This window comes from Kocuria sp. CH-021, assembly GCF_049716185.1.
Taxonomy (GTDB): Bacteria; Actinomycetota; Actinomycetes; order Actinomycetales; family Micrococcaceae; genus Kocuria; species Kocuria cellulosilytica.
Genome location: NZ_JBNAFK010000015.1, coordinates 56659 through 106587, shown reverse-complemented (window position 1 = coordinate 106587; position 49929 = coordinate 56659). Strand labels below are relative to the sequence as shown.

Sequence of the window (49929 nt, the reverse complement as noted above, 5' to 3'; positions counted from 1 at the left end):
TCTGCGCCCAACTCACCGGTTACCGGCCGGGCACCGGCCACGCTGGACAGGGGCCGGGGCGGAACCGGGGGGGGCCGGGGGGGGGCCGGGCCGGGCGGCGGGGGGGGCGGGCCCCCCCCCCCCCCCACCCCCGCACCCTCCTGCGGGCGGCGCCCACGCCGCCGGCTCGCTCGGCGCCCCGCGGCGCCCACCGCGCATCGCGCACCTCTCCACCTCCTCGCTCCGCCCCGGTTCCGTCCCGACGCCGGCACCGGGTCTCTCCCGTCACCAGGATCCCTAGGAGAACACCATGGCCAGGTCACGCACCGCCGAGCCGCCCACCACCACCCGCACCCGCCCGGAGGACGAGTACCTCGGCGCGGGCGCCAGCCTCGGCTACGGCCTGCAGCACGTGCTCACCATGTACGGCGGCATCATCGCGCCGCCCCTCATCATCGGCGGCGTCGCCGGCATGACGCCCCAGGAGCAGGGCCTGCTCATCGCGGCCTCCCTCTTCGTGGGCGGCCTCGCCACGATCCTGCAGTCCTGGGGCCTCAGGTTCTTCGGCTCGCAGCTGCCGCTCGTGCAGGGCACCTCCTTCGCCGGCGTGGCCACCATGACCGCCATCGTCCAGGGCGGCGGCGGCATCCAGGCCGTGTTCGGCGCCGTCATCGTCGCCTCCGTCATCGGCTTCCTCATCACCCCGTTCTTCGTGAGCATCATCCGCTTCTTCCCGCCGGTCGTCACCGGCGTGGTGATCACCGCCATCGGCCTCACGCTGTTCCCGGTGGCCGCCCGCTGGGCCATGGGCGGCAACGCGCAGTCCCCCGAGTACGGCTCGGTCGGCAACCTCGGGCTGGCCGGTCTGACCCTGCTGATCATCATGCTGCTCTCCAAGCTGGGCAGCGCCGCCATCTCCCGGCTCTCCATCCTCATCGGCCTGGTGCTCGGCACGGCCGCTGCCGCGGCGCTGGGGATGGCGGACTTCAGCCAGGTGCTCACCGGTGACTTCTTCGCCGTTCCCCAGCCGCTGGCCTTCGGTCCTCCCGTGTTCGAGGTGGCGGCCATCCTCTCGATGTTCATCGTCATCCTCGTGACGCTCACCGAGACCACCGCCGACATCATCGCGGTCGGCGAGATCGTCGACACGAAGGTCGGCAAGAAGCGCATCGCCGACGGCCTCCGCGCGGACATGGCCTCCTCCGCCCTGGCGCCCCTCTTCAACGGCTTCACCCAGAGCGCCTTCGCCCAGAACGTGGGGCTCGTGGCCATCACCGGCGTCAAGAGCCGCTACGTGGTCACCGCCGGCGGCTTCATCCTCGTGACCCTGGGCCTGCTGCCGGTCCTCGGCCGGGTCGTCGCGGCGGTCCCGCCGCCCGTGCTCGGCGGGGCCGGCATCGTGCTCTTCGGCAGCGTGGCCGCCTCCGGCATCCGCACCCTGGCGAAGGTGGACTTCGGCAACGGCGCCAACCTGATCATCGTGGCCACCTCCCTCGGGTTCGGCATGCTGCCGATCGCCGTTCCCGAGGTCTACGCCAACTTCCCGGCCTGGTTCGAGACGATCTTCCACTCCGGCATCAGCTCGGCGGCCGTGATGGCGATCCTGCTGAACATCCTGTTCAACGAGTTCCGCGCCGGCAACCCGCCGAGGGGCACGGGCTCCGTCTTCGCCAACGCCCCGGTGCGCGCCGTGCGCTACGAGAGCCTCGAGCACCTGCAGAACCACCTGCAGGAGGGCGACACCGTCCGGAACGGCAAGCTCGTGGACTGCGACGGCAACGAGGTTCCCGTCATCACCGCCGCCGGCGAGATCATCGACACCAGGGTCTGCAAGCCCCAGGACGGCTCCGGCGGCTCGTCCGCGCACTGATCCGCCGGCGAACCTCCACCGGTCTTCCGCGGCGCCGGAGATCCTGGCGCCGCGGGAGGCCGGTCGGACGTGCCTCTCCCGCACCCCTGACTTTCTCCACCCATGACTTTCTCCACCCATGACTTTCTCCACCCATGACCACTGAGAAAGAGTTGACGTGACCCCTGAGCACATGGTTGAACACCGCGACCGGCCGACTCCCGACGCCCCGGACAGCACATCGGCCGCAGCCGCGCAGTGGCTGGGTTCGTTCGAAAACCTCGTCGAGAAGCAGGTGCGGGAGCGGACGCAGTACCTCCTGCGGTCGTCGGCACCACGGCCCGGGTCCGCGGGCCCGGCCGCGCCGTTGGTCACCACGGACTACGTGAACACGATTCCCGTGGACCAGGAGCCGGAGTTCCCCGGTGACGAGGAGATCGAGCGCACCTACCGCCGCTGGCTGCGCTGGAACGCCGCGGTGATGGTGCACCGGGCCCAGCGCCCCGAGATCGGCGTGGGCGGGCACATCTCCACCTACGCCGGCGCGGCCACCCTCTACGAGGTCGGCTTCAACCACTTCTTCCGCGGCCCCGACCATCCCGACGGCGGGGACCAGGTCTTCTTCCAGGGCCACGCCTCCCCTGGCATGTACGCCCGGGCGTTCCTGGAGGGACGGCTCACCGAGGATCAGCTCGACGGGTTCCGGCAGGAAAAGTCCAAGGGCAACGACGGCATCCCGTCCTATCCGCACCCGCGGTCCATGCCCGACTTCTGGCAGTTCCCGACCGTGTCCATGGGCATCGGCCCGATGAACGCGATCTACCAGGCCCAGTTCAACCGGTACCTGCACCACCGCGGCATCAAGGACACCTCCGACCAGCAGGTGTGGGCGTTCCTCGGCGACGGCGAGATGGACGAGCCCGAGTCGCGCGGACTGCTGCAGCTGGCCGCCAACGAGAAGCTGGACAACCTCACCTTCGTCATCAACTGCAACCTGCAGCGCCTGGACGGGCCGGTGCGCGGCAACGGCAAGATCGTCCAGGAGCTGGAGGCCTTCTTCCGCGGCGCCGGCTGGAACGTCGTGAAGGTCCTCTGGGGACGGGAGTGGGACCCGCTTCTGGCGGCCGACACGACGGGCGAGCTCGTGCGGATCATGAACGAGACCCTCGACGGGGACTACCAGACCTTCAAGGCGGAGTCCGGCGGGTTCGTCCGCGACCACTTCTTCGGCCGGTCCACCACGACCAAGGAACTCGTCGCGGACATGCCCGACGACGAGATCTGGGCCCTCAAGCGCGGGGGCCACGACTACCGGAAGGTCTACGCGGCCTACCGTGCCGCCACCGAGTTCCGCGGCAAGCCGACGGTGGTGCTCGCGATGACGGTGAAGGGCTACGGCCTGGGCGCCTCCTTCGAGGCGCGCAACGCGACCCACCAGATGAAGAAGCTGACCCTGGAGGACCTCAAGGCCTTCCGGGACCACCTGCGCATCCCGGTCACCGACGAGCAGATCGACGACGACCTCTACGGCGCCCCGTACTACCACCCGGGCCCCGACGCCCCGGAGATCCAGTACCTGCTGGCCCGGCGCCGGGAGCTGGGCGGCGGCCTGCCCTCCCGCCGGGCCGGACACGCCCCCGTAGCGCTGCCCGACGCCGACGCCTACCGCTCGGCCAAGAAGGGCTCCGGCAAGCAGATGGCGGCCACCACCATGGCCTTCGTGCGCGTGCTGCGGGACCTGATGCGGAGCAAGGACTTCGGCCACCGGATCGTGCCCATCGTCCCCGACGAAGCCCGGACCTTCGGCATGGACTCCTTCTTCCCCACGGCGAAGATCTACAACCCCAACGGGCAGAACTACCTCTCCGTGGACCGCGAGCTCATGCTCGCCTACAAGGAGTCCCCGCAGGGCGTCCTGCTCCACCCGGGGATCAACGAGGCCGGCGCCGTCGCGGCCTTCACCGCCGCCGGCACCTCCTACGCCACCCAGGGCGAGCCCATGGTGCCGGTCTACATCTTCTACTCGATGTTCGGCTTCCAGCGCACCGGCGACTCCTTCTGGGCCGCCGCAGACCAGATGACCCGCGGGTTCATCATCGGGGCCACCGCCGGGCGCACCACGCTCACCGGCGAGGGCCTCCAGCACGCCGACGGCCACTCCCCCGTGCTCGCGGGCACGAACCCGGCCGTGCGCAGCTACGACCCGGCCTACGGCTACGAGATCGCCCACATCGTCCGGCACGGGCTGGAGCAGATGTACGGCCCGGACTCGGCGGACCCGAACGTCATGTACTACCTGACGGTCTACAACGAGCCGTACCAGCAGCCGGCCGAGCCGGAGGACGTGGACGTCGAGGGCATCGTGCGCGGCATCCACCGGGTCGCCCGCTCCGAGCGCCCCGGGCCGAAGGTCCAGCTGCTCGGCTCGGGCGTGTCGGTGCCGTGGGCCCTGCAGGCCCAGCAGGTGCTGGCCGAGGACTGGGGGGTCTCCGCCGACGTGTGGTCGGTGACCTCCTGGAACGAGCTGCGCCGCGACGGCCTGGCCGCCGAGCGGGACGCGTTCCGCACCCCGGGGGCACCGCGCCGGGTGCCGTTCGTGGCCCAGCAGCTCGCCGGGGCGGAGGGTCCCGTCATCGCCTCCACGGACTTCGTCTCGGAGCTGCCGGACCGCATCCGGCAGTACCTGCCGAACGACTTCGCGACCCTGGGCGCCGACGACTTCGGGTTCTCCGACACCCGCGCCGCGGCCCGGCGCTGGTTCCGGACGGACGTGCACTCCATCGTGGTGCGGGCGCTGCAGATGCTCGCCGACCGCGGGGAGGCGGATGCCGGTGCCCCGGCCCGGGCGTTCGAGCGCTACCGCCTGGACGAGGTCACCGCCGGCACCACCGGCAACGCAGGCGGCGACGCCTGACCCGCACGGACCGGGCACCCGACGGCTGCGCCCGCCGCCCTCACGAGGGGCAGCGGGCGCAGCCGGTGCGTGCGGGTCTCAGGCCGAGCCGGGCATCAGCTCCGCCGCGATCGCCTCGGCGGCCCGGCGCAGCACGGGCACGGCCCGGCGGCCGAAGTCCTCGTCCACCCGGGACACGGGTCCCGACACGGAGATGGCCGTGGGCGTGGGGGCGCCGGGCACCGCCATCGCGTAGCAGCGCACCCCGAGCTCGGTCTCCTCGTCGTCGATCGCGTAGCCGCGCTCCCGAATCCGGTCGAGGTCCGCGAAGAGCTCCTCGAGGGTCCCGATGCTCTTGGGAGTGGGCGTGGACATCCCCGCCGCGCCCACGATGGCGCGGACCCGTTCGTCCGGCAGGGTGGCGAGCATGGCCTTGCCCACACCGGTGTCGTGGGTGTCGGCCCGGCGGCCCACCTCCGTGAACATGCGCATGGACCGGTTGGGCTGGGCCTGGGCGATGTAGACGACCTCCTGGCCGTCGAGCACGGCCATGTTCGCCGACTCACCGAGCTCGGTCACCAGCTCGTCCAGCCGCGTGCGGGCCGCCGAACCGAACTGGCGCCCGGCGGCCTCCCCCAGCAGGATCAGCCTCGGGCCCAGCGCATAGTTCCGGTTGGGGAGCTGGCGGACGTAGCCGGAGGGCACCAGCGTGCGGAGCAGCCGGTGGATGGTGGGCAGTGGGAGCTTCACGGCGGCGGAGAGCTCGCTCAGCGACATGTCCCCACCTGCCGCGGTGATCACCTCGAGAAGCTCGAAAACGCGCTCCACCGATTGCACACCACCCGAACCGGCTCGTGTGGTCGTCGTGGTCATGGCCATCTCCCGTCGGTACGGCCCGGCCGCCTCGTGCGGCGGGCGAGATCTCGGCGGCCGGCCCCGTGACAAGTGTCACGAAAGTTCCTTGCCAACCTCGGCCGACTCCCATAATATCCATAATACGAAAGTTTCATTCCACAATGCGACTGAAATGGTCGCACCACCGCTCTTGGAGGAACCATGGCCACGCCCAGTCCCGGCTACTCGATGATCCTGCGTGTACAGGCCCCGGCCGGCCTCACCGTCACCAGCGAGCTCGCCACCGCGGCCGCTCGGGCCGGCGCGGCCGTGACCGCCCTCGACATCGTGGAGTCCCACGCAGACCACGTCGTCGTCGACGTCAGCTGCAACGTCTCCGACGCATCCCACCGCGACGAGGTGCGCGACTCCCTCGAGGCGCTCGACGGAGTCCGGGTGCGCAAGATCAGCGACCGCACGTTCCTGATCCACCTCGGCGGCAAGATCGAGGTCACCCCCCGCGTCTCGCTGCGCAACCGTGACGACCTCTCCCGCGCCTACACCCCCGGCGTGGCCCGGGTGTGCATGGCCATCCACGACAACCCCGAGGACGCCCGGCGGCTGACGATCAAGCGCAACACGGTGGCCGTGGTCACCGACGGCACCGCGGTGCTCGGGCTGGGCGACATCGGCCCCGCCGCCGCCCTGCCGGTCATGGAGGGCAAGGCGGCCCTGTTCAAGGCGTTCGCCGGCGTGGACGCCTGGCCGGTCTGCCTCGACACGACGGACACCGACGAGATCGTGCGGATCGTCAAGGCCATGGCCCCCGTCTACGGCGGGATCAACCTCGAGGACATCGCGGCCCCGCGCTGCTTCGAGATCGAGGCCCGGCTCCGCGAGGAGCTCGACATCCCCGTCTTCCACGACGACCAGCACGGCACCGCGATCGTGGCCCTGGCAGCGCTGTTCAACGCCCTGCGCGTGGTGGACAAGCAGATCGGCGACGTCAAGGTCGTGGTCTCCGGGGTGGGCGCCGCAGGGCACGCCATCATCCAGCTGCTCAAGGCCCAGGGGGTGCAGGACATCATTGCCTGCTCCCGCAAGGGCGCCATCCACCGCGGGGAGAGCTACGACGACCCGCACCGGCAGTGGATCGCCGAGAACACCAACGAGACCGGGTTCTCCGGCTCGCTCAAGGAGGCCGTGGTGGGCAGCGACGTCTTCATCGGCGTCTCCGCCCCCGACCTGCTCGACGGGGCCGACGTGGCCGCCATGAACGACCGCGCGATCGTCTTCGCCATGGCCAATCCTGACCCCGAGATCGATCCGGGCGTCGCCGCGGAGCACGCCGCGGTGGTCGCGACCGGCCGCTCGGACTTCCCGAACCAGATCAACAACGTCCTGGCCTTCCCGGGCCTGTTCCGCGGCCTGCTCGACGCCGGGGCATCCGACATCACCACCGACATGCTGGTCGCCGCCGCGCAGGCCATCGCGGACTGCGTGGCCGAGGACGAGCTCAACGCGAGCTACATCGTCCCCAGTGTCTTCGACCAGCACGTGGCACCGGCCGTGGCCGAGGCCGTGCAGCAGGCGGCCCAGCAGGACACCCGCCAGCTCGCGCCGGTGGCCGCCCGCTAGCAGCGCGGCACCGAGTCCGCACCACGGGCCGCGACGCCCACCGAACCCAGCACCGAACGGAGACCACCATGGCCATCGAGTTCACCACCCCAGCCGGCCTGGACCGCGCGAGCGAGATCCTCACCGCCGAGGCCCTCTCCTTCGTGGAGGCCCTGCACCAGAACTTCGCCGACCGCCGCGCCGAGCTGCTCGGCGCCCGGGAGCAGAACCGCCGCCGGGCCGCCGAGACCGGCGCCCTCGACTTCCTCCCGGAGACCCGGGAGATCCGCGAGGGGGACTGGACGGTCGCCCCGGCGCCGCCGGCCCTGCAGGACCGCCGGGTCGAGATGACCGGGCCCGCCTCGCCGGCCAAGATGGCGATCAACGCGCTGAACTCCGGGGCCAAGGTCTGGCTCGCCGACCTCGAGGACGCCTCGAGCCCCACGTGGCACAACCAGGTGGACGGCGTCCTCAACCTGCGCGACGCCGCCCGGGGCACCCTGAGCTTCACGTCCCCGGAGGGCAAACAGTACGCGCTGCGCCAGGACGTCCCGCTCGCCGTGGTCGTCACCCGGCCCCGCGGCTGGCACCTGCCCGAGCACAACGTCACCGTGGACGGGCAGCCGGCCGCCGGCGCGCTCGTGGACTTCGGCCTGCACTTCTTCCACACCGCGAAGCTCCTGCTGGCCAACGGGCACGGACCGTACTACTACCTGCCGAAGCTGGAGTCCCACCTCGAGGCCCGGCTGTGGAACGACGTGTTCACGTTCGCCGAGGAGCACCTGGGCATCGAGCACGGCACGATCCGGGCGACCGTGCTCATCGAGACGATCCCCGCGGCCTTCCAGATGGAAGAGATCCTCTGGGAGCTGCGCGAGCACGCCTCCGGGCTCAACGCAGGGCGCTGGGACTACCTGTTCAGCATCATCAAGTACTTCCGGGACGCCGGTGAGAAGTTCGTCCTGGCGGACCGCTCCACCATCACCATGACCGCCCCGCTGATGCGCGCCTACACCGAGCTGCTCGTGCGGACCTGCCACCGCCGCGGCGCCTTCGCGATGGGCGGCATGGCCGCCGTCATCCCGAACCGCCGGGACCAGGAGGCCACCGAGGCCGCGTTCGCCAAGGTGCGCGCGGACAAGACCCGCGAGGCCGAGGACGGCTTCGACGGGTCCTGGGTGGCCCACCCAGACCTCGTCCCGACGTGCCGGGAGGTCTTCGACCGGGTCCTCGGCGAGCGACCCAACCAGGTGGACCGGCTGCGCGAGGACGTGCAGGTGAGCGCCGAGCAGCTGCTCGATGTCGCCAGCGCCGGGCGGGTGAGCACCCAGCAGGAGCTCGCGGCCAACCTCTACGTGGCGATCCGCTACACCGCGGTGTGGCTGTCCGGCAACGGAGCCGTGGCCATCCACAACCTCATGGAGGACGCAGCCACCGCCGAGATCTCCCGCTCGCAGATCTGGCAGCAGATCCGCAACGGCGTGATCTACGAGGACACCGGCAACAGCGCGACCCGTGAGCTCGTCGCCGAGGAGCTCCAGCGGCAGAAGGAGGTTCTTCGCGGCGAGGTCGACCAGGAGTCCTACGAGGCGCACTTCGAGCCCGCGGCCGCCCTGATCGCCGACCTGGTGCTGGGCGAGGACTACGTCGACTTCCTCACCCTGCCCGCCTACGAGCTGCTCGAGCAGTCCGGCCGCGACCGGGTGGCCACGAAGTGAGCGCCGACGACCAGGGCGCCGGGACGCTGGGCACGGCCTTCCGGCAGCGCGCCGCCGAGCGGCTGGCCGGCACCGACGAGCTGCTCCGGCGGTCCTATCCGGGGGACCCGGGGACACGCCAGCCGGTGCACACCGTCTACCTCCCCGCCGACAGCTTCACCCCGGCGACCGCCCGGCAGTGGGGAGAGCGCGCCGCCGAGGCCGTGGCCGGGCTCGGAGCTGCCTCCCTCGCGGCGCAGGTCGCTCCCGAGGGTGCCGACCCCGGCCTGGTCGACCGGGTGGTCCGAGCGGTCGAGCACAAGCTCGCCACCGAGCCCATCGAGGACGTCCGTCTGGACTTCGAGGACGGCTTCGGCGACCGCGGGGACGAGGAGGAGGACGAGTGGGCCGTGCGCGCGGCGCACACCGTGGCCCTGGCCGTCCGGGAGGGCACCGCGCCGCCGTACATCGGGATCCGTTTCAAGTGCTTCGAGGCCGCCACCCGGGACCGCGGGCTGCGCACGCTCGACCTGTTCGTCACCACCCTGGTGCACGAGGGCGGACTGCGGGAGGCCGGGCACAGCGAGGACGGCCTCCCCCGCGGCCTCGTGCTCACCCTGCCCAAAGTGAGCACCCCGGAGCAGGTCGACGTCATGGTCGAGGCCTGCGAACAGCTCGAGGCGGGACTCGGTCTGCCCGCCGGGCGGCTGCGCTTCGAGGTGCAGATGGAGACCGCCCCGATGATCCTGGGAGCCGACGGCGCCTGCCCCATCCCAGCGATGCTCCACCGGACGGACGGACGGGTCGAGGCCCTGCACTACGGGACCTACGACTACTCCGACTCCCTGCAGATCGCCGCCCAGTACCAGTCCATGGAGCACCCGGCCGCCGACCACGCCAAGGCCGTCATGCAGGTCGCCGTGGCCGGCACCGGGGTGCGGCTCTCCGACGGCTCCACGAACATCCTGCCCACCGGGAACGAGCAGCAGAAGCTGGCCGCCTGGCGGCTGCACGCCCGCCTGGTGCGCCGCTCCCTGGAGCGGGGCTACTACCAGGGCTGGGACCTGCACGCGCACCAGCTGCCCACCCGCTACCTCGCCACGTACTTCTTCTACCGCGAGGGCTTCCCCCCGGCGGCGCTGCGGTTGAAGAACTACGTGCACGGCATCGAGTCGGAGATCATGGACGAGCCCGCCACGGCCCGCGCCCTGGCCCGCTTCGTCCACCGCGGCGTGCTGTGCGGCGCGATCTCCGGGGAGGAGCTCGAGCAGAGCGCCGGCATCGGCGAGCACGAGCTCTTCTCTCTGGCCCATCCCAAGGCCGCGGCACCGGCCGCATCGACCACCGGAGGCGACTTCAGATGACCGAGACCACCTACCACGCACCGCACGGCGGCCACCCCGACCAGACCCAGCTGCTCACGGACCGGGCGATGTTCACGGAGGCCTACGCGGTGATCCCGCGCGGGACCATGCGGGACATCGTCACCAGCCGGCTCCCGTTCTGGGAGGACACCCGGGTCTGGGTGCTCGCGCGGCCCCTGTCCGGCTTCGCGGAGACCTTCTCGCAGTACATCGTGGAGGTCGGCCCCGGCGGCGGCAGCGACCGGCCCGAGACGGAGTCCGGCGTGGAGGGCGTGCTCTTCCTCATGGAGGGTGCGCTCGTCCTGACCGTCGACGGGGAGGAGCACGAGCTCTCCCCCGGCGGCTACGCGTTCCTCCCGCCGGAGTGCGAGTGGACCGTGCGCAATCCCGGCGGGGAACCCGCCCGTCTGCACTGGATCCGCAAGGCCTACGAGTACGTGCAGGGCATCGAGGTGCCGGAGCCGTTCGTCACCAACGAGCAGGAGGTCGAGCCGACGGCCATGCCGGGGACCGACGGCAAGTGGGCGACCACCCGCTTCGTGGACCCGGACGACGTCCGGTACGACATGCACGTGACGATCGTGACCTTTGAGCCGGGCGCGGTGATCCCCTTCGCCGAGACCCACGTCATGGAGCACGGGCTCTACGTCCTCGAGGGCAAGGCCGTCTACCGGCTCAACCAGGACTGGGTCGAGGTGGAGGCCGGCGACTTCATGTGGCTGCGGGCGTTCTGCCCCCAGGCCTGCTACGCGGGCGGGCCCGGCCGCTTCCGGTACCTCCTCTACAAGGACGTCAACCGGCAGATGAAGCTGCGCTGACCGGACGGCGATCCCGTCCCCACCGACCGGACCCCGTGCCGCCCTGCCACCGCGGCGGCACGGGGTCCTCCCATGCCATCCGACCCTCCCCCAGTGTTTCCACATGCCGAAATAATGTTTCCAATAAGGGATTGACCTGCATCACAGCGGGCCGTACGCTGTTTCATAAGACAGAAGCCGACTTCCACATCTCGAAATAAGTGGGGGTCCCGTGCGAACCAGGAGGATCCAGATGTCCTACACCGTGAACTGCTCCATCCTTCTCACCGACCTGCCCCTGCTCGAGCGGCCGGCCGCGGCGAAGGCCGCCGGCTTCGACGCGGTCGAGTTCTGGTGGCCCTTCGCCGAGTCCGTGCCCGCGGACCGCGACGTCGACGCCTTCGTGGACGCGATCCGGGACGCCGGGGTGCAGCTGAGCGGGCTGAACTTCAACGCCGGCGACATGCCGGGCGGGGACCGGGGACTCGTGTCCTGGAAGGGCCGCTGCGACGAGTTCAAGGACAACGTCGCCGTGGTCGCCGCGATCGGCGAGCGCACCGGGTGCAGGGCCTTCAACGCCCTCTACGGCAACCGCCGGCCCGAGCACTCCCCGGAGGCCCAGGACGAGCTGGCGGTGCGCAACCTCGTGGCCGCCGCGGAGGGCGTGGCCCGGATCGGCGGGACCGTGCTGCTGGAACCCGTCTCCGGCACCGAGGCCTACCCCCTGAAGACCGCCCAGGACGCCCTCGACGTCATCGCGAAGGTCCAGCAGGCCGGCGCGGACAACATCAGGCTGCTCGCCGACTTCTACCACCTGTCGGTCAACGGCGACGACGTCGCCGCCGTCATCGAGAAGCACGCCGCGGACTTCGGCCACATCCAGATCGCCGACGCCCCCGGCCGCAACGAGCCCGGCACCGGCGAGCTCCCGCTCCAGCAGTGGGTCGAGCGCAGCCGGGAGCTCGGCTACACCGGCTGGGTGGGCCTCGAGTACAAGGCGTCGCAGCAGGACCCCTTCGCCTGGACCTCGGCGTGGTCCGCCGCCCGCGCCGGCGCCTGACGCCCCTCCTCCCCCGCTCCTGCCACCACCGCCCGTCGCACGCACCGCACGGGCCCCCACAGTGAGGACTCCCACCATGACCAACGTCACCGTCATCGGACTCGGCATCATGGGCCTGCCCATGGCCAAGAACCTCGTCAAGGCCGGCTACGACGTCGTCGGCTACAACCGCTCGCAGGACAAGATCGACCAGCTCGTCGAGGCCGGCGGCCAGGGCGCGTCCAGCGTGGCCGAGTCGGTGGCGAACGCCGACGTCGTGATCACGATGGTCCCGGACTCCCCGGACGTCGAGGGCGTCGTGACCGGCGAGGACGGCGTCTTCGCCCACGCCCCGAAGGGCACCGTCTGGATCGACGCGAGCTCCATCCGCCCGGACGTCGCCGCCCGCCTGTCGCGGGAGGCCGTCGAGCACGGCCTGCGCCCGCTGGACGCCCCGGTGTCCGGCGGCGAGCAGGGCGCCGTCGACGCCGTGCTCTCGATCATGGTCGGCGGCGAGGCCGCGGACTTCGAGGCCGCCCGCCCGGTGCTCGAGGCCGTCGGCAGGACCATCGTGCACGTGGGCCCCGCCGGCTCCGGGCAGACCGTCAAGGCCGCCAACCAGCTGATCGTGGCCGGCAACATCCAGCTGCTCGCGGAGGCCGTCGTCTTCCTCGAGGCCTACGGCGTGGACACGGACGCCGCGCTGAAGGTCCTCGGCGGCGGCCTGGCCGGGTCCAAGGTCCTGGACCAGAAGGGCCAGAAGATGCTGGACCGCAACTTCGACCCGGGCTTCCGGCTGCAGCTGCACCACAAGGACATGGGCATCGTGACCTCCGCCGCCCGCGAGGCCGGCGTGGCCGTGCCGCTCGGCGCCATCGTCGCCCAGCTCGTGGCCGCCACCGTCAACAAGGGCGACGGCGGACTCGACCACTCGGGTCTGTTCAAGCTCGTCGAGGAGCTCTCCGGCCGCTCCGGCCGCTGACCTGCCCCACCCCGCCCCACCGCTTCCCGACCCGATCCCGGGTCCTGCTTCCAAGGAGTTCATCATGGCCAGAATGCGCACGGTCGACGCCGTCGTCGCCATCCTCGAGAAGGAGGGCGCCACCGAGGCCTTCGGCCTGCCCGGCGCCGCCATCAACCCGTTCTACTCCGCGATGCGCGCCCACGGCGGCATCCGGCACACCCTCGCCCGGCACGTCGAGGGCGCCTCGCACATGGCCGACGGCTACACCCGCGCCGCCCCCGGCAACATCGGGATCTGCGTGGGCACGTCCGGTCCCGCCGGCACCGACATGATCACCGGCCTCTACGCCGCGTGGGCGGACTCCGTCCCGATCCTGTGCATCACCGGCCAGGCCCCCGTGGCCAAGCTGCACAAGGAGGACTTCCAGGCCGTGGACATCTCCACGATCGCCGCGCCGGTCACCAAGATGGCCATGACGGTGCTGGAGCCGGGCCAGGTGCCCGGGGCGTTCCAGAAGGCCTTCTACCTCATGCGCTCGGGCCGGCCCGGACCAGTGCTGCTGGACCTCCCCCTGGACGTGCAGCTCGCCGAGATCGAGTTCGACATCGACGTCTACGAGCCCCTGGCCGTGCACCGCCCCGCGGCGACCCGCGCGCAGGCCGAGAAGGTCCTGGACATGCTCTCCTCCGCCCAGCGCCCGCTCATCGTGGCCGGCGGCGGCATCATCAACGCCGACGCCTCCGCGCAGCTGGTCGAGCTCGCCGAGCTGCTGGACGTGCCGGTGATCCCGACCCTCATGGGCTGGGGCGCCATCCCGGACGACCACCCGCTGATGGCCGGGATGGTGGGGCTGCAGACCTCCCACCGCTACGGCAACGCGACGTTCCTGGAGTCCGACTTCGTGCTCGGCATCGGCAACCGCTGGGCCAACCGGCACACCGGCGGCCTGGACACCTACACCCGGGGCCGCACGTTCGTGCACATCGACATCGAGCCCACCCAGATCGGGCGCGTCTTCTCCCCCGACCTCGGCATCGTCTCCGACGCCGGCGCGGCCCTGGAGGTCCTCCTCGAGGTCGCCCGGGAGCGGAAGGAGCGGTTCGCCGTGCCGGACTGGTCCGTGTGGGTCAAGGACTGCGCCCAGCGCAAGGGCTCCATGCAGCGCAAGACGCACTTCACGCAGGTCCCGGTCAAGCCGCAGCGCGTCTACGAGGAGATGAACTCCGTCTTCGGCACGGACGTCACCTACGTCTCCACGATCGGGCTCTCCCAGATCGCCGGCGGCCAGTTCCTGCACGTGCACGGCCCCCGCCAGTGGATCAACGCCGGCCAGGCGGGCCCCCTGGGCTGGACCGGGCCCGCCGCCCTCGGCGTCGTCCGGGGCAAGCCCGAGGCCACCGTGGTAGCCCTCTCCGGCGACTACGACTTCCAGTTCATGATCGAGGAGCTGGCCGTCGGGGCGCAGTTCAACCTTCCCTACATCCACGTGGTGGTGAACAATTCCTACCTGGGCCTGATCCGCCAGTCCCAGAGAGGGTTCAAGATGGAGCAGAACGTCTCCCTGGCGTTCGAGAACATCAACTCCCCGGAGACCCAGGGCTACGGGGTGGACCACCTGAAGGTCGTGGAGGGCCTAGGCTGCAAGGCCCTGCGCGTGACCGACCCCGAGAAGCTGCGGGAGGCCTTCGACCAGGCCGGCGCCCTCCTGGAGGAGCACCGGGTGCCCGTGGTCGTGGAGGTCATCCTGGAGAAGGTCACCAACATCTCCATGGGGACCGAGATCGACAACGTGGTCGAGTTCGAGGAGCTCGCCGCCCGCGGCGCGGACGCCCCGACCGCGATCGCCCTGCTCGACTGATCCCCGTCCGCACACAACAGGAGGAACGACCGTGCGCATCGTCGTCGCCCCGGACAAGTTCAAGGGCTCGCTGGAAGCCACCGACGTGGTGGAGCACCTCGCAGCGGGGATCCGGTCCGTGGAGCCGTCCGCCGCGGTCGTGGCCGTCCCGGTGGCCGACGGCGGCGAGGGCACCCTCGACGCCGCCGTCGGCGCCGGGTTCACCGCCTGCTCCGCCACCGTGACCGGTCCCGTCGGGGACCCCGTCGAGGCAGGGTTCGCCCTGCTGGACCGGACCGCGGTGGTGGAGATGGCCCTGGCCTCGGGACTGGCCGCCCTCCCGGTGGACGAGCACGGCGATCCCGTGCTCGACGCCGGGGGCGCCACCAGCCGCGGCACCGGTGAGCTGATCCGCGCCGCCCTCGACGCCGGAGCCACCCGGATCGTCCTGGGAGTGGGCGGCAGCGCCTGCACCGACGGCGGTGCCGGGCTGCTCCAGGGCCTCGGCGCGCGCCTGCTGGACGACGAGGGCGCCGAGCTGGGCCGCGGAGGCGCCGAGCTCGCCCGGCTGGCCCGGGTCGACCTCGCCGGGCTGGACCCCCGGGTGCGGGACGCACGGTTCGTCCTGGCCGCGGACGTGGACAACCCGCTCACGGGGGCCAACGGCGCGGCCGCCGTGTTCGGCCCGCAGAAGGGCGCCGGCCCGGAGCTCGTGGCATCCCTCGACGCCGCGCTGACGGTCTTCCGGGACCGGCTGGCGGACGCCCTGGGCCCGGCCGCCCTGGCCGCGGCCGCGTCGCCCGGCGCCGGGGCCGCCGGCGGCGTGGGCTATGCGGCCCTCGCCGTGCTCGGGGCCCAGCGCCGCCCGGGCATCGACGTGGTCCTGGAGTTCGTGGGCCTCGCCGACCGGATGGCGGGCACGGACCTCGTGGTCACCGGGGAGGGCAGCCTCGACGAGCAGTCGCTCGGCGGCAAGACCCCCATGGGGGTCGCCGCCACGGCGCACGCCGCCGGCGTGCCGGTGGTGGCCGTGTGCGGCCGCACCACCCTGGACGAGGAGACCCGCCGGGCCGCGGGTTTCGTGCGCACCTATGCCCTGGCCGAGCTCGAGCCGGACCCGCGGGTCAGCATGCGCGAGGCCGGCAGGCTGCTCGAGCAGGTGGGCGCCCGCCTCGCCCGCGATCTCCCCGGCCTGCTCACCGGGACCCGACCCAACTGACGACCCGGCGGCCGGTGCGGACGCCGATGACGAGGAGGAGCTCCGACATGACGGAGAAGAAGACGCCGCAGCAGCCGGAGACCCCCGGCCGGGGCGGGCAGCAGAGCGACGAGCAGGGGCACCGGCCGGACCCGCGGCAACCGCCCGCGGAGCCCGGCCGGGGCGCGGACGGCACCGCTGACGCCGCCGGGCGTGCGCAGCAGCTGAGCGAGGACCCCGCGGCGATCGCCCGGGAGGACTCCGCCCGCGCGGCCACCAAGCCCGCCTCCGCCCGGAGCGCCTACGAGGCCGAGCAGGCGCACAAGCTGGACGTGCGCCACGACGTCAACGACCCCGAGCGCGTCCGCCGGCTGATCGCCGACTACCAGCGGGAGCACGGCATCCCCGCCGATGCCGCCGACGCCCCCCGCCCGGACTCGGAGAGCGCCGACGCGGACGGCCACCGCGAGTTCGACCTCGTGGTGCGCGGCCGGAACGTCTCCTGCGGCGACCACTTCGCCCCGCGCGAGGTCGGCGTGCGCAACGGCAGGATCGTGGCCATCGAACCCCTCGGCGCCGGCCTGGCGGGCCGCGAGGTCGTGGAACTGGCCGAGGACGAGCACCTGCTGCCCGGCCTGGTGGACACCCACGTGCACATCAACGAGCCCGGCCGCACCGAGTGGGAGGGGTTCGCCTCCGCGACCCGCGCCGCCGCCGCCGGGGGCGTCACCACGGTCCTGGACATGCCGCTCAACTCCGTCCCGGCGACGGTCAACGTGCCGGCCCTCGAGTACAAGCGGCTCTTCGCCCAGAACAACGTCTTCGTGGACGTCGGCTTCTGGGGCGGGGCCATCCCCGGCAACAAGCCCGACCTGCGCGAGCTGCACGACGACGGCGTCTTCGGCTTCAAGTGCTTCCTGCTGCACTCCGGGGTGGACGAGTTCCCCCACCTCGAGGCCGACGAGATGGAGGAGGACCTCGCCGAGATCAAGACGTTCGACTCGCTGATGATCGTGCACGCCGAGGACTCCCGGGCCATCGACCGTGCCCCGCGGCCCGAGGGGGACGTGTACGAGAACTTCCTCAGGTCCCGCCCGCGCGGCGCCGAGAACCTGGCCATCGCCGAGGTCATCGAGCGCACCCGCTGGACCGGCGCCCGCTCCCACATCCTGCACCTGTCCTCCTCGGACGCCCTGCCCATGCTCGCCACCGCGAAGCGGGACGGCCTGGACATCACGGTGGAGACCTGCCCGCACTACCTCACCCTGCTCGCCGAGGAGGTGCCCAACGGCGCCACCGCCTTCAAGTGCTGCCCGCCGGTGCGGGAGGTCGGCAACCGCGAGCTGCTGTGGGAGGGTCTGATCGACGGCACCATCGACTTCATCGTCTCCGACCACTCCCCCTCGACCCTGGACCTGAAGGACCTCGACAACGGCGACTTCGGGGTGGCCTGGGGCGGGGTCTCCTCCTTGCAGCTGGGTCTGTCCCTGATCTGGACCGAGGCCCGTCGCCGCGGAGTAGACCTAGGCCGCGTGGTGGAGTGGATGTCGACGAGGCCCGCCCAGCGGGCCGGCCTCCGCTCCAAGGGCAGGCTGTCCCTGGGCTATGACGCCGATCTGGTGGTCTTCGCACCCGACGACGCCTTCGTCGTGGACGCCGGGAAGCTGCACCACAAGAACCCCATCACCCCGTACCAGGGCAAGGCGCTGTCCGGAAGAGTGCGCAGGACCTTCGTGCGGGGCACCGCCGTGGACTTCGAGACACCGCACGGCCGACTCCTCCGGCGCGGGGAGAACTGACCGGACGCCGGACGGGCCCGTCGTCGTCGGGGCCCGGACGGTTGAAGGCGAACATCCGCCGGTGCTACGGTCACCGGGACCGCGGGAGCGGTCTCCTGGATCAGCAGACAGGACCTCACTGAGCTGGCGGCGCCGCGTGCCGCCCTCGGAGCACACGAGGCGCACGGCGCCGGTGACGAGACCTGCGACCGATCGGAGAACCCTGTGCGTCCCCACACCGCGAACCCCGGCTCCCACCTGCTGTGGCTGCGCGAGCCCCTGGCCCTGTACACCGGCGAGGACGCCTCCGCGGACACGGCCGGCGGTGTCGTGGTGGACACCGACTCCGGCACCGTGGTGGAGCTGGTCCCGGCCGGCGGAGTCCCGACCGTTCCGTGCGCGGTCCTCGACGCCCGGGAGCACGTGGTGGTGCCCGGGCTGATCAACACGCACCACCACTTCTACCAGACGCTCACGCGCGCCTGGGCGCCCGTGGTCAGCGTCCCCCTGTTCCCGTGGCTGCGGGACCTCTACCCCGTGTGGGCCCGCCTGCGCCCCCGCGACCTGCAGCTCGCGACCACGGTGGCGATGGCGGAGCTGCTGCTCTCGGGCTGCACCACGGCGGCCGACCACCACTACCTGTTCCCCGGCGGCATGGAGCACTCGATCGACGTGCAGGTCGAGGCCGCCCGGAGCCTCGGCATGCGGGCGGTCCTCTCCCGGGGGTCCATGAGCCTGGGCGAGCGCGACGGCGGGCTGCCCCCGCAGCAGACGGTGCAGGAGGCGGAGACGATCCTCGCCGACAGCGCACGCCTGGTGGGGACCTACCACGAGCGCGGCGACGGCGCCCGGACCCAGATCGCCCTGGCCCCGTGCTCACCGTTCTCGGTGACGCGGGAGATCATGCGGGACACCGCCGTGCTGGCCGGCGAGCTGGACGTGCGGCTGCACACCCACCTCGCCGAGACCATCGACGAGGAGGACTTCTGCCGGGAGCGCTTCGGGCTGCGGACGGTCGACTACCTCGAGTCCACGGGCTGGCTCACCGACCGGACGTGGCTGGCCCACGGCATCCACTTCGACGACGCCGAGGTGGTCCGCCTGGGCGCGGCCGGGGTGGGCGTGGCCCACTGCCCCACGTCCAACATGCGCCTGGCCTCCGGGATCTGCCGGGCCGTGGAGCTCGAGGAGGCCGGAGCCCCCGTGGGGCTCGGGGTGGACGGGTCCGCCTCCAACGACGCCTCCAACCTGGTGCAGGAGGTCCGGCAGGCCCTGTACGTGCAGCGGCTGCGCTACGGGGCGGAGGCCGTGACCCCGGAGCGGGCCCTCGGCTGGGCGACGCGCGGCTCCGCGCGCCTGCTCGGGCGCCCGGACCTCGGTGTGCTGCGCCCGGGCGCCCAGGCGGACCTCGCGATGTTCCGGCTGGACGGGCTGCGCTTCTCCGGCGCCCACGACCCGCTCTCCGCGCTGCTGCTGTGCGGCGCGGAGCGCGCGGACCGGGTGATGGTGGGCGGGCGCTGGCTCGTGGAGGACGGTGCGATCGCCGGTCTGGACGTGGAGGCGCTCACCGCCGAGCACTCCGCGGCGGCCCGCCGCCTGGTGAACGCCTGAAGCTCCCGGCCCCGCCGGGCGCGGCGCTCGCGGACCGGGCCCGGGCGGGGCGCCGCGGCCCGGTGGCAGCAAGCTGATCGGGCCGGCCCGGACACCGTCGCAGGGCGTTCCCCGCCTCCGCCCGGCGGTGTGCCGGGCGGAGGCGGGGAACGCCCCTGGTCGAGGCCTCGCAGGTGGGGTGCGGGCGCTCAGGCCGTCGCGTCCTTGGCGGCGAGGACCGTCCGGATCTGCCCCGTGTGCGTGATCTCCCCGTCGTCGATCATCCTCCGGACGTCGTCGAAGTGGTGCTCCGCCACGACCGCCACCTCGGCTCCGTCGCTGTCCACCACGGCACCGCCCTGGATCCGGTCGCCCTCCCGCAGGTGCGCCAGGGTGTCCGCCCGGACGACCCGCACCGGAGCCGCCGCCATGACGGATTGGTGCCGGGAGTTGCCGGCGGTCAGCTCGTTGAACAGCAGGTTGAGGGCGATGGCCACGAGCGCCGCGGCGCTGATCCCCGAACCGAGGATGGTCTGGGTCCAGGACGGGAATCCGGCGTAGAACTGTGGTGCGGCCACGGGGATGAGGCCGAAGGCGAAGGCGACCGCCACGATGACGAGGTTCATCGAGTTGTTGAAGTTCACCTTGGCCAGCGTGCGGACCCCGGACGAGGCCACCGTGCCGAAGAGCACGATCGACGCACCGCCCAGCACCGGGGTGGGAATGGCCGCGACGACCTCGCCGATGACGGGGAACAGCCCCAGCCCCACCATGATGACGCCGGCGGCCGTGACCACGAAGCGGCTGCGGACGCCCGTCACCGCGACGAGGCCCACGTTGGCGGCGAAGGCCGTCTGGGTGAACGAGTTGAGCAGCGGCGCCCCCGCGGAGGAGAGCATGTCCGCCCGCAGGCCGTTGGCCACGCGCTTCGAGTCGACCTTGGCCCCCGTGATCTCGCCCACCGCGAGGATGTCCGCCGTGGTCTCGGTCATCGTCACGAGCACCACGATGAGCATCGAGATGATCGAGGCGACCTCGAAGGTCGGGGGTCCGAAGGCCAGGGGCGTCGGGAAGGTGACGATGCCCCCCTCGCCCACACCGGAGAAGTCCACCATCCCCATCGCGTGGGCGATCACCGTGCCGAGGACGAAGGAGAGCAGGATGGACAGGCGGGAGATCATTCCGACGCCCACCTTGGACAGCACCAGCACGATGAGCAGGGTGATCCCCGCGAGCGCGAGGCTGCGGGGGTCGGCGGCGCCTCCGTCCCCGGCGCCGGCGGCCCAGGAGATCGCGACCGGCAGCAGGGAGATGCCGATGACCGTGATCACCGTTCCGGTGACCACGGGTGGGAACAGCCGCAGGACGCGGGAGAACGCGCCGGCGAGCAGGAAGCCCACCACCGAGGAGACGAGCACGGCCCCGAAGATGGTGGTCAGGTCGTTGCCCCCGGCCAGGATCGCGAGCATGGGGGCGACCCCGGCGAAGGACACCCCCTGCACGAGCGGCAGCCTGGAGCCGAGGAAGGGCGCCCCGAAGCTCTGCAGGACGGTGGCGACCCCGCCCATGAGCAGGCAGGAGCTGATGAGGAGGGCGATCTCCTCGCCGGAGAGTCCGGCGGCCTGCCCGATGATGAGGGGGACGGCCACGATGGCGCCGTACATGGTGAGGACGTGCTGGAAGCCGTAGGCGGTGGTGCGTCCTAGCGGCAGCCGCTCGTCCTCCGGTCCGGGCGCGGGCGCCGGGCGCCCACGGCGGCTCGTGCGGGCCGGGGTCGTGCGGGCGTCCGCCGCGCGGGCGTCGGTCGGACGGTCAGGTGTGGTCGATGACATGGAAGGAGCCTCCTTCAGCGCGCAGGCGTCGGCTCTGCTACGCAAGGTCCGGCGATCCTCTGTTTTTCCCGGGCCGTCCGTTGCCGGCGGGTCTCCCGTGAAGTGTCCAGATCTGGTGGTCCCGGTAGGAGCCGACCGGGGCGGCGGGGTGCTCGGATCAGTACGCGGTGCGCTGGGCGTTGCCGGCCCAGGCCTCGAACGGTTCCGTGCGCGTGGCGAGGGCGACGTGGCGGACCGGAAGGGCCCGGTCCCGCTCCTGCGCGCTCCGGGCGAAGAACTCGTAGAACTCGGCGTCGTCGAATCCGCCGGCCGCGGCGTCGTGCCGGTCGGCGGCGAAGTACACCGCGTCCAGCCGGGCCCACAGCGAGGCCGAGAGGCACAGCGGGCACGGTTCGCAGCTGGTGTAGAGCACGGCGCCGCTGAGGTCGAAGGTCCCCAGCTCGCGGCAGGCGCTGCGGATGGCCATGACCTCCGCGTGCGCCGTGGGGTCGTGGTCCGCCGTCACGCGGTTGACGGCGGGGAACTCCCGCCCGTCCGCGGTCACGACGACGGCGCCGAACGGCCCGCCGTCGCCGGCGGCGTTCTCCGCCGCGAGCTCGACGGCACGTTCCAGGTGGACCTGGGTGCGCGGAGTGGTTTCGTGGATGGTCGACATGATGCTCAGGTCCTCACGGATCGTGGGGGAACCCGAGAAACGGCTTGTCCGTCGGCAGGCCCGCCCGGCTGTCAGATCATGCCCGGTAGATAGCCCCGGTCGATCGGGGCCCGCCTTTGGCTGAGGCCAACCTAGAGGAGATCCACGTGACCTACAACACATTGTGGAAGAATTCTTCCAGATCCACCCTGACCCGGTGGTGGCGACCGTTCTCTTGCGGCCCCGTCACGGCGTGGTTATGGTGTGACTCAGCCTACGGCGGGTCCTCGAGCGGACTATCTACCGGGCGAGCAACGACGAATCGCGCTGGTCCGCCGCCAGAGAGCTCCCAGTACCCCCGGGGAACCACCTGACTCCAGGTCGCGGCCAGTGGCATGCACCGAGGAGCAGCAGGTATGAGCGACATCCGAGTGACGGTCAACGGTCGGGCCCGGGACGGTGCCGAGGTCGGCCCGCACACCCGGCTGCTGGACTGGTTGCGGGGCGAGGGCCTGACCGGCGCCAAGGAGGGCTGCGCCGAGGGCGAGTGTGGTGCCTGCGCGGTGCTGGTGGCCCGGCCGGACGGCGAGGGACGCAGCCGGTGGACCTCCGTCAACGCCTGCCTGCCCCCCGCCGCCGCCTTCGACGGTCAAGAGGTCGTCACCGCAGAGGGCCTCGGCACCGCGGGCGGCACCGGCACGCCGGCGGCGCTGCACCCCGTCCAGCAGGAGATGGCATTCCGGGGAGGCTCCCAGTGCGGGTACTGCACCCCCGGCTTCGTCTGCTCCATGGCCGCCGAGTACTACCGTCCCGAGCGCGAGGCCCCCGGCGCGGCCACCGAGGCGGCCGGCGGGGCCCAGACCGGCACCGAGGTCGTCGGCGAGGAGCACGCGGCCGACCACGAGTGCGGGCCCAACGGTTTCGACCTGCACGCCCTCAGCGGCAATCTCTGCCGCTGCACCGGCTACCGCCCCATCCGCGACGCCGCCTACGCGCTGGGCACCCCTGCCGAGGCCGACCCGCTGCTGCGGCGCCAGGACCGGCCCGCGCAGCCGGCCCCGCTCACCCGGGTGGCGGCCGGGGGCGCACAGTTCGTCCGTCCCGGTTCCATGGAGGAGCTCTTCGAGCACCTGGAGGACACCCCGGACGCCCAGCTGGTCGCTGGTTCCACGGACGCGGGCGTGGGCGTCAACATCCAGCACGCCCGTCCGCCGCTGACCCTGGCGGTGGACCGGCTCGAGCAGCTGCGCACGCTCGAGGTGGGGCAGGAGCGTGTCGAGATCGGGGCGGCCCTGAGCCTGTCCGAGGTCGAGCGCGGCCTCGCCGGGCGGGTGCCGCTGCTGGACCAGGTCTTCCCCCAGTTCGCCTCCCGCCTGATCCGCAACGCCGCGACGTTCGGCGGCAACCTCGGAACCGGCTCGCCCATCGGGGACTCCGCCCCGGCGCTGCTGGCTCTGGGCGCGTCCGTGGTGCTGGCCTCCGCCGGGGGCGAGCGCGAGGTCCCCCTGGACGAGTACTACACCGGGTACCGGCAGAGCGTCCGCCGCCCCGGGGAGATCATCCGCGCCGTGCGGATCCCGCTGCCACCGGCCCGGTACAGCGCGTTCCACAAGATCGCCAAGCGGCGCTTCGACGACATCTCGAGCGTGGCCGTCGGCATCGCCGTGCACGTGGAGGCCGGCACGGTCACCTCCGCGCGGATCGGACTGGGCGGGGTGGCGGCCACCCCGATCCGCGCGCATGCCCCGGAACGCATCCTCAGCGGTGCGCCGTGGAACCGTGACACGGTCCTCGCTGCGGCGGCCGCGCTGGCCGGGGAGGGCACGCCGATCGACGACCACCGAGCCAGCGCCCGCTACCGCTCGGCCATGCTCGAGCAGGCCCTGCTCAAGTTCTGGGCGCAGAACGCGCTCGCCCCCGACATGGAGGTGTCCCGATGACGTCCCTCGCCGACCGCCCCGTCAATCCCGTGGTGGGCGTGCCCGTCGCGCACGAGAACGCCGCCCTGCACGTCACGGGCACGGCCCTGTACACCGACGACCTGATCGTGCGCCACCAGGACGTGCTGCACGCCTGGCCGGTGCAGGCCGCGCACGCCCACGCCCTCGTGCAGGACCTGCGCACGGCCCCGGCCCTGACGGTCCCCGGCGTGGTCCGGGTCCTCACCGCGGCGGACGTGCCCGGGGTCAACGACGCCGGCACCAAGCACGACGAGCCGCTGTTCCCCACCGAGGTCATGTTCCACGGGCACGCGGTGTGCTGGGTGCTGGGCGAGACCCAGGAGGCCGCCCGCCTGGGCGCCGCAGCCGTCGAGGTCGACTACGAGCCGCTGCCGTCGCTGGTCACCGTGGCCGAGGCGATCGAGGCCGGCAGCTTCCAGGGCGCTCAGCCCACCGTCAGCCGCGGGGACACCAGCACCGCGCTGGCCACCGCGGCCCACCGCTTCAGCGGTGAGTTCGAGTTCGGCGGCCAGGAGCACTTCTACCTCGAGACCCACGCCTCCTTCGCCTACGTCGACGAGGGCGAGCAGGTCCTGGTGCACTGCAGCACCCAGCACCCCACCGAGACCCAGGAGATCGTCGCCCACGTCCTCGGCCTGCACAGCCACGAGGTCACCGTGCAGTGCCTGCGGATGGGCGGCGGGTTCGGCGGCAAGGAGATGCAGCCGCACGGCTACGCCGCCGTTGCCGCCCTCGGGTCCGTGCTCACCGGGCGGCCGGTCCGGGTGCGGCTCAACCGCACCCAGGACATCACCCTGTCCGGCAAGCGCCACCCCTACCACGCCCGGTGGGAGGCCGGCTTCGACGAGAGCGGTCGCCTGCAGGCCCTCGAGGCCACCGTCACCAGCGACGGCGGGTGGAGCCTGGACCTCTCCGAGCCCGTGCTGCAGCGCACGCTGTGCCACATCGACAACGCCTACTGGATCCCGCACGTGCAGGTCCACGGCCGGATCGCGCGGACCCACAAGACCTCCCAGACCGCGTTCCGCGGCTTCGGCGGGCCCCAGGGCATGCTGGTGATCGAGGAGGTCATGGGCCGCTGCGCCCCGCTGCTCGGGGTGGACCCCACGGAGCTGCGCCACCGCAACCTCTACGTCCCCGGCCAGACCACGCCCTACGGCCAGCCCGTCCGGCACGCCGAGCGGCTGCGCACCATCTGGACGCAGCTGCTCGACCGGGCCGAGGTCGAGCGCCGCCGTGAGGAGATCGCGGCCTTCAACGCCGCCCATCCCGACACCAAGCGGGCGCTGGCGGTCACCCCGGTGAAGTTCGGCATCTCGTTCAACCTCACGGCCTTCAACCAGGCCGGCGCCCTCGTGCACGTCTACAAGGACGGGTCCGTTCTCATCAACCACGGCGGCACCGAGATGGGGCAGGGGCTGCACACCAAGATGCGCCAAGTCGCGGCCACGGCCCTGGGCGTGCCCCTGGAGACCGTCCGGCTCGCGCCCACCCGCACGGACAAGGTGCCCAACACCTCCGCCACGGCCGCCAGCTCCGGGGCGGACCTCAACGGCGGGGCCGTGAAGAACGCCTGCGAGCAGATCCGCGACCGACTGGCAGAGGTCGCCGCCCGCAAGTTCGACATCCACCCCGACGACGTCCGGTTCGTCGACGGCACGGTGACCGGGATCGGCTTCCACGACCGGCAGATGTCCTTCGCCGAGCTCGCCCACGACGCCTACTTCCAGCGGATCTCGTTGTGGGCCGCCGGGTACTACCGGACCGAGGGGCTGCACTGGGACGGCGCCCGGATGCAGGGCGAGCCGTTCAAGTACTTCTCCTACGGCGCCTCCGTCTCCGAGGTGGAAGTCGACGGGTTCACCGGCGCCTACCGGTTGCTGCGCACCGACATCATCCACGACGTCGGCGACAGCCTCTCCCCGCTGATCGACGTCGGGCAGATCGAGGGCGGCTTCGTGCAGGGGGCCGGCTGGCTGACGCTCGAGGAGCTGCGCTGGGACGTCTCCGACGGCCCGCACCGAGGGCGGCTGGCCACGCAGGCGGCGAGCACCTACAAGCTGCCGAGCTTCTCGGAGATGCCCGAGGAGTTCAACGTGCACCTCTTCGAGCAGGCCACCGAGAGCGGCGTCGTCTACGGGTCCAAGGCCGTGGGGGAACCGCCCCTCATGCTGGCCTTCAGCGTGCGCGAGGCGCTGCGGGAGGCGGCGGGCGCCTTCGGCCCCGGCCGCCGGAGCGTCGAGCTCGCCAGCCCGGCCACCCCGGAGGCGGTGTTCTGGGCGCTCCAGGAGGGGCGCCGGGTCCTGGCCGCCGACACGGAGCAGGCTCCGGCACCGGCCACCTCGGCGGCGCACTGACGTGGACTGGCTGGACGCGCTGCAGCACCTGCGCGCGGCGGGCGCGCCGGGGGTGCTCGCCACCGTCACGGAGGTGCGCGGGCACGCCCCCCGGGAGGCAGGGGCCAAGATGGTCGTGGCCGAGACGGCCTCGTGGGACACCGTGGGCGGCGGCAACCTCGAGGCGACCGTCGTGGAGCGGGCACGGGCGATGCTGGCGTCCGGGGCGAGCGTCCCGGAGACGATGACCTTCTCGCTCAACGAGCACGCCGCCGTGGAGCACGGGAGGCAGTGCTGCGGGGGCGTGGTCGGCGTCCTGCTCGAGCCCCAGCGCGCCCGGCCGTCCGTCGCCGTGTTCGGCGTGGGGCACGTGGGCCACGAGCTCGCCCGGGTGCTCTCCCGGCTGCCCCTGCACCTGCACCTGGTGGACAGCCGGGAGGGGCAGCTGGATCCTGCCCGGCTGGCCGACGTCACCGACGGGACAGCGCAGGTCCACGTCCACCACAGCCCCGTCCCGGAGAACGTGCTCGCCGCGCTGCCGACCGGGGCGCACGTGCTGATCATGAGCCACGACCACGCGGAGGACTTCGTGCTCTGCGACGCCGCGCTGCGCCGGGACGACCTCGGCTCCGTGGGGCTGATCGGTTCCTCGGCCAAGTGGTCCCGGTTCCGGGTGCGGCTGCGGGAGGAGGGGCACGGCGACGCCGCGCTCGAGCGCATCACCTGCCCCATCGGGCTCCCCGGCATCCCGGGCAAGGCGCCGGCGGTGATCGCCGTCAGCGTCGCCGCCGACCTCCTCCGGGTGCTCGCCGCCTGACCGTCCCCGGAAGCCGCGACCACAGCGTCGTGGCCCTCCCGGGAGCGCGCGGCCGGCTCACCCCGCGCGGGGAGGGCGGACGGGCGGGGTCCCCCTCCCCTTCTCCTCGCCGGGACCGTTGCCGACCGTGACCTCGGCCAGGTCGGTCGAGGTCTGCCCGGCCGAGTCCGTGGCGGTCGCCGAGAGCGTGCGACTGCCGTCGGCGACCGTGGTGGTGTCCCAGGACGCCGTCCACCCGTCCGTGCCGTCGGTGTCGGTGCCCAGGACCCGGCCGTCCACGGCGAAGGCGACCTGGGCGACCGCCACGTCGTCGACGGCCTCGGCGGTCACCGGCACCGTCCCGCTCACCGTCGCGCCGTCGGCGGGAGCGGTGAGCGCGACACGGGGCGGGTCGTCGGCGGCGCCGGCCATCCGGTCCGCCACGTGCAGGCGGACGGTGGGCAACTGGGCGTAGAGGCGCTCGCCCGGGCACTCGGTGGCCTCGTAGTCGCGGTGCCCGCCGATGACCGGCACAGTCCGCTGCGTCCCGTTGACCGGGTTCGTGTAGGTGACCGTGGCGGCCGGTTCGAGGTCGTGGCGCACGGCCAGCTCGGCGAGCAGCTCCTCCAGGGAGGACACGGCCGCCGGTTCCGGGTCGGCCCCGAACCTGCGGTGGCCGGTGAACTCCCCGAGCAGCGCCACCCCGAGGTTCCCGGAGTTCCAGCCGCCGACGTGGGCGCCGGTCACCATCCGGTCGGTGCCGTCCTCGTGGGCGAAGTCGGCTCCGGTCCCGCCCGCGGCCCCGCACGAGGTACTGGCCGTGCCCGACCACCGGCCCTCGTAGACGATCCCGAACTCGTCGATCAGGTACTGGTAGCCGATGTCGCCGAAGCCCTGATCGACCGCGTGGTAGCGGTAGATGGCGCGCACCGTGGCGGCCGGGTCGGGGTCGTCGTTGGCGGTCGCGGTGTGGTGGACGGTCGTCACCTGGGCGTCGTAGAACTGCGGCGCCCAGAGCTCCTGGCCGGCGGCGTCGTGGCGCAGGGACTCGTCGGCACCCCAGTCGGCGCGGGAGCGGCACTGGCTGCTGTTGAGAGCCTGCGCGGCCCCGCCCGGGACCCGCCCCACGGTGGTCCGGGGCCCGTCGGTGGTGTTCATGGCCACCGCGCGCGGGGCGACGGCATCTGCGGGGATGCCGCGCACCTGGTAGGCCTCGGCGTCGCCGGCGGGGACCAGGCCGCTGGCCCACTGCCCCTTGCTCGTGACGCCGTCCTCCATCAGCGGGATCCACTGTCCCCACCGGCCGTCGTGGCGCAGCCGCACCGCACCGTGCGGCTCGGCGCCGGGTGCCTCCGCGGCGTGCTCCCGACCGGCCGGGACGTCCCACAGGACGCCGACGTGGTCGATGGTGAAGTCCGTGGTCACCTCCCCGGCCCGGACCGGTTCGGCCTCGGCCAGGGTCTCCGGGACGGTGCGAGCCTGCGCCGGCCCGGACCACAGCACGGCCAGCGAGAGCACCAGTCCCGCGACGACGGCGTGCACGATGCTTCTCAGAAGACGACGCATGGGTTCCCCCTGGAGTGACCGGTCGCTGCGGACGGGGCCGGCCGCGCCCTCGGTCCCCTTCCGAGGACCGCGCCCCTGCCCGTGGGACAGTCTGTCCCGGGCGGTGGGCCGGCACAATCCTTCCCGGTTACTGGCCATCGTGTGACCAGTGCTCCGCTCCGGTGACGCCCTCCCGTGGGCCGGCGTGAGGACGTCACCGGCACCCGGAATCAGGCGAGGCAGCCGCCGAGGGCGATGGTGCCGTCGATGGCCGTGATCTGCTGCTGCACCTCCCCGAGCTGCGCCTGGAGACCCTGCACGACAGCCGTCTGGGCCCGGATCGCGTCCTTGTTCTGCTTCTTGGCCGCTTCCAGGCCGCGCAGCGCATCCTGCGCGTCCGTCAGCCGGCCGTCGAGCGTCATCACCTGCTCCTGCAGCGTGCTCAGCCGCGTCTCCGTGGTGCTGACGGCGTCGTCGACCTCGGTGAGTTCGGCCAGCAGAGGAGCGACGCGGGTCTGGGTGCCGAGGATCTCCTGCTCCTTCGCCGTGATCTGCGCGTTCAGGTCCTTCAGCTCCGCGAGGACGGCGTCCATCTCGGCGGAGAGCGCGGCGATCTCGTCCTGCTTCGCGGCGACCGTCCGGTCGGCCTCGTGCGCGGCGTCCTGCAGACCCGTCAGCTCCTCCCGGAGCGCGTCGAGCTCCGCCTGCTGCTCCGCGACGGCGGCGGTGGCGCTCCGGTGCGCCGTCTCGGCGTCCGCGAGCTCGGTCCGCAGATCGGCGAGCTCGGACTCCTGGTCGTCGATCTCCCGCTGGGCGGTCTCCACCCCGTCCACGAGCCCCGGCAGCACAGCCTTCAGGTCGGCGACTTTCTGCTCCTGCGCGGCGACGGCGTTCTCGGCCGTGCTGACCGCGGCCTCCAGCGCCGGCAGGCCCTCCTGCAGCGCGGTCAGCGCGTCCTGCGCCGCCGAGGCCGCCGACTGCGCCTCGAGCGCCGCGGTCCGCAGCGCCGGGAGCCGGTCCTGGAGGTCGGCGATCTCGCCGGTCCTGGTGGCGACCGCCGCGTCGGCAGCTGCCAACGACTCCTGCAGGGGGGCCGCCTGCTGCTGCAGCGCGGCGCTCTCCTGCTGCTGCGCGGCGAGCTGCTCGTTCAGGACGGTCACCTGCTGCTGCAGCCCGCCCAGGTCGCCCTGCAGGCCGGAGATCAGTGCGGTGGTATCGGTGATCTGCGCGGTGACGGTCGTGAGCTCCGCCTTGTGCTGGGCGATCTGCGCCTCCCGCTGCTTCTTCGTCTGGCCCTCGCCCTTGACGGCCTCCAGGCGGGCGATCTCCTGCTCCAGGAACGTCTTCCGCTCCTGCTCCGTCCGCAGCTCGTCCTGGGCCTTCACGAGCTCGGCCTCGGCGGCCTCGATCGCCGCGCGCTTCTCGCCGAGCTGCTCCTCGAGCACGGCGATCCCGGCGGCGGCGACGGCGATCTTCGCATCGTTCGCGGCGGCGGCGTCCGCGGCGGCCTTCGCGGTGGCCCCGAGGACGGCCAGCTCGGCCTCGGCCCGGGCGATCTGCTCCTGCTGGGCGGTCACGGCCTCGGCGGCGGTGTCCGCGGTGGCCTGCAGTGCGGCCAGGTCGGTTTGGGCTCGGGTGATCTCCTCCTGCTGCTCGGCCAGGGCGCCGGCCGCGCTGTCCGCCTTGCGCTGCGTGTCGGCGAGGACCGCTTCGGCTCCGGTGAGCTCGTCCTGCGCGGCGTCGAGCTGTTCCTGCGCGGCCTGGCCGCCGTCCCGGAGGCGCTGCAGCTCCGCCTCGGCGTCGGTGACGGCGGTGCCCGCCGCGGTCACGGCGTGCGCGGCCTCCGCGGCGGTCGCCTCCAGAGCAGCCAGCTCGGTCCCCGCGGCGTCGATCCGCTCGTGCTGGGCGGCCACGGCGTCGGCGGTCTCCGCGGCGGTCGCCTCCAGAGCAGCCAGCTCGGCCTCGGCGGCGTCGATCCGCTCCTGCACGGCGGTGGCGTCGGCGGTGGCGCCCTCGGCCCGGCCCTCGAGGTCGGCGAGGTTCCGCTCGGCAGTGGCCAGCTGTTCCTGGAGCGGAGTCAGCTCGTCCTGCAGAGCGGCCCGCTGGGTCTCCAGGGCCGCCAGAGCCTCCTCGGCCTCCGACACCGCGGCGGCGGTGGTGGTCAGCTCCGCGGTCAGTCCAGCGATCTCGTCCTCGGCCGCCGTGATGTCGGCGGCGACCTGTGCCTCCTCGGCGTCGAGGGCCGTGAGAGCCTGCTCCCCCGCCGCGATCTCCGCCACGAGCTCCTCGGAGGTCGTCACCAGCGCGGCGCGCTCGGCCTGCAGCGCGGCGATCTGCTCGGCGTTCTGCTTCGCGGCCGCCTTCAGCAGGTTCTGCTGCACCGTTCCCCGGTGCGACAACTGGTTGACGACGCCGTTGCAGACACCGCCCGTCCCGGCCGGCGGTGCGGCGTGCGCCGGCACTGCCACGGCGAGTCCCCCGAAGACGGTGGAGACGGCCAGTGCCGCGACGACACGGCGGGTGCCCTGCGTGCTCTGGCCCCTCGAAGACAGCGTGGATCCACGGAAAAATGACATGTCTGGTCCCCCCAGAGTCGATCGGTCCGCCCCCCACGGGTGGACCCCACCTGGAGTTTGCATCAGTTAACGCAAGTTCATGGCATGACACGGTGGGGATGATGCAAATGCGTCGAGTTGTGACGTCGTGCGGACGCCCATGACACGCGGCGGGGCGCGCCACGGTCAGTCTGCGCCGCGGTCCGGGCGTGCGCCCGCGGCCCTCTGCGACTCCCGGCGGGGACGCGGAGATCCCGCGCCCAGCCACCGGAGCAGCACGAGAGCCCCCGGCAGCGCGGAGATCAGGGCGAGCAGTCCGTAGCCGATCGAGATCGCGAAGCCGGTCTCGGCGGGCAGTCCGTGGGCCATGGCGGCCAGGGTGGTGATCCCCTCCCGCGGGCCCCAGCCGCCCACCCCGACGGGCACGGACATTCCCGCGAGGCCCAGCACGGAGGTCCCCCACAGGTTCGCCAGGGACTCCTGCGGGGCGGTGCGCACGGCGGCCAGCAGGAACAGCCCCTGGTAGCAGGCCCAGGCGAGCACGGACAGCGCCCACACCCCCGCCCGGTCGCGCGCCGGGGCACCGCTCGTCGAGCGCCAGGCGACCGCCCCGAGGCCGAGCGCCCCGAGGCCGAGGGCCGCGGCGAGCCAGCCGCCGACCGCCAGGGCGGGCACGGTGCCCGCCGCGAGGAGCACGGACGTCCCGGCCAGCCGCTCGCCCAGCACGGACCCGCCGGCCCCGGGCCAGCTGTCGCCGCGCCGGCGGCGGCGGAGCACCCGCACCGCGTCCCCGGTCACGCCGCCGGGCAGCAGCAGGTTCACCAGCCCGGACGCCAGGCACTCGCCCAGCGCCTCCCGGAAGCCGATCGGCATGCCCCGGCTGCGGGCCACGAGCCGCCAGCGCTGGGCCTGGGCCGCCGTGGCCAGGAGTCCGGCCCCCAGGGCGAGCAGCACCGTGGCGGGGGTCAGGATCCCGACGGCGCTGCGCACCGCGTCCGTGCCCAGGGCGCGGAACAGCAGTGCGAGCAGCAGCAGCCCGGCCGCCGCCTGGCCGGCGGCGAGCAGCGCGCGGAGAACGGGCCGCCGCCGGGTGGGGGCTGGCGGGGTCTCGGCGGGCATGGGCGCAGTCTAGCCACCGCCCGCCGTCGCCCGGATTGACGCGGCGGGCCGGGCCCGCCCACGATGAAGACCCCCGACGCGGAAGGCGACCGCATGGCCCTGGCCCGATCCACCGGTTCCCGCCCCTCGGCGCGCCGGGACGGAGTGCTGGCGTTCCTGGTGCTGGGCGGCGCGCTCGCGGTGCTCCCCGTGCTGTCGGACGCGGAGCTCCCCGTGCTGCTGGCCTCGGGGGCGCTGGGCCTCGGCGTGCTCGGCGCGGTGGTGCGCAGCACCGTGCGCCGCCGCGGTGAGCCCTACGGCCCCGCCGACCGGGTCACCGTGGGCCGCTCGGTGCTCGTCGCGCTGGCCGCCGCACTGCTGCCCGTGGGCCTGGCGCCCGTGCTGGGCCAGGACGCGGGCCGCCCCGCCGAGGCCTGGTGCTGGGCCGTGTTCGCCGTCGCGCTGCCCGCCTGGCTGCTCGACGGCGTCGACGGGTGGGTCGCCCGCCGCACCGGCACCGCCACGCACGCCGGCGCGCGGCTCGACCAGGAGGTCGACGCCGCGCTGCTGCTCGTCCTCTCCGTGGCCGTCGCCGCCCGGCTCGGGCTGCCCGGGGCCGGGTGGGTGGTGCTGGTCGGCGCCATGCGCTACCTGTTCCTGCTCGGCCTGCGGGTGCGTCCCGCGTGGCGCCGCGGGCTGCCCTTCTCCTCGTACCGGCGGGTCGTGGCGGGGATCCAGGGCGGGGTCCTGCTCGGGGCGCTGGTCCCGCTCATCCCGCTGCCGCTGGCCGTCACCGCCGTCGCCGTCGCGCTGGTCCTGCTGCTGGTGTCCTTCGGCCGGGACGTCCGGTGGCTGGAGCGGTCGGGGCGCGGGCTCAGCTGACGGGCGGCAGGCCGAGCACGTCCGCGTGCCCCACCGTGGCTCGCAGCCGGCCGCGGGCGCAGTCCACCAGGCGGGTCCGCAGCCAGGCGTGGGCCTCGGCCGTGAGGTCCGGGCGGTGCTCCACGGCGGCGTCCGCCCGGTCGGCGAGGAACCGCTCCAGGAGGGGCCGGGCCCACGCCTGGTCGGAGATCCACCAGGGCGTGGGCGTCACGTCCACGGCCATCCCGTGCTCCTGCAGGGCCTCCGCGGCCAGCCGCACGGCGTCGGTGCCGGCGAGCTCACCGCGGTGCTGGTGGTCCTCGAAGGCGCCCAGCACCGAGGGGTCCAGGTGGTGCGGGGGGTCGAGCAGGACCTCGCCGTCGACGGTCAGGGCGAGGAGCGCCGGGACGCCCTCCTCGGCCAGCACGCGGGCCAGCTCCCGGATCTGCTCCCGGGTGAGCAGGTCGAGCAGCGCGGAGCACGTGACCAGCCGGCGGTCCGCCGGGTGCTCCGCGAGGACCCGGCCGAGCTCCTCGACCCCGGCGAGGACGGGCACGACGTCGGTCTCCTCGGCCCGGGCGGCGGCCACGGCCTGCTCGAGCAGCCCGCGGTCGTGGTCGAGCAGGATCCAGCGCTGGGGGCCGGGCAGGTGCCGGGCCAGCCAGGCCCGGTTCGCGCCCGTCCCGGCGCCGAGGTCCACGACGACGACGGGCTCCGTGCCCGGGTCGGTGTCGGTGCCGGACGGCGGGCGCTCCTCCCAGTGCCGGACGAGCCGGGCGATCAGGGGCAGCGAGTCCTCGCGGGCGGCGGCGTCGGCGGGCTCGCGCAGGGCCAGCCAGTCGCCGGCGACGGGACGGTCGGGGGCGGAGTGGTTCGTCATCTCGGTCTCCTGGTGCGCTCGGTGGTGGTGTCGTGGTCGGCGTCGCAGCCGGTGGCGGCGGTGCTGACGTGGTCATCGGCGGTGGTGCTCATCGGCGGCGGCGTGCTCGTCGCCGGTGTCGTGCCCGGGGGCTCCGACGGATCGGGCGGCCGGGCGATCGCGGCGAGGACGTCGCGGGCGGTGTCCTCCCAGCGGCGCAGGCGCTCGCGGCGGGCCAGCGCCGCGGCCCGCCACTGCCTGCGCAGGGCGGGGTCGGTCAGCCAGTCCCGCAGCACCTCGGTCCAGGCGGACGGGTCGGCGGGGTCGAGGGCGGCGCCGGCCCGGGCCCCGGCGGCGGGCGCGGTGGTGGGCCCGGCGCCGCCGGCGGGCCGGTGCGGCGGCGCGCCGTCGAGGGCCTCGACCGCGCCGGTGCCGGCCGCGACCAGCGCGGGCACGCCGTGGGCGAGCGCCTCGGTGACGACCATGCCGTAGGTCTCGGCCGTGGAGGGCAGCAGCAGCAGGTCCGTGCGCGCCCACTGCCGGGCCAGCGCGGCACCCCGGAGGGGACCGTGGCGGCGCACGCGTTCCGGGTCGGGGAGCTGCCGGGCCGCGGCGTCCAGCTCGTGGACGTGGCGGGGGTCGCCCTCCGGGCCCACGAGGTCGAGGGTCCAGTCGAGGCCGGCCAGCGGCGCGAGGGCCCGCAGCAGGAGGCGCTGGTTCTTGCGCGGGGTCAGGGACGCGAGGCAGAGCAGTCGCGGCGGGGAGGATCCCGCGGCCACCGGTCCGCGCTCGGCCCCCGGCTCCGCCACGGCGACGCCTGCGGCGCCGTAGCGGCGGCCGAGGTCCCGGGCCGCCCAGGCACTGGGCACCAGCACCCCGGTGGCCGCGGCGAGGGCGGCGGCCTCCCGCCGGGCGAGCTCCGCGGCGGCCGCGGGGTCCAGCCCCGTCTCGGCGGGCAGGGGCAGGTGCACGAGCAGGTGCACGGGCACGCCGGAGCGCACGGCGTCCTCGACGGTCTCCGGGGCGGCGCACCCCACGAGGCCGTCGAGGACGACCGCCCGCCCGGGGGACGGGCCGCCGAGGGCCCGCCGCAGCCGCGAGCGGGCGGCGCCGTCCGGGGCGGGCCAGTCCCCCGCGACCGGCACGAGGCGGGCCGGGCGGCCCAGGGCGCCCAGTGCCGCCACGAGCCGGCGGTCGTAGAGCGATCCCCCGGTGGGCCGTCCGCCGTCGTCGGGCACCACCACGTCGAGGCCCGCCCGCACCGTGCTCACCGGGCCGGGACGGGCCCGCCGCGCTCGCTCAGCACGGGCAGCTCGAGGGTGTAGGAGGCCCAGGCGTCGGGGTTCTCCCGCAGGGTCACGGCCAGCCGCTCGAGCCCCTCGACGGACGCCGCGCCCGCCGCGAGCCGCTCGGCCACGTACTGGGCGAGCACCTCGGTGGTGGTCAGCCGGCCCGCGAGGTCCGGGTGCTCGTCGAGGTTGCGGTAGCGCAGGCCGTCGAGCACGCCCGTGAGCAGGTCGCCGGCCAGGCCGATGTCCATGACCACCCCGTGCTCGTCGAGGACCGGCCGGGACCAGGTGGCCTCCACCTCGTAGGTGGCCCCGTGCAGGTTCTGGGCGGGGCCGAAGAAGGGGTCCGGCAGGCTGTGGGCGATCATCATGTGGTCTCGGACGGTCAGGGTGAACACGGGGCTCCTCAAGTCGGCGGGGCGGGTCGGTCGTAGTCCACCACGTGGCACAGCACGTCCGGGGCTCCGGCGGCGAGCCGCGCCATGGTGGCCGGCAGATCCGCGAAGGCGGAGCTCCCGGAGAGCAGGGCGTCGAAGCGGGGGTCCCGCAGCGCGTCCAGCGCGGTGGCGAGCCGGTCGGCGGTCGTGCGGCGGGCCCGGCGCGCGGGGGCGACGGCGCCCACCTGGCTGGCGCGGATCTGCAGCCGCCGGGCGTGGAAGTCCGCGCCGAGCGGGACGGCCGGGTCCTCGTCGCCGTACCAGGACAGCTCGATCAGCTCGCCCTCGTCGCCGAGCAGCTCGAGCCCCCGCGCCAGGCCGGCGGCGGTGGAGGAGGCGTGCACCACGACGTCGCACTCCCCCGCGGCGTCCTCCGGCAGCACGTGCTCCACGCCGAGCCGTGCCGCGAGCTCCCCGCGGGACGGCTGCGGGTCCACGAGCTGCAGCCGGGCGAGCGGGAAGCGGGCCAGCAGCGCGGCCGTGCACGCGCCGATCATCCCGGCGCCGACCACGGCCACGCGGTCCCCGAGGCGGGGCGCGGCCTCCCAGAGGGCGTTGACGGCCGTCTCCACGGAGCCGGCGAGCACGGCGCGGTCGGAGGGCACGTCGTCGGGCACGGGGGTCACGGCGGAGGCCGGGAGCACGTAGCGGTCCTGGTGCGGGTGCAGGCCGAAGACCCGCCGGCCCACCAGGTCCTCCGGCCCCTGCTCCACGACGCCCACGGACAGGTAGCCGTATTTCACCGGGCCCGGGAAGTCCCCCTCCTGGAACGGGGCGCGCATCCGCTCGTGCACCCGCGCCGGGACCAGACCGCGGTGGACCAGCGACTCGGTGCCGCGGCTGATCCCGGAGCGCAGCGCCCGCACCAGCACGTCCTCCGGCCCCGGGGCGGGCAGCTCCGCGGTGCGCAGCTCCCCCCGGCCGGGCTCCACGGTCCAGTAGGCGCGGCAGGTCCGGGGCTGCTCCGGGGCGGCGGCGGTGTCGGTCATGCTCCCATTGTGGCGTGCCGGCGGCGGCCCGCCACCGGGCGACCGCCGCGGCAGGCCGGGGCCCCCCGCGCGCCCGGCCGGCCACCGAAGCGTGCGGCCGGGCGTGATCCGCAGGTCAGGCGGTCGGGGCGGGCCCCTCCTCGTGCAGCTCGGCGAGCGCCCGCCGCAGCGCGGCATAGCGGCGGGACCCGAGCCGGCGCAGCCACTGCTCCTCCACCTCGGCGACCACGCCCGCCGCGACCGCCTGGGCGGCCCGGCCGCGCTCGGCGATGGTCACGAGCCGGGCCCGGGCGTCGGCGGGATCGGGCCGCCGCTCCACGTACCCCTCCTCCTCCAGGGCCTGCACCAGCAGGCTGGCCGTCTGCTTGGTGACGCGGGCCTGCTCCGCGAGCTGCACCGTGCGGGTGCCCTCCGGGCCGATCCGCTGGAAGATCCGCGCCTGCGCGTAGGAGAGATCCGCGAAGCCGGCGGCATGCAGGGCCTCCACCACCCGGATCTCCATGTCCCGGTACGGGTAGTACAGCAGCAGCCCCGTGTTCGTCCCCTCGTCCTCGCGCACTCCCACCCCTTGACACCGTGGCGGATCCCGCCGGAGAATTAAGTCAGTAAACCTGACCATTGTGGGGAGACTACCATGGACCGCACCGCCATCTGGGACGCCGTCCACCGGGAGCGGTCCGCGCTGGCGGACCTGCTCGAGACCCTCAGCCCCGAGGAGTGGGACCACCCCACGCTGTGCCCGGGATGGGCCGTGCGGGACGTGGCGGCCCACGTCATCTCCTCGCCGCAGTTCGGGGTGGCCGATCTCGCCGTCGCCCTGTGGCGCGGCCGGGGGAACTACGACCGCGCGGTGTTCCTGGACGCCCGGCGCCGCGGCCGCCGGCCGGTCGAGGAGATCGTCGCGGACTACCGCCGCCTGGACGGGTCGAGGCGCCACCCTCCGGGCACGGGGGTGCGGGATCCGCTCCTCGACGTCCTGGTCCACACCCAGGACATCGCCCTGCCCCTGGGGCGGCACCACGCCATGCCCCCGGAGGCCGCCCGCACGGCCGCCGACCGGGTGTGGTCGATCTCCTTCCCGTTCCGGGCCCGCCGGCGGCTGCGCGGGGTGACGCTCACCGCGACCGACGTCGACTGGCGCGCGGGCAGCGGCCCCATGGTCCGCGGGACCATGGAAGCCCTGCTCCTGCTGCTGACCGGACGGACGGCGGCGCTCGACCGGCTCGAGGGACCGGGCCTGGACCTCGTGGACCCGGGGGCGGGGGCCGTCCGGCGCTCTTGACACCCCGCCGCGGCGGCGAGGACGCTGGTGGAGGCGGCATCCGCCGTCACCTCCCCCGTCCCCCGAGGTGACCCATGGTCCAGCGCATCCTCTTCCTGCACGGGGCCGGACTCCAGCCCGGCCCCGGTGGAAACCCGGTGCTCGAGGCCGTGCGGCGGCAGTGGCCGGACGCGGACCTCGTCGCCCCCGACCTCCCGAGCCCGGAGAATCCCGATCCGGAGCTGTGGCAGGAGGCGATCGGCCGGGCCGTCCGCGCCATCCCGGACGAGCCCTGGGTGATCGTGGGCCACTCCCTCGGCGGGTCCGAGGCCCTGCGCTTCCTGTGCAACCGGATCCCCACGCTGCTGCAGCGCGTGGTGACCGTGGCGGCCCCGTGCTGGTGCCCGCAGCACCCGGACTGGAACGAGCGCGGCTTCGCCCTGCCCCCCACCGTGGGCCGGACGCTCGCGGACCTCGAGATCGTCCTGGTCCACGCCGAGGACGACGACGTCGTGCCCTCCGCCCACGCGCACTGTCTCGCCGAGCAGCTGCCCTCGGCCGAACTCGTGCTGCTCCGCTCCGGAGGGCACCTGCCGACGTCCTGGACGGACCGGGGTCTCATTGCGTGAGGCGGAGCCGGGCGGATCGGCAGAATCGCCTCCGTGCGAGAGCATGGAGGGCATGACCCGATCCCATCCCGTGCCCCGCAGGACCGCCCGCACCCTGGGGACCGCCGCACTGCTCCTGGGCCTCTGCGCCCCGGTCCCCGCCGCCGCGCTCCCCGCCGCCCCGGGCGGCGAGGTCCCCGGGACCACCTCGGTGACCGTCCCCGCCTCCTGCGGCCCGGCGGGCGCCGGATCGTTCGCCGTGGCGAACGGGCCCTCGGCGGAGGACGACCGGCGCGCCCTCACCGCCGCCCTGGACGGGCTGAGCGGGGCCGTGGGCGCGGAGATCGGCCTGCTGGTGCAGGACCCGGACGGCCGCACGGTCCTCGCCCACCGCCCCGATCTGTCCGGCATGGAGGCGAGCCTCTCGAAGGTCCCGCTGGCCCTGACCACCATGCGCCTGGCCGCGGAGCGGGACGGCCGGCTCACCGCGCAGCAGCGGGAGCTGATCCGCAACAGCGTCCACGAGAGCGGCAACGAGTCCACCTCCGCCCTCTACGGCGCGCTCGGCCCCACGGTCTCCGCCATGGAGGCCGAGCTCAACGAGACCTACGACCTCATGGGCGTCAGCTCGACCCGGTCCTCGGGCGGCTGGGGCCACAACATGACCACGGCCTCCGACCAGCTGGCCGTGCTGGGCACGGTGGTCCACGGCGCGGACTGGCTGCCCGAGGAGGACCTCGCCTGGCTGCGGGAGCAGATGCGGCCCAGCCATCCGTCCCAGACGTGGGGCGTGGGCGGCCCCCGCGCGGGCGGGGCGGCCACCACGGACTCCCTCGTCAAGAACGGGTGGCTCCCGGACGCCGGCGGGCAGTGGGACACCCACAGCGTGGGGCGGGCCGCCACGGGCGGGACGGCCCACCACATCGCCGTGCTGGGCTCCGGCTACCCCACCGCGGCGTGCGGCCAGGACGTGGCCACCGCCGTGGTCGAGCTGTACCTCGCGCTCGGGGCCGCCTGAGCTCACGCCGCCGCGTGCGGCGCGCCCCGGCCGGGGTCCACCTGGTGCGGGCCGGCCGCGGAGGGCCGGATGTCGAAGTCGAAGATCGCGGTGGGCAGGTACACCGTGGCGCAGGAGTTGGGGATGTCCACCACCCCGGAGAACCGGCCCTCGATCGGCGCGGCGCCCAGCAGCAGGTAGGCCTGCTCCGGGGAGTACCCGAACTTCGTGAGGTAGTCGACGGCGTGCAGGCACGCCCGCTGGTAGGAGAGCTGCGAGTCGAGGTAGCGCTGCTCGCCGTCGAGCGTCACCGAGGTGCCGGAGAAGGAGATCCACTCGCTGTACTGCGGGTCCGTCCTGCCCGGCAGGAAGATCGCGTTCTCCGAGACCCCGTAGGTCTCCATGCCGCCCTTGATGACGTCCACGTGGAAGTCGACGAACCCGCCCATCTCGATGGCGCCGCAGAACGTGATCTCGCCGTCGCCCTGGGAGAAGTGCAGGTCCCCCACGGAGAAGTTCGCGCCGTCCACGAAGACGGGGTAGAAGACCCGGGTGCCCTTGGTGAGGTTCTTGATGTCCTGGTTCCCGCCGTTCTCCCGGGGCGGGGCGGTGCGCGCTGCCTCCGCCGCGACCCGCTCCACGTCGGCGTCGGGGACCCCGCCCAGCAGGGCGTCCGCGGGCTCGGGCGGCAGCGCCAGGGGCGGGACCCGGTCCGGGTCGGTGGCGATGAGCGCCCCCTCGCGCGCGTTCCACCGGGCGAGCAGCTCGGCGGAGGGTGCGGTGCCCATCAGGCCGGGGTGGACGATGCCGGTGAACGAGACTTCCGGGACGTGGCGGGAGGTGGCCGTCTGGCCGCGGAAGTCCCAGATCGCCTTGTAGGCGTCCGGAAAGCGGTCGGTGAGGAAGCCCCCGCCGTTGGACCGCGCGAAGACCCCGGTGTACCCCCAGCCCTGCCCGGCCAGTGGGCCCGAGTCCTCCTGCGGGACGGGGCCGACGTCGAGGATGTCGACGACGAGCAGGTCCCCCGGCTTCGCGCCCTCCACCGCGAACGGGCCGGAGAGCTTGTGCACGGTGGTCAGCGGCGCGTTGAGGATGTCCTCGGCGGAGTCGTCGTTGACGATCGCGCCGTCGAACCACTCCCGGCAGTGCACCCGGAACGTGTCCCCGGGTCGCACGGTCGCCACCGGAGGGATCTCCGGGTGCCACCGGTTGTGCCCCACCAGCTGCTGGTCCTCGAACGGCCGGGACGAGTCCAGGGGAAAGATGAGCTCCGGCATGACGTGCCTCCTAGGCTGCGGTGTGCGAAGTGGTGCTCGGTCGGGGCGCCTCTCAGGGCCGGGGAAGTCTGCGGTGCAGGGGGTTGCCGGTGGTCCGGGCCGCGCCGCGGGCACCGGGCGGGGGTGCGGCGACGACGTCGGGCTCGGCGGCGGTGCGCTCGGTGCGCTCGATCAGCCGTGCCGCGGGGGTGCCGGCCCGGGAGAGCCCGGCCGCGCTCATCAGCCGCCGCGCCGGGGCCCCGCAGCCGGGACAGGTGCGCTCGCGTGCGGCGGCGCCCATCCCCAGCAGCTTCTCGAAGACGCCGCAGTCCGGGCAGCGGTACTCGTAGATCGGCATGCGGTGCGCCTCCCGGGAACGCGGGGTCTCTGGACTGTCGACCGTAGTGCCGTGCCCGCGGCCGGGGAAGGGCGGTCGCCGACATCGCCCGGAGATGACGGAGGCGGGTGCGCCGGGCGTCCGCCCCGTGCGGTCCCGGCCGCGCCACGCTCAGGGCCGGTGGGGCTCGACGTTGAGGTTGTGCCGGAAGAGGTTCCCGGGGTCGTAGCGGTCCTTGAGGGCGGCCAGCCGCTGGTGCTTCTCCCGCCCGTAGGCCAGGCGCGCCGCCTCCGGGAGGTCGCCCCCGAGCTCGGCGTCCGGGCCCATGAGGTTGACGTACTCCCCGTGCTCGGCGAACGGCTGCATCCCGTTCCGCACCGTTTGGACGAAGCCGGCGAGGAGCTCGTCGTCGACGGGGTCGTGCCGGACGCCGTAGACCGTCAGCCAGTACCGCGCGGAGCGGTTGGGGAAGGCGGTGGCCTCCTCCGGCACCCGCCCGAACGCGCCCTCGAGGTGGTGGACGTCGATGCCGGCGCCCCGGCACGTGATCCCGGAGGCCAGGCCGGCGAGGACGTCGACGACCTCGCCGTCCAGCCGGGAGAAGGGCACGTTCCGCCAGTGGCCGTGCGAACCCCTGGGGAAGGCGCCGTCCCTGGCCCCCTGCCAGGCGAGCCACGGTGTCGGCCCCATCTCCTCGGCGTCGGGCGGAGCGTCCTCCCGCAGCCCGTCGACGACGTCCAGGCCGGCGGCGTGGTTCTCGGAGGCCCAGCAGAAGCCCACGGTCAGCACCGGCTCGTCGCCCATCCCGGCCCCCGGCGGCGGGATCGCGAAGCTGAGCACCGGGTTCATCTCGTCCGGCAGACCGCGCGACCACTCGGCGAAGGCGCTCAGGGCGTCCCGCCAGTGCGGCCTGCGGTAGTAGAGGTTCCCCGCGAGCACGGCGGAGGGCAGCCGGCGGGCCCTGAAGGTGAAGGAGGAGGCCACCCCGAGGTTGCCGCCGCCGCCGCGCAGGCCCCAGAAGAGCCCGGCGTTCTCCTCCTCGCTGGCGTGCAGGTGGTCGCCGGCGGCGGTCACGACGTCGGCGGAGTCCAGGTTGTCGAGCGTCAGCCCGTTGCTGCGGGTCAGCCAGCCCATGCCCCCGCCCAGGGTGAGTCCGGCCACGCCGGCGGCGCCGACGAGGCCGCCGGGGACCGCGAGACCGTGCCGGACCGTGGCACGGTCGAGCCCGGCGACCGTGGTGCCGGGGTCCACGCTCACGAGCTGGTTCGCGGGGTCGACGACGACGCCCCGCAGCCGCCCCAGGTCCAGCACCAGGCCACCCTCGACCGTGCCGTGGCCCGCCACCCCGTGTCCGCCGCCCCGCACCGCCAGCGGCAGCCGCGTGCGCTGCGCCGCGGCCAGGACGAGGTCGATGTCGCCGACGTCGCCGGCTCGCACGACGGCCCGGGGGCGGACGTCGATCAGGCCGTTCCAGACCCGGCGGGCCCTGTCGTAGTCGGGGTCCCCCGGCTCGACCAGTCCCCCTGTGAGGCGGTCCCGGAGTTCCCGGAGCGCCCTGGCCGTCCCGTCGCCCGGCGCACCGTGATCGGTGGTGCTCATGGCTCCCGCTCCTGCGCGAAGAATGTGTCGGCCCGGAGGCAGATTCTAGTCCGCCCGGCGCAGGGCGCCGCGAAAGCCCTTGTCACACCTGCATAACTCCGGGCCGGGCGTCAGAGGCCGCCCGCCTCGTCCGCACCGGCCGCCGGAGCGGCCGCGGCGGCACCGGCGGCCTCCTCCGGACCGGCCGCCCCGCCCGGTCCGGCCGGGTCTGCGGCCTCGGCGGCGTCGGCGGTGGCTCCGGCCGCCGCCGTGGGCGCCGGGGTGTCCGGCTCCGCGTCCTTGTCGTTCGGGATCCCGTCCCCGTCGCGGTCCGGATCCTCCTCGTTGCGCAGGCCGTCCCCGTCCAGGTCGGGATCGACGACGTCGGGGATCCTGTCCCCGTCGATGTCGTCGTCCAGCTCGTTGGGGGTGCCGTCGTTGTCGATGTCGGGGTCCTCCGTGTCGAGCGTCCCGTCCCCGTCGGTGTCCCGCACCGCGTCGGGAACCCGTGGCGCGACTCCCGGTTCCAGCTCGGGCTCCGGGTCGGGGACCGACACGGGGTCGGGGACCGTCACCGGGTCGGGGACCGTCACCGGCTCACGGTCCGGCGCCGGCACGGGCTGCTGCCCGGGGGCCGGCACGGCAGGGGGCAGCGCAGGGTCCACTCCGGCCGGCGGGGCCGGAGCGGGGACGACGGGGTCGGCCTCCATGGGAGCGGCGGGAGGAGCGGGGACGACGGGGTCGGCCTCCACGGGAGCGGCGGGAGGAGCGGACACCACCGGGGCCGCCGGGGCCGGCAGGTCCCCCACCGGCCGCCCGGGCCGCTCGGCGGTGCCGTTCTGCTCGTGCTCCGCCCGCTGCGCGGCGTCCGACTGCTTCTTCGCCGCCTCGGCCCGCTTCGCCGCGTCCGCCCTCTTCGCCGCCTCGGTCTTCCGGGCCGCCTCGGCCTTCTTCGCCGCCTCGGCCCTCTTGACCGCGTCCGCCTTCTCGGCGGCCTTCGCCTGCTTCTTCGCGACCTCGGACTTCTGGGCGGCCTGCGCTCTCTTCGCGGCCTCCGCCTTCTTCGCGGCGTCGGCCTTCTTCCGGGCGGCCTCGGCCTTCTGCGCGGCCGGGTCCTCGACCGCGTCCGGCACGGGGACCTCGAGGGAGTACTTGCTGCGGGAGGCGGGAATGACGCGCATGCCGTCGACCCAGTCGAAGGACTGGGGGTCGACCGCCTGGCCGTCCACCCAGGTCTCGAAGTGCAGGTGCGGGCCCGTGACCCGGACGCCGGTGGCACCGACAGTGCCGAGCTGCTCGGAGGCGGCGAGCCGGTCACCGGTCCGCACCCGGACGTCCTCGAGGTGGTTGTAGGTGGTCCTGATCCCGTCCGCGTGGGTGACCTCCACCCGGTTGCCGCCCCAGACGTCCCAGAACACGGCCGTCACCACACCGTCGAGGGCGGCGACGACCGGCAGTCCGGGCGCGGCCGAGACGTCGGTGCCGTTGTGGAACTCGCGCCCGCCGCGGTCGGGGGCGATCCGCCAGCCGAACTGCCCGCCGGGCAGCACGGCGCCGGGCCGGGTCGGCGCGATGATCGTGTTGACGGGCAGCTCGCCCTGGTACAGCTTCGGCGCCTGCCGGCCCGGGCGCACGGTCGACGCGGACTCGCGACCGCCGTCACCGCGCCCGGTCCCGGCCCGCCAGGAGCCCTTCCCCTCGCCGCCGTCCCGCACGGGCGAGACGGCGCGGTCCTCCCGCACCGGGCGGGCCGGAGGGGCCTCCTGCTCCTGGCCGGCCGCGAGCAGGCTCCACCGGCTGTTCGAGTGCTCCGCCCGCTCCGCGGAGGCCGCCGGGGCGCCGAAGGCCGAGGTCCCCCGGTCCTCGCCGGCCTCCGGTGCGATGCCCGCGCTGACGGCCACGCTGACGGCCACGAGGGCCGAGAACGCGGTGAGGGCGGTGACCGGCGAGGACGCGCGGTGGCGCAGACCGGTGGGAGCAGGGCGGCGAGAGGAGTCGCGGGGCATGACGGTGTTTCCCCCAGGATGTCGCGGACGGCGACGAGAAGATCGTGCAGATGATCGGGGCGCTGTCGCCCCGCGGCATCAGCTTAAGTGAACAACCGGTCGCGACCGAGGGATCCGCCGTCCCCTCATCGGCGCCTTGTCACACGACGACTTTATGCAAACGCAAACTCTCCCGCCCCGGGCGGAGCGCTCCCGCGCGGGGCCCTCACGGACGAGAGCCACCGGGAGGAACGGTCAGTAGGGCCCGGACCACCCGTCGTCGAGCAGCCCCCGGACGTAGGCGGCCTGGCCGAGGTGCTGCGCGGCGTCGTCGACCGTGCTGACCAGGCGCACGCCGCGGGTGACGGGCGGGCTCCAGGACGGGTCCACCACGTCGTCGAGCTGGGCGTCGGTGAGCCCGTGCACGTAGGCCACGGTGCGCTCGACCACCGCGTCGAGGTAGCCCCGCAGCACGTCGGGGGACGCCACACGCACCCGCGCGACGTCCTCCGGGCCGTGGCCGAAGCCCATGGAGGAGTCGGGGAGGTCGAGGCCGAACCGCCCGCTCCAGCCCTCCGCGGTCCACACCTCCTCGGCACCGGCGAGCCGGGCCACCTGCGCGTCCTGCTGGCGGGCCGCGTGCCACACCAGCCAGGCCACGGAGTTCGCGGTCCCTCCCGGCATGGTGTTCAGCATCTCCGGCGAGATGTCCTCGAGCACGTGCTCGGCCACCTGGGACGGGCGGCGGGCGGCGTCCTCGAAAAGGTCCTGCGGCGTCATGGTGACCACTCCTTCCGTTCCCGAAGGGCCGGACCAGCCCCTGCCGCCGAGCCTACGGCCCCGGGGCTCCGTGGAGCGCCGCCGGCGTGCTGCGGCGTCCCGGCCCCTGCGGCGGGCAGGTCAGCGCGCGGCTGGCCGCAGCACGCGGGCGACCGTGAACGCGGCCAGGACCACCACGGCCGTCATGACCAGCGCCGTCCAGTGCATGCCCGCAGTGAAGGCCGCGAAGGCGGCCTCCCGCACGGCGGGACCGAGCGCCCCCGCGCCCTCCGCGATCTCGACGGCCCCGCCGAGGGTCTCGTGCGCCGCCGCGGAGGAGCCGGGCTCGAGCGCCGTGGGCAGATCGAGGTGCCGCTGGTAGAACGCGGTCAGCAGCCCGCCGAGCACGGCCGTGCCCAGCACCGCACCGACCTCGTAGCCGGTCTCCGAGATCGCCGAGGCGGCCCCGGCCTTGTGCGGCGGCGCGGCCGTGAGCACCAGGTCGTTGGAGAGCGTCTCGGCGAGCCCGATGCCGGTGCCGACCAGGCAGAAGGCCATGAGGACCACCACGGCGCCGGCGGTCGCGGAGAGATCGGCGAGGGCGACCACGAGGAAGCCGGCCGCGGACAGGAGCATCCCCGCGGTGATCACGGTCCGCGGGCTCAGCCACTGCACGGCCCGCACGGCCAGGAAGCCGGCGAGGACCGTGAGGACGAGGCCCGGGACCATGGTCAGGCCGGCGCTCATCGGGTCCAGGCCGACCACGAGCTGCAGGTACTGGGTCAGCATGAACAGGAACCCGTAGAGCCCCACGTTGCCGAGCACGTTGACGGTCACCCCGCCCCGGAAGCCCGGGAGCCGGAACAGGGCGAGGTCGAGCATCGGGTGCGCCAGGACCGCCTGGCGCCGGACGAAGAGCACACCGGCCAGCACGCCGAAGGCCGCGCTGAGCAGGCCGTGGAACAGCTCCCCGGAGGCCGTCGCCGCCTTGACGCCGTACACCACCGGGGTCATGGCCAGCATGGCGAGCAGCACGGAGGGGACGTCCACGGGCCCGGGCCGGGGGTCGCGCGACTCCGGCACCAGGACGGGACCGAGCACGAGCAGCGGCAGCAGCACTGGCACGGACATCAGGAACACCGAGCCCCACCAGAAGTGGTTGAGCAGGAAGCCGCCGACGATCGGCCCGAGCGCGGCGCCGCCGCTGAAGCCGCCGGCCCACACCGCGATCGCGATCCGGCGCTGGCCCGGGTCCAGGAAGATGTTGCGCAGCAGGGACAGGGTGGCCGGCATCAGCATCGCGCCGAAGAGCCCCATCGCGGCCCGTCCGGCCACCAGCAGTTCGGCGGTGGGCGCGAAGGCCGACGCCGCGGAGACGGCGGCGAAGCCCGTGCCGCCGATGAGCAGCAGCCGCCGGCGGCCGATCCGGTCCCCCAGGGACCCCATGGGGATGAGCAGGCCGGCGAGCACGAGGGGATAGACGTCCACGATCCACAGCAGCTGCGCCCCGGTGGGGTGCAGCGCCTGGGAGATGGTGGGCAGCGCGAAGCTCAGGGCCGTGTTGTCGACCGACACGAGCAGGACGGGCATCATCAGGACCGCGAGCGCGGCCCATTCGCGCGCACCGGCCGTGGGGCGGGGCGTCAGCAGAGTGGTCATGGTTCACCTCCGGGGAAACGGATCGGGATCGGACAGCCGCATTAACTGTACCGTCTAGACGGTACAGTTATGGGCGAGCTGGCACAATGGGCACCACGTCCGATCCAGGGAGGTCTTCCTCACATGCCGCGCCCACCCGTGGCCCGGGACAAGCTCCTGGCCGCCTTCGAGCAGATCGTCCTCGACGACGGCGAACGAGCCGCGACCCTCGACGCCGTCGCCGCCGCCGCCGGCGTGTCCAAGGGGGGCCTGCTCTACCACTTCCCGCACCGCCAGGCCCTCGTGGACGCGACGCTGCAGCGGCTCGAGGAGCTCATGCGCCTGGACCTCGAGGCCATGGCGGCGGCGCCGGACGGGGCCGCCCGCTACTTCCTCGTCACGTCCCTGTTCGAGGACAGCCGGCTCGACCGGGCCCTGATCGTGGCCTCCCGGCTGGTCCAGGCCGGGGACGAGAACGCCCGGGCCGCCCTCAAGCGGCTCGAGGAGGCGTGGTACGAGCTGATCCTCGCGGACGTGGGGGACCCGGTGGTGGCGACCGCGGTCCAGCAGATGGGTGACGGGCTCTACCAGAACGCGTCGATCGGACTGCTGCCCGACGGCAGCGCGCAGCGGCACACCATCCTGGAGAACCTCCTGGCCGCGGTGGACCGGCTCAGCCCGCGGCCCTGAGCTCCCGCTTCAGCTCCGCGCCGCGGCTGCGGCCGTGCGCAGCGCCACAAGGATCCGCTGCCGCGTCTCGACCCGGCGGTGGCCGTTGCGCAGCGAGGGGTGCGGCACACCCAGCACGGGCAGCAGCCGCGGCGGATCCTCGACGGTGAGCAGCCGCATCATCCCCGTGAGCGCCGGGGCCCCGAAGGTCACGACGACGCGCAGCTCCGGCAGCGAACCGACCAGTTCCCGCAGGGCCGGTTCCGCCTCGACGAGGTCCTCCGCCCTGGGCGGCCGGTGCCGCCCGTCCGCGTCCCGCAGCGACCAGGGCACCACGTTCCAGCGCAAGTAGTCGCCGCGGGCCAGCCCGGACTCCTCCCGTAGCGCCTTGAAGACCCGGGCGGTGGGATCAGGGTTGTCCTCGGAGCTGAAGCCCCGCTCCCCGGCCGCCACGGTGGCCGGCCCGGGCGCCTCCATGAGCACGAGCACCCGGGCGCCGGTGCCGCCGCCGTCGGGATCGGCCCACGGCACGAACCTGCCGCCGCTGCGCCAACTCCGGACCAGGGCGTTGAGCGGGGCCACGTGGGGCTCGTCCACGCGGGCACGCTTGGCAGTGGGCGAAACATCCGTCCCGGAGCTGCCGGGAACGCCGGGAGGCGAAGAAGACGGCACACGATGATCATCCCCGCTGACGAGCAAGCAGACCAGCCGATACGGCGCGCGGCCGAGTGCAGGGACACCTTCCCCCACCTGTCACGCACGCCACCTCCGATGGAGGAGACAGCGCAAGGAAAATGAATCACCATATCGACGGAAAAGGTGAAGTTATTGGAGCGTTACTACTTCACAGTGTTTCTCCATTTGTAATTGCTTCATTCATCGTCATACAGATTTCCGCTCCTACATTTATTCTCATCGGCACACAGGGACGTCATCTCGGCAAGGGGCGAGCCATGGTCACGAAGAACCCGCAACGGCTGGCAGAGGTCGGCCCGATCGACCCACGGACCGGTTTTCCACTGTGGTACGAAGACGCCACGGGTACGCGTCTGGATCTGGCGTGGCAACGCGACGACCCGAACACCCCGGTCATCGCTGGTCTGGATGAGAGCGGGACGCTGCGGGGCATCGCCGACTTCCCAGGCGAGTCGTTCTACATGACCGCGGAGGCGGAGTTGCCCCTGGGCGGAGGGGGACAGGATGGGGAAGTGAGGGTGATCCTGGCTCTGGAGGCCACCTTCGCCACCGAAGGCGTGGCGGACGGCCAGCAGATCGTCTTCGGACGCATCCGGTTCCGGGTCCGCGATGGCCGCCCCGAAACGACGTACACGCTCACGCACCCCTACGGCACGGTCCAGGCCACCACCGATGACAGGGGCCGGGTGACTGCGACGGAAGACGTCGGCCTGACCCCGTTGGAGTTCACCGGAGCTCTGGGCGGACACATTGCCCCTTTCCTGCGGTGGCCCCCCGATCCTGCTCTTCCCGAGGGCTACATCGGTGACGGCACCACCGAACACACGATCACAGGCAGCCCCTTCAACACCAACTTCGCCCTGGTGGATGGCCCGGGAGCGGGTACAGCTGGGGGTAACTCAGATCCGAATGATCCGGGGAACCCGGACAAGGTCTACACGGACCAGTTCGTGCTGCAGGGTCGGAGCGCCACGATCCACGGGGTGGAGATCACCCGCGCGATCTACCGCCGAGCGGCGTCGGGGACGGTGACGGTGGAGGTGTTCGCCCGGTCCGTCCCTGGGCAGCAACTCGGGGCATCCCTCGACGGTGGGCCCCAGACGCCCCTGCAGGGCGGCAACACCCCCAACTACCTCTCCCGCATGCCGGCGGACAACACGGTTCCGACGCAGGTCACGCTGACCAACCAGACCGATCCCATTGCTCTGCCGGTGACCGCGAGGGTCACCGATGCTGTGGAGATCATCCAGGCCGACTACGACAGCACCAACCAGACGCTTACCGTCAGCGCCACCTCCAGTGACCAGAGCGGCGCCCCGGCACTGACGGTTACCGGACGTGGCGGGCTGTCCGGCCCGGTTGGGGCTTTTGCTCTCGATGCGCCGCCGGCCACGGTCACGGTCGTCTCCGCCGCCGGCGGCACCAGCACAGCGAACGTCAGGGTCGTGGCCTGACCGGGTCCTGCCAGACGCTTTCCACCCATCATTCAGAGATCAGGGGACCGTCATGGAATACAC

General features: G+C 73.5%; 40 protein-coding genes (1 of these 40 only partly in view). 22 read left to right on the top strand and 18 right to left on the bottom strand.

Annotated elements, in window-relative coordinates:
* The first annotated feature begins 289 nt into the window (after positions 1–289).
* Both ACPYN7_RS12835 and aceE read left to right on the top strand, forming a co-directional pair.
* Positions 290–1849, top strand: coding sequence for a nucleobase:cation symporter-2 family protein (locus ACPYN7_RS12835; RefSeq protein ID WP_424347902.1), 1560 nt, complete (start codon positions 290–292; stop codon positions 1847–1849).
* Positions 1850–2021: 172 nt separating this feature from the next.
* Positions 2022–4742 (top strand): pyruvate dehydrogenase (acetyl-transferring), homodimeric type, encoded by a 2721-nt coding sequence (gene aceE, locus ACPYN7_RS12830; RefSeq protein WP_424347904.1) that lies wholly within the window; start codon positions 2022–2024, stop codon positions 4740–4742.
* A 78-nt stretch (positions 4743–4820) separates the two neighbouring features.
* Here aceE and ACPYN7_RS12825 read toward each other — a convergent pair whose 3' ends face one another.
* Positions 4821–5594 carry an IclR family transcriptional regulator gene (locus tag ACPYN7_RS12825; RefSeq protein ID WP_424347901.1) on the bottom strand — a complete coding sequence of 258 codons (774 nt, stop codon included), beginning with the start codon at positions 5592–5594 and terminating at the stop codon, positions 4821–4823.
* A 183-nt stretch (positions 5595–5777) separates the two neighbouring features.
* Here ACPYN7_RS12825 and ACPYN7_RS12820 point away from each other — a divergent pair, with 183 nt between their 5' ends.
* From ACPYN7_RS12820 to ACPYN7_RS12775, 10 genes are all read left to right on the top strand, one after another.
* Complete coding sequence (locus ACPYN7_RS12820; protein WP_424347900.1) at positions 5778–7193, top strand: NAD-dependent malic enzyme; 1416 nt, start codon at positions 5778–5780, stop codon at positions 7191–7193.
* Between the two features lie 68 nt (positions 7194–7261).
* Positions 7262–8890, top strand: a complete 1629-nt coding sequence (gene aceB / locus ACPYN7_RS12815; protein ID WP_424347899.1) for a malate synthase A — start codon at positions 7262–7264, stop codon at positions 8888–8890.
* On the top strand, positions 8887–10233 hold the full coding sequence (locus ACPYN7_RS12810; protein ID WP_424347898.1) for a DUF6986 family protein: 1347 nt from the start codon (positions 8887–8889) through the stop codon (positions 10231–10233). The genes aceB and ACPYN7_RS12810 overlap by 4 nt, the downstream gene beginning before the upstream one ends.
* A complete protein-coding gene (locus tag ACPYN7_RS12805; RefSeq protein ID WP_424347897.1) occupies positions 10230–11051 on the top strand; it encodes a bifunctional allantoicase/(S)-ureidoglycine aminohydrolase in 822 nt (273 codons plus the stop codon). The genes ACPYN7_RS12810 and ACPYN7_RS12805 overlap by 4 nt, the downstream gene beginning before the upstream one ends.
* 232 nt (positions 11052–11283) lie before the next feature.
* Complete coding sequence (locus tag ACPYN7_RS12800; protein WP_424347896.1) at positions 11284–12090, top strand: hydroxypyruvate isomerase family protein; 807 nt, start codon at positions 11284–11286, stop codon at positions 12088–12090.
* A gap of 76 nt (positions 12091–12166) precedes the next feature.
* Positions 12167–13051 carry a 2-hydroxy-3-oxopropionate reductase gene (locus ACPYN7_RS12795; protein WP_058873132.1) on the top strand — a complete coding sequence of 295 codons (885 nt, stop codon included), beginning with the start codon at positions 12167–12169 and terminating at the stop codon, positions 13049–13051.
* A gap of 64 nt (positions 13052–13115) precedes the next feature.
* Positions 13116–14891 carry a glyoxylate carboligase gene (gcl, locus tag ACPYN7_RS12790; RefSeq protein WP_058873131.1) on the top strand — a complete coding sequence of 592 codons (1776 nt, stop codon included), beginning with the start codon at positions 13116–13118 and terminating at the stop codon, positions 14889–14891.
* A gap of 31 nt (positions 14892–14922) precedes the next feature.
* Positions 14923–16089: a glycerate kinase gene (locus tag ACPYN7_RS12785; protein WP_424347895.1), complete on the top strand. Its 1167-nt coding sequence runs from the start codon at positions 14923–14925 to the stop codon at positions 16087–16089.
* A gap of 458 nt (positions 16090–16547) precedes the next feature.
* On the top strand, positions 16548–17867 hold the full coding sequence (allB, locus tag ACPYN7_RS12780; RefSeq protein ID WP_058873252.1) for an allantoinase AllB: 1320 nt from the start codon (positions 16548–16550) through the stop codon (positions 17865–17867).
* Positions 17868–18071: 204 nt separating this feature from the next.
* Complete coding sequence (locus tag ACPYN7_RS12775) at positions 18072–19457, top strand: 8-oxoguanine deaminase (protein ID WP_424347894.1); 1386 nt, start codon at positions 18072–18074, stop codon at positions 19455–19457.
* Positions 19458–19645: 188 nt separating this feature from the next.
* Here the strand turns inward: ACPYN7_RS12775 and ACPYN7_RS12770 are convergent, their stop codons facing one another.
* On the bottom strand, positions 19646–21268 hold the full coding sequence (locus tag ACPYN7_RS12770) for a nucleobase:cation symporter-2 family protein (protein WP_424347893.1): 1623 nt from the start codon (positions 21266–21268) through the stop codon (positions 19646–19648).
* A gap of 157 nt (positions 21269–21425) precedes the next feature.
* Positions 21426–21923 carry a nucleoside deaminase gene (locus ACPYN7_RS12765; RefSeq protein WP_058873127.1) on the bottom strand — a complete coding sequence of 166 codons (498 nt, stop codon included), beginning with the start codon at positions 21921–21923 and terminating at the stop codon, positions 21426–21428.
* A 395-nt stretch (positions 21924–22318) separates the two neighbouring features.
* Between ACPYN7_RS12765 and ACPYN7_RS12760 the strand changes: the two genes are divergently transcribed.
* Genes ACPYN7_RS12760 through xdhC form a run of 3 tightly spaced genes read left to right on the top strand, consistent with a single transcriptional unit; the run spans position 22319 to position 27016 of the window.
* A complete protein-coding gene (locus ACPYN7_RS12760; RefSeq protein ID WP_058873126.1) occupies positions 22319–23842 on the top strand; it encodes a xanthine dehydrogenase small subunit in 1524 nt (507 codons plus the stop codon).
* Positions 23839–26220 (top strand): xanthine dehydrogenase molybdopterin binding subunit, encoded by a 2382-nt coding sequence (xdhB, locus tag ACPYN7_RS12755; protein ID WP_058873125.1) that lies wholly within the window; start codon positions 23839–23841, stop codon positions 26218–26220. The genes ACPYN7_RS12760 and xdhB overlap by 4 nt, the downstream gene beginning before the upstream one ends.
* Position 26221: 1 nt before the next feature.
* Positions 26222–27016 (top strand): xanthine dehydrogenase accessory protein XdhC, encoded by a 795-nt coding sequence (gene xdhC / locus ACPYN7_RS12750; RefSeq protein WP_058873124.1) that lies wholly within the window; start codon positions 26222–26224, stop codon positions 27014–27016.
* Positions 27017–27073: 57 nt separating this feature from the next.
* Here xdhC and ACPYN7_RS12745 read toward each other — a convergent pair whose 3' ends face one another.
* From ACPYN7_RS12745 to ACPYN7_RS12735, 3 genes are all read right to left on the bottom strand, one after another.
* Positions 27074–28537, bottom strand: a complete 1464-nt coding sequence (locus ACPYN7_RS12745) for an Ig-like domain-containing protein (protein WP_058873123.1) — start codon at positions 28535–28537, stop codon at positions 27074–27076.
* Positions 28538–28770: 233 nt separating this feature from the next.
* Positions 28771–31116 carry a chromosome segregation ATPase gene (locus tag ACPYN7_RS12740; RefSeq protein ID WP_424347892.1) on the bottom strand — a complete coding sequence of 782 codons (2346 nt, stop codon included), beginning with the start codon at positions 31114–31116 and terminating at the stop codon, positions 28771–28773.
* Between the two features lie 165 nt (positions 31117–31281).
* The gene (locus ACPYN7_RS12735; protein ID WP_424347891.1) at positions 31282–32214 is read right to left on the bottom strand and encodes a lysylphosphatidylglycerol synthase domain-containing protein; all 933 of its coding nucleotides are present in this window, start codon (positions 32212–32214) and stop codon (positions 31282–31284) included.
* Between the two features lie 93 nt (positions 32215–32307).
* Here ACPYN7_RS12735 and ACPYN7_RS12730 point away from each other — a divergent pair, with 93 nt between their 5' ends.
* Entirely contained in the window at positions 32308–33075 is a 768-nt protein-coding gene (locus ACPYN7_RS12730; RefSeq protein WP_424347890.1) for a CDP-alcohol phosphatidyltransferase family protein, read from the top strand.
* On the opposite strand, the gene ACPYN7_RS12725 is transcribed toward ACPYN7_RS12730, so the two are convergent.
* The 5 genes from ACPYN7_RS12725 to ACPYN7_RS12705 form a co-directional block, all read right to left on the bottom strand.
* Positions 33068–33934, bottom strand: a complete 867-nt coding sequence (locus tag ACPYN7_RS12725; RefSeq protein WP_424347889.1) for a class I SAM-dependent methyltransferase — start codon at positions 33932–33934, stop codon at positions 33068–33070. The genes ACPYN7_RS12730 and ACPYN7_RS12725 overlap by 8 nt on opposite strands.
* Positions 33931–35184: a glycosyltransferase gene (locus ACPYN7_RS12720; protein WP_424347888.1), complete on the bottom strand. Its 1254-nt coding sequence runs from the start codon at positions 35182–35184 to the stop codon at positions 33931–33933. Before ACPYN7_RS12720 ends, ACPYN7_RS12725 begins: the two co-directional genes overlap by 4 nt.
* Entirely contained in the window at positions 35181–35600 is a 420-nt protein-coding gene (locus tag ACPYN7_RS12715) for a 6-pyruvoyl trahydropterin synthase family protein (RefSeq protein WP_058873117.1), read from the bottom strand. Before ACPYN7_RS12715 ends, ACPYN7_RS12720 begins: the two co-directional genes overlap by 4 nt.
* Positions 35601–35608: 8 nt before the next feature.
* On the bottom strand, positions 35609–36628 hold the full coding sequence (locus ACPYN7_RS12710) for a zinc-dependent alcohol dehydrogenase (RefSeq protein WP_424347887.1): 1020 nt from the start codon (positions 36626–36628) through the stop codon (positions 35609–35611).
* Between the two features lie 115 nt (positions 36629–36743).
* Entirely contained in the window at positions 36744–37187 is a 444-nt protein-coding gene (locus ACPYN7_RS12705) for a MarR family winged helix-turn-helix transcriptional regulator (protein WP_424347886.1), read from the bottom strand.
* 75 nt (positions 37188–37262) lie between these two features.
* On the opposite strand from ACPYN7_RS12705, the gene ACPYN7_RS12700 reads away from it, so the two are divergent.
* The 3 genes from ACPYN7_RS12700 to ACPYN7_RS12690 all read left to right on the top strand — a co-directional run bounded on the left by ACPYN7_RS12700 (position 37263) and on the right by ACPYN7_RS12690 (position 39515).
* On the top strand, positions 37263–37910 hold the full coding sequence (locus ACPYN7_RS12700) for a maleylpyruvate isomerase family mycothiol-dependent enzyme (protein WP_424347885.1): 648 nt from the start codon (positions 37263–37265) through the stop codon (positions 37908–37910).
* A 74-nt stretch (positions 37911–37984) separates the two neighbouring features.
* The gene (locus ACPYN7_RS12695; RefSeq protein ID WP_058873114.1) at positions 37985–38518 is read left to right on the top strand and encodes an alpha/beta fold hydrolase; all 534 of its coding nucleotides are present in this window, start codon (positions 37985–37987) and stop codon (positions 38516–38518) included.
* Positions 38519–38570: 52 nt separating this feature from the next.
* Positions 38571–39515, top strand: a complete 945-nt coding sequence (locus ACPYN7_RS12690) for a hypothetical protein (protein ID WP_058873113.1) — start codon at positions 38571–38573, stop codon at positions 39513–39515.
* Positions 39516–39517: 2 nt separating this feature from the next.
* On the opposite strand, the gene fmdA is transcribed toward ACPYN7_RS12690, so the two are convergent.
* From fmdA to ACPYN7_RS12660, 6 genes are all read right to left on the bottom strand, one after another.
* Positions 39518–40771, bottom strand: coding sequence for a formamidase (fmdA, locus tag ACPYN7_RS12685; protein WP_058873112.1), 1254 nt, complete (start codon positions 40769–40771; stop codon positions 39518–39520).
* Positions 40772–40823: 52 nt separating this feature from the next.
* Positions 40824–41108 (bottom strand): FmdB family zinc ribbon protein, encoded by a 285-nt coding sequence (locus tag ACPYN7_RS12680; RefSeq protein WP_424347884.1) that lies wholly within the window; start codon positions 41106–41108, stop codon positions 40824–40826.
* A gap of 150 nt (positions 41109–41258) precedes the next feature.
* Complete coding sequence (locus tag ACPYN7_RS12675) at positions 41259–42686, bottom strand: FAD-binding oxidoreductase (RefSeq protein WP_424347883.1); 1428 nt, start codon at positions 42684–42686, stop codon at positions 41259–41261.
* A 110-nt stretch (positions 42687–42796) separates the two neighbouring features.
* Positions 42797–44671, bottom strand: a complete 1875-nt coding sequence (locus ACPYN7_RS12670; protein ID WP_424347882.1) for a peptidoglycan DD-metalloendopeptidase family protein — start codon at positions 44669–44671, stop codon at positions 42797–42799.
* A 234-nt stretch (positions 44672–44905) separates the two neighbouring features.
* Positions 44906–45430 (bottom strand): mycothiol transferase, encoded by a 525-nt coding sequence (locus ACPYN7_RS12665; protein WP_424347881.1) that lies wholly within the window; start codon positions 45428–45430, stop codon positions 44906–44908.
* A 120-nt stretch (positions 45431–45550) separates the two neighbouring features.
* Positions 45551–47068: an MFS transporter gene (locus ACPYN7_RS12660; RefSeq protein WP_424347880.1), complete on the bottom strand. Its 1518-nt coding sequence runs from the start codon at positions 47066–47068 to the stop codon at positions 45551–45553.
* A gap of 123 nt (positions 47069–47191) precedes the next feature.
* On the opposite strand from ACPYN7_RS12660, the gene ACPYN7_RS12655 reads away from it, so the two are divergent.
* Positions 47192–47737, top strand: coding sequence for a TetR family transcriptional regulator (locus tag ACPYN7_RS12655; RefSeq protein ID WP_424347879.1), 546 nt, complete (start codon positions 47192–47194; stop codon positions 47735–47737).
* 9 nt (positions 47738–47746) lie between these two features.
* Here ACPYN7_RS12655 and ACPYN7_RS12650 read toward each other — a convergent pair whose 3' ends face one another.
* A complete protein-coding gene (locus tag ACPYN7_RS12650) occupies positions 47747–48313 on the bottom strand; it encodes a uracil-DNA glycosylase (protein WP_424347878.1) in 567 nt (188 codons plus the stop codon).
* A gap of 356 nt (positions 48314–48669) precedes the next feature.
* Here ACPYN7_RS12650 and ACPYN7_RS12645 point away from each other — a divergent pair, with 356 nt between their 5' ends.
* Both ACPYN7_RS12645 and ACPYN7_RS12640 read left to right on the top strand, forming a co-directional pair.
* On the top strand, positions 48670–49866 hold the full coding sequence (locus ACPYN7_RS12645; RefSeq protein ID WP_424347877.1) for a hypothetical protein: 1197 nt from the start codon (positions 48670–48672) through the stop codon (positions 49864–49866).
* A gap of 52 nt (positions 49867–49918) precedes the next feature.
* On the top strand, positions 49919–49929 hold the 5' portion of the coding sequence (locus ACPYN7_RS12640) for a DUF1326 domain-containing protein (RefSeq protein ID WP_424347876.1). Its footprint extends 760 nt past the window's final position; the window shows 11 of its 771 coding nt (coding positions 1–11); its start codon is at positions 49919–49921; its stop codon lies beyond the right edge, outside the window.

Coding starts and splice junctions, on each gene's coding strand:
- ACPYN7_RS12770 (WP_424347893.1), bottom strand. CDS start 21,268: ATGTCATCGACCACACCTGACCGTCCGACCGACGCCCGCGCGGCGGAC.
- ACPYN7_RS12795 (WP_058873132.1), top strand. CDS start 12,167: ATGACCAACGTCACCGTCATCGGACTCGGCATCATGGGCCTGCCCATG.
- ACPYN7_RS12665 (WP_424347881.1), bottom strand. CDS start 45,430: ATGACGCCGCAGGACCTTTTCGAGGACGCCGCCCGCCGCCCGTCCCAG.
- fmdA (WP_058873112.1), bottom strand. CDS start 40,771: ATGCCGGAGCTCATCTTTCCCCTGGACTCGTCCCGGCCGTTCGAGGAC.
- gcl (WP_058873131.1), top strand. CDS start 13,116: ATGGCCAGAATGCGCACGGTCGACGCCGTCGTCGCCATCCTCGAGAAG.
- ACPYN7_RS12735 (WP_424347891.1), bottom strand. CDS start 32,214: ATGCCCGCCGAGACCCCGCCAGCCCCCACCCGGCGGCGGCCCGTTCTC.
- ACPYN7_RS12690 (WP_058873113.1), top strand. CDS start 38,571: ATGACCCGATCCCATCCCGTGCCCCGCAGGACCGCCCGCACCCTGGGG.
- aceB (WP_424347899.1), top strand. CDS start 7,262: ATGGCCATCGAGTTCACCACCCCAGCCGGCCTGGACCGCGCGAGCGAG.
- ACPYN7_RS12800 (WP_424347896.1), top strand. CDS start 11,284: ATGTCCTACACCGTGAACTGCTCCATCCTTCTCACCGACCTGCCCCTG.
- ACPYN7_RS12675 (WP_424347883.1), bottom strand. CDS start 42,686: ATGAGCACCACCGATCACGGTGCGCCGGGCGACGGGACGGCCAGGGCG.
- ACPYN7_RS12645 (WP_424347877.1), top strand. CDS start 48,670: ATGGTCACGAAGAACCCGCAACGGCTGGCAGAGGTCGGCCCGATCGAC.
- ACPYN7_RS12680 (WP_424347884.1), bottom strand. CDS start 41,108: ATGCCGATCTACGAGTACCGCTGCCCGGACTGCGGCGTCTTCGAGAAG.
- ACPYN7_RS12700 (WP_424347885.1), top strand. CDS start 37,263: ATGGACCGCACCGCCATCTGGGACGCCGTCCACCGGGAGCGGTCCGCG.
- ACPYN7_RS12835 (WP_424347902.1), top strand. CDS start 290: ATGGCCAGGTCACGCACCGCCGAGCCGCCCACCACCACCCGCACCCGC.
- ACPYN7_RS12725 (WP_424347889.1), bottom strand. CDS start 33,934: ATGACGAACCACTCCGCCCCCGACCGTCCCGTCGCCGGCGACTGGCTG.
- ACPYN7_RS12670 (WP_424347882.1), bottom strand. CDS start 44,671: ATGCCCCGCGACTCCTCTCGCCGCCCTGCTCCCACCGGTCTGCGCCAC.
- ACPYN7_RS12730 (WP_424347890.1), top strand. CDS start 32,308: ATGGCCCTGGCCCGATCCACCGGTTCCCGCCCCTCGGCGCGCCGGGAC.
- aceE (WP_424347904.1), top strand. CDS start 2,022: ATGGTTGAACACCGCGACCGGCCGACTCCCGACGCCCCGGACAGCACA.
- ACPYN7_RS12740 (WP_424347892.1), bottom strand. CDS start 31,116: ATGTCATTTTTCCGTGGATCCACGCTGTCTTCGAGGGGCCAGAGCACG.
- ACPYN7_RS12820 (WP_424347900.1), top strand. CDS start 5,778: ATGGCCACGCCCAGTCCCGGCTACTCGATGATCCTGCGTGTACAGGCC.
- ACPYN7_RS12825 (WP_424347901.1), bottom strand. CDS start 5,594: ATGACCACGACGACCACACGAGCCGGTTCGGGTGGTGTGCAATCGGTG.
- xdhB (WP_058873125.1), top strand. CDS start 23,839: ATGACGTCCCTCGCCGACCGCCCCGTCAATCCCGTGGTGGGCGTGCCC.
- ACPYN7_RS12805 (WP_424347897.1), top strand. CDS start 10,230: ATGACCGAGACCACCTACCACGCACCGCACGGCGGCCACCCCGACCAG.
- ACPYN7_RS12760 (WP_058873126.1), top strand. CDS start 22,319: ATGAGCGACATCCGAGTGACGGTCAACGGTCGGGCCCGGGACGGTGCC.
- ACPYN7_RS12695 (WP_058873114.1), top strand. CDS start 37,985: ATGGTCCAGCGCATCCTCTTCCTGCACGGGGCCGGACTCCAGCCCGGC.
- ACPYN7_RS12660 (WP_424347880.1), bottom strand. CDS start 47,068: ATGACCACTCTGCTGACGCCCCGCCCCACGGCCGGTGCGCGCGAATGG.
- ACPYN7_RS12655 (WP_424347879.1), top strand. CDS start 47,192: ATGCCGCGCCCACCCGTGGCCCGGGACAAGCTCCTGGCCGCCTTCGAG.
- ACPYN7_RS12710 (WP_424347887.1), bottom strand. CDS start 36,628: ATGACCGACACCGCCGCCGCCCCGGAGCAGCCCCGGACCTGCCGCGCC.
- ACPYN7_RS12765 (WP_058873127.1), bottom strand. CDS start 21,923: ATGTCGACCATCCACGAAACCACTCCGCGCACCCAGGTCCACCTGGAA.